This window comes from Rhodoferax lacus (assembly GCF_003415675.1).
In the GTDB taxonomy this organism is placed as follows: domain Bacteria; phylum Pseudomonadota; class Gammaproteobacteria; order Burkholderiales; family Burkholderiaceae_C; genus Allorhodoferax; species Allorhodoferax lacus.
The window spans coordinates 224733-282403 of the sequence record NZ_QFZK01000004.1 but is presented as its reverse complement, the minus strand read 5'-3'; the positions used below and the strand labels follow the sequence as shown (position 1 = coordinate 282403).

At 64.0% G+C, this 57671-nt stretch carries 46 protein-coding genes (2 of these 46 cut by a window edge); 23 read left to right on the top strand and 23 right to left on the bottom strand.

Translation table 11 applies throughout. The features are described 5' to 3' along the window. Positions 1 to 250, top strand: the final stretch of a protein-coding gene (locus DIC66_RS09340; RefSeq protein ID WP_117176388.1) for a sigma-54-dependent Fis family transcriptional regulator. It extends 1838 nt beyond the left edge of the window; only the last 250 of its 2088 coding nucleotides appear in the window; the start codon falls outside the window, past its left edge; the stop codon is at positions 248 to 250. 157 nt (positions 251 to 407) lie between these two features. Here DIC66_RS09340 and DIC66_RS09335 read toward each other — a convergent pair whose 3' ends face one another. Then, positions 408 to 1481, bottom strand: coding sequence for a LacI family DNA-binding transcriptional regulator (locus DIC66_RS09335; protein ID WP_233505855.1), 1074 nt, complete (start codon positions 1479 to 1481; stop codon positions 408 to 410). Between the two features lie 119 nt (positions 1482 to 1600). On the opposite strand from DIC66_RS09335, the gene DIC66_RS09330 reads away from it, so the two are divergent. From DIC66_RS09330 to DIC66_RS09290, 9 genes are read left to right on the top strand one after another with little or no spacing between them, the layout of a single operon-like run. Next, positions 1601 to 2503, top strand: coding sequence for a carbohydrate ABC transporter permease (locus DIC66_RS09330; RefSeq protein ID WP_117176384.1), 903 nt, complete (start codon positions 1601 to 1603; stop codon positions 2501 to 2503). A 10-nt stretch (positions 2504 to 2513) separates the two neighbouring features. Next, positions 2514 to 3431: a carbohydrate ABC transporter permease gene (locus tag DIC66_RS09325; protein WP_117176382.1), complete on the top strand. Its 918-nt coding sequence runs from the start codon at positions 2514 to 2516 to the stop codon at positions 3429 to 3431. A 58-nt stretch (positions 3432 to 3489) separates the two neighbouring features. Continuing rightward, positions 3490 to 4794, top strand: a complete 1305-nt coding sequence (locus DIC66_RS09320) for an ABC transporter substrate-binding protein (RefSeq protein WP_233505854.1) — start codon at positions 3490 to 3492, stop codon at positions 4792 to 4794. Between the two features lie 16 nt (positions 4795 to 4810). Continuing rightward, a complete protein-coding gene (melA, locus tag DIC66_RS09315) occupies positions 4811 to 6226 on the top strand; it encodes an alpha-glucosidase/alpha-galactosidase (protein ID WP_117176380.1) in 1416 nt (471 codons plus the stop codon). A 14-nt stretch (positions 6227 to 6240) separates the two neighbouring features. After that, entirely contained in the window at positions 6241 to 7392 is a 1152-nt protein-coding gene (locus DIC66_RS09310) for an ABC transporter ATP-binding protein (RefSeq protein WP_117176378.1), read from the top strand. 34 nt (positions 7393 to 7426) lie between these two features. Beyond that, positions 7427 to 9592, top strand: coding sequence for an alpha-galactosidase (locus DIC66_RS09305; protein WP_117176376.1), 2166 nt, complete (start codon positions 7427 to 7429; stop codon positions 9590 to 9592). A 36-nt stretch (positions 9593 to 9628) separates the two neighbouring features. Continuing rightward, on the top strand, positions 9629 to 10672 hold the full coding sequence (locus tag DIC66_RS09300; protein ID WP_117176374.1) for a UDP-glucose--hexose-1-phosphate uridylyltransferase: 1044 nt from the start codon (positions 9629 to 9631) through the stop codon (positions 10670 to 10672). Positions 10673 to 10676: 4 nt separating this feature from the next. Next, positions 10677 to 11837: a galactokinase gene (gene galK, locus DIC66_RS09295; protein WP_117176372.1), complete on the top strand. Its 1161-nt coding sequence runs from the start codon at positions 10677 to 10679 to the stop codon at positions 11835 to 11837. A gap of 10 nt (positions 11838 to 11847) precedes the next feature. Next, a complete protein-coding gene (locus DIC66_RS09290) occupies positions 11848 to 12858 on the top strand; it encodes an aldo/keto reductase (protein WP_117176370.1) in 1011 nt (336 codons plus the stop codon). A gap of 190 nt (positions 12859 to 13048) precedes the next feature. Here DIC66_RS09290 and DIC66_RS09285 read toward each other — a convergent pair whose 3' ends face one another. After that, positions 13049 to 13315, bottom strand: coding sequence for a hypothetical protein (locus DIC66_RS09285; protein ID WP_117176368.1), 267 nt, complete (start codon positions 13313 to 13315; stop codon positions 13049 to 13051). A gap of 88 nt (positions 13316 to 13403) precedes the next feature. Next, positions 13404 to 16571: an ATP-binding protein gene (locus tag DIC66_RS09280; protein ID WP_117176366.1), complete on the bottom strand. Its 3168-nt coding sequence runs from the start codon at positions 16569 to 16571 to the stop codon at positions 13404 to 13406. A 132-nt stretch (positions 16572 to 16703) separates the two neighbouring features. Between DIC66_RS09280 and DIC66_RS09275 the strand changes: the two genes are divergently transcribed. Both DIC66_RS09275 and DIC66_RS09270 read left to right on the top strand, forming a co-directional pair. Continuing rightward, positions 16704 to 16961, top strand: coding sequence for a hypothetical protein (locus DIC66_RS09275; protein ID WP_117176364.1), 258 nt, complete (start codon positions 16704 to 16706; stop codon positions 16959 to 16961). Positions 16962 to 17058: 97 nt separating this feature from the next. After that, positions 17059 to 17430: a group I truncated hemoglobin gene (locus DIC66_RS09270; protein ID WP_117176362.1), complete on the top strand. Its 372-nt coding sequence runs from the start codon at positions 17059 to 17061 to the stop codon at positions 17428 to 17430. Between the two features lie 14 nt (positions 17431 to 17444). Here the strand turns inward: DIC66_RS09270 and DIC66_RS09265 are convergent, their stop codons facing one another. From DIC66_RS09265 to DIC66_RS09235, 7 genes are all read right to left on the bottom strand, one after another. Continuing rightward, positions 17445 to 18269, bottom strand: a complete 825-nt coding sequence (locus tag DIC66_RS09265) for a tetratricopeptide repeat protein (RefSeq protein ID WP_233505853.1) — start codon at positions 18267 to 18269, stop codon at positions 17445 to 17447. A gap of 8 nt (positions 18270 to 18277) precedes the next feature. Then, complete coding sequence (locus tag DIC66_RS09260) at positions 18278 to 18607, bottom strand: c-type cytochrome (RefSeq protein WP_117176357.1); 330 nt, start codon at positions 18605 to 18607, stop codon at positions 18278 to 18280. A gap of 87 nt (positions 18608 to 18694) precedes the next feature. Then, a complete protein-coding gene (locus tag DIC66_RS09255; RefSeq protein WP_117176355.1) occupies positions 18695 to 20389 on the bottom strand; it encodes a PQQ-dependent methanol/ethanol family dehydrogenase in 1695 nt (564 codons plus the stop codon). Between the two features lie 303 nt (positions 20390 to 20692). After that, on the bottom strand, positions 20693 to 21676 hold the full coding sequence (locus tag DIC66_RS09250) for an FAD:protein FMN transferase (protein WP_117176353.1): 984 nt from the start codon (positions 21674 to 21676) through the stop codon (positions 20693 to 20695). Then, on the bottom strand, positions 21673 to 23805 hold the full coding sequence (locus tag DIC66_RS09245) for a 4Fe-4S binding protein (RefSeq protein ID WP_117176351.1): 2133 nt from the start codon (positions 23803 to 23805) through the stop codon (positions 21673 to 21675). The genes DIC66_RS09250 and DIC66_RS09245 overlap by 4 nt, the downstream gene beginning before the upstream one ends. An 11-nt stretch (positions 23806 to 23816) precedes the next feature. After that, entirely contained in the window at positions 23817 to 24638 is an 822-nt protein-coding gene (locus DIC66_RS09240) for an ABC transporter permease (RefSeq protein ID WP_199534707.1), read from the bottom strand. A gap of 29 nt (positions 24639 to 24667) precedes the next feature. Beyond that, entirely contained in the window at positions 24668 to 25855 is a 1188-nt protein-coding gene (locus DIC66_RS09235; RefSeq protein WP_233505852.1) for a type 1 periplasmic-binding domain-containing protein, read from the bottom strand. Between the two features lie 246 nt (positions 25856 to 26101). Between DIC66_RS09235 and hpf the strand changes: the two genes are divergently transcribed. After that, on the top strand, positions 26102 to 26434 hold the full coding sequence (gene hpf, locus DIC66_RS09230; protein ID WP_117176347.1) for a ribosome hibernation-promoting factor, HPF/YfiA family: 333 nt from the start codon (positions 26102 to 26104) through the stop codon (positions 26432 to 26434). 27 nt (positions 26435 to 26461) lie between these two features. Continuing rightward, complete coding sequence (locus DIC66_RS09225) at positions 26462 to 26785, top strand: hypothetical protein (protein WP_233505851.1); 324 nt, start codon at positions 26462 to 26464, stop codon at positions 26783 to 26785. 10 nt (positions 26786 to 26795) lie between these two features. Here DIC66_RS09225 and DIC66_RS09220 read toward each other — a convergent pair whose 3' ends face one another. After that, positions 26796 to 28367 carry a GGDEF domain-containing protein gene (locus DIC66_RS09220; RefSeq protein ID WP_117176345.1) on the bottom strand — a complete coding sequence of 524 codons (1572 nt, stop codon included), beginning with the start codon at positions 28365 to 28367 and terminating at the stop codon, positions 26796 to 26798. Between the two features lie 87 nt (positions 28368 to 28454). Here DIC66_RS09220 and DIC66_RS09215 point away from each other — a divergent pair, with 87 nt between their 5' ends. After that, a complete protein-coding gene (locus DIC66_RS09215; protein WP_117176343.1) occupies positions 28455 to 28748 on the top strand; it encodes a 2Fe-2S iron-sulfur cluster-binding protein in 294 nt (97 codons plus the stop codon). Here DIC66_RS09215 and DIC66_RS09210 read toward each other — a convergent pair. The 3 genes from DIC66_RS09210 to DIC66_RS09200 are packed head-to-tail and all read right to left on the bottom strand — an operon-like array spanning position 28735 to position 30425. Beyond that, on the bottom strand, positions 28735 to 29451 hold the full coding sequence (locus DIC66_RS09210; protein ID WP_117176341.1) for an anti-sigma factor family protein: 717 nt from the start codon (positions 29449 to 29451) through the stop codon (positions 28735 to 28737). The two genes, DIC66_RS09215 and DIC66_RS09210, sit on opposite strands and share 14 nt — an antisense overlap. 16 nt (positions 29452 to 29467) lie before the next feature. Continuing rightward, positions 29468 to 30004, bottom strand: coding sequence for a sigma-70 family RNA polymerase sigma factor (locus DIC66_RS09205; RefSeq protein WP_117176339.1), 537 nt, complete (start codon positions 30002 to 30004; stop codon positions 29468 to 29470). A 25-nt stretch (positions 30005 to 30029) separates the two neighbouring features. Beyond that, complete coding sequence (locus tag DIC66_RS09200) at positions 30030 to 30425, bottom strand: COG4315 family predicted lipoprotein (protein ID WP_117176337.1); 396 nt, start codon at positions 30423 to 30425, stop codon at positions 30030 to 30032. 143 nt (positions 30426 to 30568) lie between these two features. Here DIC66_RS09200 and DIC66_RS09195 point away from each other — a divergent pair, with 143 nt between their 5' ends. The 6 genes from DIC66_RS09195 (at position 30569) to DIC66_RS09170 (ending at position 39049) form a co-directional block, all read left to right on the top strand. Continuing rightward, positions 30569 to 32683 (top strand): putative bifunctional diguanylate cyclase/phosphodiesterase, encoded by a 2115-nt coding sequence (locus DIC66_RS09195; protein ID WP_158558884.1) that lies wholly within the window; start codon positions 30569 to 30571, stop codon positions 32681 to 32683. A gap of 62 nt (positions 32684 to 32745) precedes the next feature. Further along, entirely contained in the window at positions 32746 to 33636 is an 891-nt protein-coding gene (nadC, locus tag DIC66_RS09190; protein ID WP_117176333.1) for a carboxylating nicotinate-nucleotide diphosphorylase, read from the top strand. Between the two features lie 17 nt (positions 33637 to 33653). Continuing rightward, on the top strand, positions 33654 to 34799 hold the full coding sequence (gene nadA, locus DIC66_RS09185; protein WP_117176331.1) for a quinolinate synthase NadA: 1146 nt from the start codon (positions 33654 to 33656) through the stop codon (positions 34797 to 34799). A 51-nt stretch (positions 34800 to 34850) separates the two neighbouring features. Then, a complete protein-coding gene (gene nadB, locus DIC66_RS09180; protein WP_117176329.1) occupies positions 34851 to 36449 on the top strand; it encodes an L-aspartate oxidase in 1599 nt (532 codons plus the stop codon). A 107-nt stretch (positions 36450 to 36556) separates the two neighbouring features. Further along, positions 36557 to 38188 (top strand): putative bifunctional diguanylate cyclase/phosphodiesterase, encoded by a 1632-nt coding sequence (locus tag DIC66_RS09175; RefSeq protein ID WP_158558883.1) that lies wholly within the window; start codon positions 36557 to 36559, stop codon positions 38186 to 38188. 6 nt (positions 38189 to 38194) lie between these two features. Continuing rightward, the gene (locus DIC66_RS09170; protein WP_158558882.1) at positions 38195 to 39049 is read left to right on the top strand and encodes an HDOD domain-containing protein; all 855 of its coding nucleotides are present in this window, start codon (positions 38195 to 38197) and stop codon (positions 39047 to 39049) included. Here DIC66_RS09170 and DIC66_RS09165 read toward each other — a convergent pair. Further along, positions 39046 to 41529 (bottom strand): chemotaxis protein CheW, encoded by a 2484-nt coding sequence (locus DIC66_RS09165; protein ID WP_117176323.1) that lies wholly within the window; start codon positions 41527 to 41529, stop codon positions 39046 to 39048. The genes DIC66_RS09170 and DIC66_RS09165 overlap by 4 nt on opposite strands. Before the next feature lie 82 nt (positions 41530 to 41611). Here DIC66_RS09165 and DIC66_RS09160 point away from each other — a divergent pair, with 82 nt between their 5' ends. Both DIC66_RS09160 and DIC66_RS09155 read left to right on the top strand, forming a co-directional pair. Further along, the gene (locus tag DIC66_RS09160) at positions 41612 to 42826 is read left to right on the top strand and encodes a multidrug effflux MFS transporter (protein WP_117176321.1); all 1215 of its coding nucleotides are present in this window, start codon (positions 41612 to 41614) and stop codon (positions 42824 to 42826) included. A 40-nt stretch (positions 42827 to 42866) separates the two neighbouring features. Continuing rightward, positions 42867 to 46823 carry a response regulator gene (locus tag DIC66_RS09155; protein WP_158558881.1) on the top strand — a complete coding sequence of 1319 codons (3957 nt, stop codon included), beginning with the start codon at positions 42867 to 42869 and terminating at the stop codon, positions 46821 to 46823. Between the two features lie 44 nt (positions 46824 to 46867). Here the strand turns inward: DIC66_RS09155 and DIC66_RS09150 are convergent, their stop codons facing one another. The 8 genes from DIC66_RS09150 to DIC66_RS09115 form a co-directional block, all read right to left on the bottom strand. Continuing rightward, on the bottom strand, positions 46868 to 47272 hold the full coding sequence (locus DIC66_RS09150; RefSeq protein WP_117176318.1) for a ribonucleotide reductase subunit alpha: 405 nt from the start codon (positions 47270 to 47272) through the stop codon (positions 46868 to 46870). A 7-nt stretch (positions 47273 to 47279) separates the two neighbouring features. After that, the gene (locus DIC66_RS09145) at positions 47280 to 48128 is read right to left on the bottom strand and encodes a peptidylprolyl isomerase (protein WP_117176316.1); all 849 of its coding nucleotides are present in this window, start codon (positions 48126 to 48128) and stop codon (positions 47280 to 47282) included. A 22-nt stretch (positions 48129 to 48150) separates the two neighbouring features. Continuing rightward, positions 48151 to 48876 carry a respiratory nitrate reductase subunit gamma gene (gene narI, locus DIC66_RS09140; RefSeq protein WP_117176314.1) on the bottom strand — a complete coding sequence of 242 codons (726 nt, stop codon included), beginning with the start codon at positions 48874 to 48876 and terminating at the stop codon, positions 48151 to 48153. After that, a complete protein-coding gene (narJ, locus tag DIC66_RS09135) occupies positions 48873 to 49610 on the bottom strand; it encodes a nitrate reductase molybdenum cofactor assembly chaperone (RefSeq protein ID WP_117176312.1) in 738 nt (245 codons plus the stop codon). Before narJ ends, narI begins: the two co-directional genes overlap by 4 nt. 12 nt (positions 49611 to 49622) lie before the next feature. Beyond that, positions 49623 to 51155 (bottom strand): nitrate reductase subunit beta, encoded by a 1533-nt coding sequence (gene narH / locus DIC66_RS09130; protein WP_117176311.1) that lies wholly within the window; start codon positions 51153 to 51155, stop codon positions 49623 to 49625. A 12-nt stretch (positions 51156 to 51167) separates the two neighbouring features. Continuing rightward, positions 51168 to 54974, bottom strand: a complete 3807-nt coding sequence (locus DIC66_RS09125; RefSeq protein ID WP_117176309.1) for a nitrate reductase subunit alpha — start codon at positions 54972 to 54974, stop codon at positions 51168 to 51170. Between the two features lie 427 nt (positions 54975 to 55401). Beyond that, on the bottom strand, positions 55402 to 57048 hold the full coding sequence (locus DIC66_RS09120) for an MFS transporter (RefSeq protein WP_117176307.1): 1647 nt from the start codon (positions 57046 to 57048) through the stop codon (positions 55402 to 55404). Positions 57049 to 57069: 21 nt separating this feature from the next. Beyond that, positions 57070 to 57671, bottom strand: the 3' portion of a protein-coding gene (locus DIC66_RS09115; RefSeq protein WP_117176305.1) for an MFS transporter. It continues 667 nt past the right edge of the window; the window shows 602 of its 1269 coding nt (coding positions 668-1269); the start codon falls outside the window, past its right edge; it ends in the stop codon at positions 57070 to 57072.

Genomic DNA, 57671 nt, shown 5'->3' with positions numbered 1-57671 from the left:
GCTGCCGCGCGCATCGGTCAAGCAGATGGAGGTGATACGCCCAGCGCCCGAGCAAGCGCCCGCCATGACTGCACCTTCAGCCCCCCCGCCCTTCGCCTCAACCAAGCTGGAAAACGTGGCACTCGGTGCCATGGCGCAAGCCCTGCGCAGCACCGGCGGCAACGTGTCGGTGGCGGCCAAGATGCTGGGCGTGTCGCGCAACACCATCTACCGCAAGAAGGCCTTGCTGCCAGCAGATGTGTGGGGCTGAAAGTTTATAGATTGCGTTTCGGCGGTCGCTGCAGCGCTTGGGCTACGCCGGGGTGGGGTGGCAACTATTCGATAGCCGTCGCTCAGGCCGGCAACACCGTCCGTGGGCGATTGGCGACCATCAGGTGAGTGACCGAATACGGAGCTGGCGATAGGGGTCATGTTGCTGCCTTGAACACTGCTGGTGAACTTGCTCCACACGACTCCCGAACAATCAGTTCAACCGGCTGCTCATGGCGCAAGGTTTGCAGGCCGGGGTCTTGCCGCAGCAGGGACAAGAGCATGTTCATCGCGTCCCGGCCCAGACCAATGGTGTCGGTGCGCACGGTGGTCAGCGGCGGCGAGGCAAACTCGGCTAACGGAATGTCGTCGTAACCCACCAGTGCCACATCCTGCGGTATGCGCAGCCCGGCTTCACGCAAGGCCCGCATGGCGCCAAACGCAATCGTGTCGTTGCCCGCAAACAGGGCGGTGAACTTGATGCCTCGTGCCAACATTTCCTGCATCGCGCGGTAACCGCTAGCTGCACTCAGGTCGGCATGGGTGGCCCAGAGCGGGTCAATGGCAATGCCGTGGCTCTCCATGGCCTCGCGCCAGCCGCGTTCCCTCTCATTTACCGCCAAATATTCCGGCTGTGCAAAATTCACAAATGCAATCTGGCGGTGTCCCAGGCCAACCAGATGGTCCACGACCTTGTGTGCCGCCGCCGAGGTGTCATTGCCGCAGGTGTTGTAGCGCTCGACATCAGGCAGACCGGCACCAAACACCACCATGGGAATCCTGGCATCGGCAATGCCGCCCAGATGCTTGCGCCCAGCCAGACTAGGGTTCACCACGATCAAGCCGTCAATGCGCCGACTGCGCACCAGGTCCACAAAGCCGCCAGGGTCTCGGCCCTCGTCGTCGGTGGATTCGATCAACATCTTGAGTCCGTGCAGATGGCACTCCTGGTTGATGCTGGCCACCAACTGGCTCAGAAAGACGTCCACATACAGATGCGCCGCCTTGGGGATAACCAGTGCGACCGTGCCAGTGGCGCCACCAGCCAGCGTGCGGGCAGCGATGTTGGGCGCATGGCCCAGCTCCCGCGCCACGGCCAACACGCGTTCGCGTGTGGCATCGCTGATGCCCCGGTCGCGCACGTTGTTGAGCACAAAAGAGACCGTGGTGCGAGAAACCCCAGCGCGTCTGGCGACTTCACTGCTGGTGGGGGACTTCATGTGGAGTGGCATAGGACTCCTCATCGTAGTCGAATTCACATTAGCAGTGTTTACCCTAGTACTAACGCGCGTAAGTTTGGCCTAATATCAAATCTAACGCGTGTTAGTTATCGCAAATTTAAGGAAAACTCGTGGCCAGTTCCTCCAACCATGCTTTAAGTAGCAGCCGGCGCGCCGAAACGCTGACCGCCTGGGCGCTGGTGCTGCCCGCCTTCCTCGGCTTTTTGGTGTTCTACGCTTGGCCCACATTGCGCGCCATCCAGATCAGCCTGACCGACTGGAATCTGCTGCGCGCTCCGCGCTTTGTCGGCATGGCCAATTACGCCCACATGCTGGAAGACGGCAAATTCTGGCAAGGCATGGAGTTGTCGGCCATTTACGTGGTGCTGAATATCCCGATGCAAATCGTGCTGGGATTGTTCCTGGCCGTGTCCATGGACCGGTTGACCAAGTCACTGTTTGTGAAGTCCATCGTCTTGCTGCCCTACCTGCTGTCCAACGTACTGGTGGCCATGATGTGGCTTTGGATGTTGGACCCCCTGCTGGGTCTGGTCAACGGCATGATTGATGGACTGGGCTTTGAGCGCCAGCCCTTTTTTGGCGGAGCCGATCAGGCGCTGCTCACCGTGGCAGCGGTCAATATCTGGCGCCACATGGGGCTGGTGGCCATGCTGTTCCTGGCCGGTCTGCAGAACATACCGCGCAATCTGTACGAGGCCGCAGCCCTGGAGGGTGCCAGTGAGTGGCAGATGTTCTGGCGCGTCACGCTGCCCCTGCTGCGTCCGGTGATGGTTTTTGTGCTGGTCACCAGTGTCACCGGTTCGTTTCAGATCTTTGACACCATCGCAGTCACAACCAACGGCGGGCCGCTGGACTCGACCCGCGTGATCGTGCACTACATCGTGCAGAACGCCTTCAGCTTCTACAAGATGGGCTATGCCTCAGCCATGTCCATGACCCTGTGCGTGGTGATGATGTTTTACACCGTATTTCAGATGCGTGTCATGCGGGCATCGCAAAACGACCTGGCCTGAAGGAGATCCCATGGCACCTATCACCATTCCCGACAACCAGGCTCCACGCAAGCGCACTTTCAGCCCTGGCCGTGCCGCCGCGTGGGTAGCACTGGGCCTCATGCTGCTGATTACGGTGACGCCACTGTGGATGGTAGTCAAGACCGCCCTCATGCACTCGACGGACCTCTACACCGAGTCTGACCGTCTACTGCCAACCGCCCCCACACTGGACAACTTCAAGCGCGTACTGGGCTTGATGACTCAGGAAGAAGGCCGGGCGCGCGGCGGCTCGGGTGCCGAGATCAACTTCCTGCGCGCGCTGGGCAATTCGTTGGTGTTCACCATCACCATCGTGTTGCTGCAAGTGAGTTGCGCCGCCATGGCAGCCTATGCCTTTGCCCGCCTTCGTTTTCCGGGGCGCGATACGCTGTTCGCCCTGTTTGTGGGTTCGATGATGGTGCCGGGTGTGGTCACCTTCATCCCCAACTTCATCCTGATCAAGGATCTGGGCCTGCTCAACACCATGGTCGGCATGGTGGCGCCGTTTTGCCTGATGCAGGGTTTCTCCGTGTTCTTCCTTCGGCAATTTTTCTTGTCGATACCGCGCGATCTGGAGGAGGCGGCTCTGCTCGACGGCGCCTCTTACTTTTACATCTTCATCCATGTGGTGCTTCCGCTGAGCATCACGCCGCTGGCGACGATTGGCATGCTTACGGGCATCAATATGTGGAACGAATTTTTCTGGCCCTATCTGGTGGCCAAAGACGAAATGCAGCAGGTGTTGCCCGTGGCACTGCAGACCTTCAAGTCGCAAACCGCCCAAGGCCAACCCGACTGGACCGGCCTGATGGCCGCTACCGCGATCACTGTGATGCCCACCATCTTGCTGCTGGTGGTCCTGGGCCGCCGGGTCGTGGAGTCAGTGCAATTCAGCGGTGGCAAGTAGCGCAGCATTTTTCCATTCAAAAGTTCCCCCTCAACCCTTCCTATAACGGAGACAAACCTTGAAATTCCAATTCACCATCCTGGCCGCCGTAGTGGCAGCCGCTTGCGGTTCCGCCCAGGCGACCGAAGTCAAATACATGATGTGGGACTCCAACCAGTTACCAGCCTACAAGCAGTGCGCCGCTGATTTTGAAAAGAAGAACAGCGACATCACCATCAAGATTACGCAATCGGGCTGGAATGATTACTGGACCGCGATTTCCACTGGTTTCATTTCCGGCACGGCCCCCGACGTGTTCACTGACCACCTGGCCAAGTACCCTGAGTTTTCCAAGAATGGTCAACTGGTAGACCTGGCTCCGCTGATCATGCGCGACAAGGTGGATACCGCGGCCTATACCAACGGCCTCTACGACAACTGGGGCCGTGATGGCAAGCAATTCGGCCTGCCCAAGGACTGGGACACCATAGGCTTCGTGGTCAACATGGAAATGGCCAAGAAGGCCGGTGTCTCCCTGGCCGATCTGCAGAACATGAACTGGAACCCCAAGGACGGCGGGAGTTTTGAAAAGATAGTGCGCAAACTCAGTTTGGATGCTGCCGGCAACAACGCCAACAGCGCCAGCTTTGACAAGAAGAAGGTGGCCGTCTATGGCTACCAGAACCCGGGTGCCGGCGGCATGATGGGCCAGACTGAGTGGGGTCACTTTGCCGTCTCTAACGGCTTCAAGTACCAAGACAAACCTTGGGACCCGAAGTTCTACTACGACAGCCCCAAGCTTGCCGAAACGCTGGACTACCTCGCGGGCCTGCCAGGCAAGGGCGTCTCTGCCAGCTTGGAGAACACCAAGTCCCTGGGCGCAGATGCCATGTTCGTGGCCAAGAAGGTTGCCATCGTGCCCCAGGGTTCGTGGATGATTACCTACTTCAAGGACAACGCGAAATTTGACACCGCCTGGGTGCCGCTGCCCACCGGTCCGACAGGCTCCCGCGCCACCATGTTTAACGGTTTGGCGGATTCCATCTGGGTGGGCTCCAAGGTTCAGCCTGAAGCCTGGAAATGGGTCAAGTACCTGGGCTCGGCCGATTGCCAGAGCGTGGTGGCCGGCTACGGTGTGGTGTTCCCCGCCATCAAGGGCATGGCCGAAAAAGCCATTGCCGTGCAAAAGAGCAAGGGCGTGGACTCTTCGGCTTTCCTGACCATGGCCAAGTCCAAGACCTACCTGCCGCCCATTGCCGACAGCGGCTCGGAAGTGGACGAGGTCATCAAAGCGTCCATTGAGGCCGTGTTGATGAATAAGTCCGACGCCACCAGTGCGCTCAAGGCCGCCAACGCCAAAGCCAACCAACTCGTCAAGCAATAAAACGCAAGAGCATGCCATGAGCCAACGCCGCATCAAAATCACCCTCATCGGAGCAGGAAGCATTGTCTTCACCCGCAACCTGCTGGGCGACATTTTTTCCTATCCCGAACTGGCTGCTTGCGAGGTGGCGTTGCATGACATTGACGCACACCGCCTGGGCCTGGCCGAGATGGTGGCCAGGCGACTGGCCGCCGCACTGGGTGTCACGCCTACCATCACAGCCCATCTGGACAGGCGCAGCGCCTTGGCCGATGCGCGCTTCGTCATCAGCACCATACAGGTGGGGGGCTACAAGCCTGCCACCGTGACTGACTTTGAAATTCCCAAGAAGTTTGGTCTGGAGCAAACCATTGGCGACACCCTGGGCATAGGCGGCATCATGCGCGGCCTGCGTACCATCCCCGTGCAACTGGCCATGCTGAAAGACATGGAAGAGGTCTGCGCGCCGGGTGCGGTACACCTCAACTACGTCAACCCGATGGCCATGATTACCTGGGCGCTGAACCAGGCCAGCACGCGCATCCCCACCGTAGGCCTGTGCCACAGCGTGCAGCACACCGCCCACGAATTGGCGCAGGACCTCGGCATTCCTGCCCACGAGATTGACTACCGTTGTGCCGGTATCAACCACATGGCCTTTTACACAAAGTTTGAACACAAGGGCGTGGACCTGTACCCCCGCCTGCGCCAAATCCATGCCGAAGGCAAGGCACCCGGGTGGAATCGGGTGCGCTACGAAATGCTGCACCAACTGGGCCACTTTCCCACCGAGTCGAGCGAACACTTCTCGGAGTACGTGCCCTGGTTCATCAAGAAGGGCCGCGCCGATATTCTGGAACAGTACAACATCCCGCTGGATGAGTATCCGGGCCGTTGTCAGATATTCGAGCATGCCTGGCCATACATTGAACGCGAACTGCAAACCCCCGGCAGCCAGGATGCACAGGCCATGCTGGCCGAACTGCATGCCGCGGGCATCCAGGTCATGCCGCGCATGCTGGAAGACTCGGTGCGCCTGCTCGAAGGCCTCAACGCCATTCAGCCCTCGGTGGAGTATGGCGGGCAGATCATCCACTCCATGGTCAGCGGTCAGCCGCGCGTGGTGTACGGCAATGTGCGCAACCAAGGCCTGATCGACAACTTGCCCCAGGGCTGCGCGGTGGAAGTGCCCTGCCTGGTGGACAGCAATGGCGTGCAACCCACCCGGGTCGGAGCCTTGCCGATCCAGCTTGCCGCGCTGATGCGCACCAACGTCAATGTGCAAGAACTGGTGGTTGCCGCCATCCTGCAGGAAAAGCGTGAACATGTGTACCACGCAGCCATGCTGGACCCGCATACAGCGGCGGTGTTGGATCTGGCCCAGATCCGCGCCATGGTGGATGAGCTGCTGCTTGCCCACCGCGACTTTCTCCCCGACTTCCTACAAGCCTGAAAGGGCGCAGCACCATGGCAAGCATTGAACTTCGCGCGGTTAACAAAAACTATCTGGACAATATTGCGGTAATTCGCAATGTGGATCTGCAGGTCAAGCAGGGTGAGTTCTGCGTCTTTGTCGGACCTTCGGGCTGCGGCAAGTCCACGCTGCTGCGCATGCTCGCCGGCCTGGAAGACATCACCAGCGGTGACTTGCTGATCGACGGCAAGCGCATGAACGACACCCAGCCGGCCAATCGCGGTGTGGCCATGGTGTTCCAGAGCTATGCGCTGTTTCCCCATATCAGCGTCTTTGACAACCTGGCCTTCGGCATGAAGCTGGCCAAAATGGACAAGCAGCTGATTCGCGACAAGGTGCAGGCCGTGGCCCGGGTGCTGCAACTGGAGCAGTTGCTGGAGCGCAAGCCCAAGGCGCTATCGGGTGGACAGCGTCAGCGCGTGGCCATTGGCCGCGCCATCGTGCGGGAACCCGGTGTCTTCTTGTTTGACGAGCCGCTGTCCAACCTGGACGCATCGCTGCGCGTGCAAACGCGCTTTGAGATTGCCAAAATCCACCGCGACTTTGGCCGTGCCGCGACCATTTATGTCACCCACGACCAGGTTGAAGCCATGACCCTGGCCGACCGCATTCTGCTGCTCAACTCCGGCCCCGCTGTGTTGACCGAGGGCAGCGTGGCCCAGTGTGGCTCGCCGCTGGAGCTCTACCACCGCCCGCGCAATCTGTTTGTGGCCGGTTTCATTGGCTCGCCCAAGATGAACTTCATGGCCGGCACCTTGGTGGAAGGCCACGCTGACCGGGCCCGTGTGCAGTTGCCCGGTGGCGAGGTGCTGGAAGCCCTGGTGGACGCCAGTGCCCTGCAACCCGGCCAGCCTGTGACCTTGGGGTTGCGCCCCGAACATGCCGAGCTGGGTACCGCCACCCAGTCCATCGTGCGCGAAGTGCAATGGCAGGAGCGCCTGGGCGAATCCACCTTTCTTTTCATGCGCGGCAACCAAGCCAACGAACCCATCGTGGTGAAAGCCCCGGGCAATGCCCGTGCCGATGCCGGCCAGCGCGTCGCCATCTCGTTGCCCGCTGCCGCCTTGCATGTGTTTGACGCCCAAGGCCTGGCGCTGGAGCGCCGCATTCCCATAGCCGACATGCAAGTTCCCCACGCCGCCTGACTCAGGCAGTGACCGCCGTTTCCACACTTTGAACATGACCCCAGACTCCTTTGCCCCCGCCCGATTTGTCACGCTGCACAGCCAGCACAGTACCCTGGTACTGGAAGTACTGGACCATGAGGCTCCGCTGTGGCGTTACTGGGGCCCACGCCTGCCCGACAGCAGTTCGCCCGAGCAGGGCCTGCGCAGCTGCCGGCCGCTGCCCTCCTTCATGCTGGACTTTGACCAGCCCCTCACGCTGGTCCCCACTTTTGGTGTGGGCTGGTTTGGCCAAAGCGCCCTTTTGGCGCACCGCGCGGGAGTGGACTTTGCCCAGGCCATCACCGGCTGCGAGGTCGAATGGCTCAAGCCGCAGCGTGCCGTGGTTTTTCACCTGCTCGATGCGGTGGCCCAGCTGAGATTGGACGTGACCCTGTCACTGGATCATGCAAGCGATGTGCTGACACTGCAGACTCGCATCACCAATCTGGCTGCCACCGCATTGGAAGTGCAGTGGCTGGCCGCGGGCACATTGCCTCTGCCCGGTCACGCGCACAGCGTCCGCTCCTACGCTGGCCAGCACAACCACGAATTTATGTTGCAGACGGACACCCTGAGTCGCAGCCTGTGGCGCCGTGAAAACCGGCGCGGCCGCACCTCGCACGACTGCTTTCCCGGCGCCGTCGTCACCACGCCCGGCAGCACCGATGACAGCGGACTGGTCTATGGCGCTCACCTGGCCTGGTCGGGCAACCACCAGCAAAGCATTGAATGGCTGCATGACGGTCAGTTCCAGTGGCAACTCGGCGAGTGGCTGGCACCCGGCGAGGGCTTGCTGCAGGCCGGGCAAAGCCTGCAAACACCCGAGCTGGTTGCCAGTTGCTCCATGCAGGGCCTCAATGGTCTGGCGGCCAACTTCCATGCCGAGCTGCGCTCCCGGCTGAACTGGCCCGATGGAACCATGCGCCCCCGCCCGGTGCACCTGAACACCTGGGAGGCCTTTTACTTTGACCTCCAACCGGCTGAGGTCATGGCCCTGGCTGAAGCTGCGGCCAAGGTTGGCATCGAACGCTTTGTGCTGGACGACGGCTGGTTCCACGGACGCCACCATGACCGCGCCGGATTGGGCGACTGGTGGACTGATGCGGGCAAGTTCCCGGATGGTCTGGGACCCTTGGCACACCACGTCAATGCGCTGGGCATGGAGTTCGGCCTCTGGGTGGAGCCCGAGATGGTGAACCCCGATAGCGACCTGTATCGCAATCATCCCGATTGGGCCTTGCAGATCGCCGGGCGCAACATGATCACGGCACGCAACCAATTGGTACTCAACATCGCGCTGCCCGAGGTCTCGGAATATCTCTTTACCAAACTCGATGCCCTGCTGCACAGCCTGCCCATTCGCTACCTGAAGTGGGATCACAATCGCGACCTCACCAGCGCGGCCCTGGCCGGCGGCGCGGGCGCTGCGGGATACCGGGCCCAGGTGCTGGCCGTCTACCAACTTCTGGCGCGCCTGCGAGAAGCCCACCCGGCGCTGGAGATTGAAAGCTGCTCGGGCGGTGGTGGCCGTATTGACTTCGCCATCCTGCGCCACACGCACCGGGTCTGGGGTAGCGACTGCATAGACGCGCTGTCGCGCTTGGACATCCAGCGCGGCTTCGGACAGTTCTTTCCGCCGGAGATTCTGGGCTCGCACATTGGTACTGCTCCCGCGCACACCACGGGGCGCAGCCAGTCGCTGGCATTTCGCGCCGCCGTGGCCATGACCGGCCACCTGGGAGTGGAGCTCGACGTGCGTCATCTGGACGCCGCAGCCAGCCAGCAGCTTGGTGCCTGGATTGGCCGCTACAAAGCCTGGCGCACGCAGTTGCACCAAGGCCGGGTCTGGCGCGGCAGCGGTGCCGATGGCCTGGTGTGGCAGGCCCATGGCGACCACAATGCACAGGACTTGCTGCTGTTTGTGTACCGCTGCGCGCCCAGTACGCACCGCTACACCCCTGCGCTGCGTCTGCCCATGCTGGATGCCAGTGCGCGTTACCACGTCGAGCAACTTGTGCCTATCGAAGGCGATGGCGCGGTGCAGACGCCATCGCCTTTCTTTGCCAGGATGCTGGAGACTGGCGTGGAGATGGATGGCGCCTGGATGCAGCAGGTTGGCCTGCCCATGCCACGCGCTACCGCAGAGACCTGCTTCATCGTGCGCCTGCGCAAGCTGTAAGTCCGGACCTCATTCAAATCCGCTAGGCTAGGCCCCATGCACGCACTTTTTGACGTCTCGGAACATTCGCACCGCCGCTACAACCCCCTGAACGGGGAGTGGGTGTTGGTCTCACCGCACCGCGCCAAGCGCCCCTGGCAGGGCCAGCAAGAGCAGCCCGACAATGTGCTGCTGCCAGCGCACGATCCGAACTGTTTTTTGTGCGCCGGCAATCTGCGCGTCAACGGTGAACGTAACCCCGACTACACCGGCACCTTTGTCTTTACCAACGACTTCGCGGCCATGATGCCGCAGGCGCCGAACGTGCCGCCTGATCAGGAGGCCCTGTTCCGGGTTGGCAATGCGCGGGGTACCAGCCGCGTGATCTGCTTCTCGCCAGACCATGGCAAGACCCTGCCCGAACTGCCGCTTGGTGCCATCGCCGGGGTCATAGACAGTTGGTGCGCCGAATCGGCAACGCTGGGTGCCCAGTACCCCTGGGTGCAGGTGTTTGAAAACAAAGGTGCGCTCATGGGATGCTCCAACCCGCATCCGCATGGTCAGATATGGGCCACCGAATTCATTCCCAACGAAGCTGCTGCCGAAGACCGGCAGCAGCGCGCCTGGCACCAGCAGCAGGGCCGTGCCCTGCTGCTGGACTTGGCAGAGCGCGAGGCTGATTTGGGCGAGCGCGTGGTGGTGCAAACCGCCCACTGGCTGGCCATTGTTCCCTTCTGGGCAACCTGGCCTTTTGAAACCCTGTTGCTGCCACGCTTTGCGGTGCAGCAACTGCCGCAGCTCAATGCCCTGCAGCGTACCGATCTGGCACTGGCCATCAAACAGCTGACCTCACGCTACGACAACCTGTTCCAGTGCTCCTTCCCCTATTCCATGGGTTGGCACGGCGCGCCATTTGATGGGCGCGACACCGCGCCCTGGCAGTTGCATGCGCACTTTTATCCACCGTTGTTGCGCTCGGCGTCGGTGCGCAAATTCATGGTGGGCTTTGAAATGCTGGCCGAGGCCCAGCGCGATCTCACGCCCGAGCAGGCTGCATTGCAGTTGCGCGGCTTGAGCGACATTCATTACAGGGAGGCTTAGCGCCATGAATCAACAACTGGTGTCGGCTGTTTCGCTGGCCTTTGCAGCGGCCTATGGCCAAGCCCCACGGTGCTTGGTCCAGGCACCCGGTCGCGTAAATCTGATTGGTGACCACACCGACTACAACGATGGCTTTGTGCTGCCGTGCGCGATTGACTGCGGCACCGTGATTGCCGTCAGCCCACGCACCGATATGCGGGTGCGCGTGCTGGCGACCGACTACCCCGGCGAGTCGGATGAATTCCAGCTGGACCAGCCGATTGTCTTTCGTGCGGATGCGTTGTGGCCGAACTACGTCCGTGGCGTAGTGAAGTTTCTGCTGGCGCACGGATTGCCCTTGTGCGGAGCCGACCTGGCTCTCACCGGCGACATTCCCCAGGGCGCAGGACTGTCGTCGTCTGCCTCACTGGAGGTGGCGCTGGCCCAGGCCTTCAAGTCGATGCAAGGGTTTGATCACCTGCGTCCCGCCGATATGGCGTTGATAGGACAGCGCGCCGAGAACCACTTCGTGGGATGCAACTGCGGCATCATGGACCAGCTGATCTCCGCGTGCGGCGTGGCCGACAAGGCCTTGCTGATTGATTGCCGCTCCCTGCAGACCACCCCTGTGGACATGCCCGAAGACGTCACCATCATGATCGTGCACTCGCGCGTCAAACGCGGCCTGGTGGACAGCGAATACAACACGCGGCGCATGCAGTGCGAAACGGCGGCCCGACACTTTGGCATCCAGGCCTTGCGGGATCTGGACCTGCAAACCCTGGAGGCGCGCGCCGGCGAACTCGACCCGTTGGTGTACCGTCGCGCCCGGCATGTGGTCACCGAAAACCAGCGCACCCTGGATGCCGCTGCGGCCTTGGCCGTTGGCGACTTGCCCCAGGTGGGCCGCCTGATGGCCCAGGCTCACGAGTCCATCCGGCACGACTTTGAAACCAGCGTACCCGCCGTGGACCAATTGGTGCACATTCTGCAGGCTGCCATTGGCGACGCGGGTGGCGCGCGCATGACGGGCGGCGGCTTTGGCGGTTGCGTGGTGGCAATCATGCCGAATGCCATAGTGGCCGAAGTGCGTGCCACTGTGTTGCGCGACTACCGGTCTCCCTCTGGCGAACCCGGTATCGTTTACCTTTGCAAGGCATCGGACGGTGCCGGCCCCCTGAACTGAGCAGCATTCAATGCCCCAATACCTTGCCAACCCCCAGCGCTATGACGCCATGGGTTACCGGCACTGCGGCCGCAGCGGCTTGAAGTTGCCTTCCGTTTCGCTGGGCCTGTGGCACAACTTTGGTGGCGTGGACGCACTGGAAACCGGTCGCGCGCTATTGCGCACCGCCTTTGACCATGGCATCACCCACTTCGATCTGGCAAACAACTATGGCCCGCCCCCGGGTTCGGCCGAAAGCACACTGGGTGCCGTTTTGCGCTCCGACTTGGCGGTCTACCGCGATGAACTGGTGATCTCTACCAAGGCCGGTTACACCATGACCCAGGGCCCCTACGGAGACTGGGGTTCACGCAAATATCTGCTATCCAGCCTGGATCAAAGCCTGCGTCGCATGGGGCTGGACTACGTTGATATTTTCTACCACCACCGCCCCGACCCCCATACGCCGCTGGAGGAGAGCATGGCAGCGTTGGCCTTTGCCGTCACCAGCGGGCGGGCCTTGTATGTCGGCTTGTCCAACTACCCGGCACCGCTCATGAGCCAGGCTGCCGCACTCCTGCGTGAGATGGGTACCCCCTGCCTGATCCACCAGTCCCGCTACAACATGTTGGAGCGCACTATTGAGGGCGAATTGCTGCCGGCCCTGCAAGCACAGGGAATGGGCTGCATCGCGTTTTCTCCGCTGGCACAGGGTGTGTTGACCGATCGCTATCTGGCAGGGACCATTCCGCCGGATTCCCGTGCAGCCGGTGCTGTTGGCTTTTTGCGGCCGGAGCACCTGACTGCCGAAAAAGCCAGGTTGGTGGGCCGCTTGAACAGGCTGGCATTGGAGTGCGACCAAACCCTGGCCCAGTTCGCGCTCAGATGGGTGCTGCGCCATCCGGGAATGAGCTCGGTGCTGATTGGTGCCAGCCGCCCCTCGCAAGTGCTGGATGCTGTCAAAGCGCTGGCAGCGCCGGCCTTCACCGATGCGCAGTTGGCCGAAGTGGATCGGCTATTGATGCCTCCCTTGCGAGAGTGAAGTCAATACCAGGCGTAGCCACAACACGGGGGTCGGAAAATCTTCAATGCCTCACCCTTTCCAAATCAATCGTGCACTTTGCCGGGCAGCATGTACGACCTCTAGGGAGAAATGGGCATGTTCCGGAAAAGGCAATCAGTTTCTAAGAGCGAACTCAAATTCTTGGTTTTTTGGCCTTGAGAGTCATACCTCACAACAATCCAGCCACCTTGGCACGGCGCGCTAAAAACTGCTCCTCAACCACTTCATCCGGAGTGCACAAACCAGCTTGTATTGTCGTGCGTGCTGTCTGCACCTTTTGCTCCGGGAAGTTGTCGTGCTCACATGCTTGGCGCTGGTTTTGGACGAACTCACGCTTCATCGCAAAAGCAGCTTCCTTTGGCATAGCTGGCACACCTGCAGGCACTTCCAAAGCAGATGCCTTGTATATTTTTTCCGGGGGTGATTGGGACTTCATCGGTGTACCAACTGATGGACGCCGGTGGGGTGCAAAACAGTGAACACGCGGCGAAGGGGCCAAAGCGCGGCGCCCCGGCGTGTACCCGCTAGCGTGCGCGCTTGACCCAGCCGTCGCAGCGATCGGCGTCTATCGGCTGCCCCGCCTCCCGAAAGCGTGCCGCTGCGGCGGCAAAGCGCGCCATGGCGTCTTCGTCGGTGCCGCGTGCGGCGGCAATATGCCCGCGCACCTCGTCGTGCGCGGCATACCAGGCCGGCAGGCGCATCACCACATTGGCCAGGTAGGCGCACTGCGCCTCGTGCTTGTCGGCCAGCTCCAGTTCGCCCGCACGCGCTGCGGCAATGGCGGCGGGCACAGCGAAGGTGATGCGGCAACCCGGACAGGTTTCCAAGGGCCCACGTACCGAGGCGCTGGCGTCCTCCATCACGTGCAGTGCGGCCTGCGGGTCATCGGCATGCAGGGTGATGCGCGTGCCGTAGATGCGGTCCAGCAGGTGAAAGCCGATGTCCGTCTGGCGCGCCACGTCCAGGGCCTCGTCGACCAGGGCGCGGGCCTCGTCGCGATGGCCCTCATGCAAGGCGAGTTCGGCCAGGCGCTGCAACGACAGCGCCTCGCCCACCGGCCCGCCAATGGCGCGGTGCAGACGGGCGCCCTCCACCAGGTGCGTGCGGGCATCCACCAGGTTGCCGGCCAGCCACTCGGCCTCGCCACGCAGCGTCACCCCGAAGGCATGGCCGCGGGCAGCGCCCAGCCGCTGGGCCTCGGTGGACAGGCTCTGGGCGAAGTGGATGACGTCTGCATAGGGCCGCGCACCGTACAGAAAGCGCTGGGTGATGCACAGGTGGCCATCGAACACGCGCAGCGCCAGGTGCGGCACCTGGCTGGTCTCGTGCAGGTCGGCCCAGACGCTGCGGTGCAGGTCGCCGCGTGCATGCGCGGCCGCCGCCTGCGCCCAGGAGGCGATCACCAGCGAGGTGGTGTCGCCCGACTGCAGCGCCAGCTGCCGCGCCACCGCCGCCTTGGCCGTGCCCACCGCGGGGTCGCCCGTGCCGAGTGCAGCCGCACCGCTGTAGGCCAGTGCTTCGCACAGCTTGCCCTCGACGCTGGTGGGTGTGAGGCCGGCCAACAGGACGAGTGCGCCCTTCGGATCGCCCAGCTTCACCTGGGCCAGCGCGGCCTTGGCGCGCAGGTTGTGGCTCTCGGTCTCACCGGCCACATTGGCGGCCGCGTGGTAGGCGGCCAGCGCGGCGGGTTCACCCATGGCGTCCAGCGCCTCGGCGCGCAGCCGCAGGCCCTCGGCGTGGTCGCCCTGGAAGGCCAGCAGCGGCTCCAGGTGGCGCAGCGCATCGCTGAAGGCGGCCAGGCGCACCGCCTCCCGTGCGGCAGCCAGCAGCCAGGGCATGGCCTCACGCCGCTGGCCCGCTTCGAGCCAGTGGCTGGCAATGCTGGCCGGTGGACTGTCGAGCTCGGCCAGGCGCACGGCAATCTGTCGGTGCATCTTCAGGCGCCGGTGCGCGGGCACCTGGTCAATCAGTGCCTGCTGCACCAGGTGGTGGCGAAAGCGGTAGCGGCTGGCCAGCGGCAACAGCACGCCGGCGGCCAAAGCGACGTCCAGTGACTCCAGGCTGGGAACCTGCGCCTCGGCAGCCAGCGCCTCGATGGTCGCGACATCGAGTTCGTCACTGCACAGGGCCATCCACTTGAGCAGGCTCAGTGCGCTGTCGGGCACATCGCACAGCCGCTCGGTGATGGCCTCTGCCACGCCGCCCGGCAGGCGCCCGTCGGCGCCCGCCGCGCAGCGGGCCAGCTCGATGGCTGCGAAGGGGTTGCCGTCGGCCGTGCGCACGATGCGCGCCACCACCTCGTCCGGCACGCCAGCTGCTGCCGCACGCGCCACCAGCCTGCGGCACTCGTCCTCGGGCAGCGGCTCCAGATCGAGCACCTGCAACACGCCCGAGCGCTGCAGCCGCCCCAGGGCACGCGCCAGAGCGGTGCCGCTTGCAGGCGCCCGCGTCGCGAGCAACACGCACAGGCCCGCGCCGGTGGCTGCCAGCTGCGTGAGCACGTCGACATCGGCGTCATCCGCCAGATGCGCATCGTCCACCAGCAGCAGCACCTCCTGGTCCGGTGCGGCGGCCATCAGCAGGCGCCGGATGGCACCCACCACCTGGTGCCTGCCCAGCGGGCCGGGCAAGGTGTCGGTGGATGCCACATGCGGATTGATCAAGGACAGCACGGCACGCGCCTGCGCGCCTATGCGGTCGAGCACGCTGCGGTCCTTAGCGATCAGCCGCTCGGTGATGTCCCCCATCACCGCATAGGTGCGCCCGGTCTGCGAGGCCTCCACACGGCACAGTGCCCAGCCGCTGGCCTGGGCCTGGCTGGCGATCTCGCGCCCGAGCGCGCTTTTGCCGATACCCGGGGGCCCCTGCAACACGATCCCGCCGGGCCGCTGGGCGGCTGCCAACCCGAGCCAGGCTGCGGCCTGCGCCGTGGCCTGGGCGCGGCCCACAAAGGCGGGCCCTGCCGCCTGCAGCCCGGCGATGCAGCGCTCGTACAGCGCCTGCGTCTGCGCGTCCGGTGACACGCCCAGGCCCTGCTGCAGCGCCTCACGCAGGTGGGCATACCAGCGCAAGGCGGCGGCCCGGTTGCCGGCTGCCAGTTCGCGTTGCATCAGCGCGCGGTGCGCCGCCTCGTCTTCCGGGTCGATCTGCGCCAGCCGCTCCCACTGGCCGCTGGCGCGCAGCAGCTGCAGCTGGCGTTCGCGCAGACGCTCGCGGACCGCCTCAGCCCAGGGCTCGAAGCGGGCGCCGGGCAGCAAGTCGCCGGTATAGGTGGCGGCCGCATCGGCGCAGTCGGCAGGGTCACGCTGGGCCAGGGCGGCATCGGCGCGCTGCTCAAAGCGCAGCGCATCCACCACCACCGGGCGTTCTGGCCACAGCAGCACCTCACCGGCATGCAGCACGATGCCGTCGTGCCGCCCCAGGGCCTGGCGCGCGTGGTGCGCGGCCTTGCGCAGATTGGCAGCCCCCGCCTCGGGTTCGAGTTGCGGCCACAGCGCATCAATCACTTCGTCGCGCGTGAGGCGCAGGCGCGGCTGCAGGCACAGCAGTTGCACCAGCTGCGCCGCACGCAGGCTGGGCCAACCGTCGCCCGCCAGTTCGACGCCATCGATGGCAACGGCAAAGCGCCCGAGCAGGAAGGCATCCAGGCGGGTGAAGGCCCCGGGGGGCAGATGGGGTGGGGTGATGTCCATGCCAGTGAGCGTAGGGCAGCAAGCTGGCTTCTACAAGCCCCGCAAACGCCAGGAACGATTCAGGAACACACACCCGGCAATCTACGAACACGCCGGGCAAATAGCCACCGGCGACAACCCCAAGGAGCACCCATGACCTGTCTGAAAACCACCCGTCCCGCGCTGGCGCATCCCTCCAGCCGCCAGGCCTTCCCCGAGATCGAGAGCGCCGTCATCGGCGCGCTGGCCCGGTTGGGGCGCGAGCTGTTTGGCGTGGGCCTGGGGATGGCCCCCGAGCCCGCCACAAGCCCGTCGGACGCCGCCGAAGCCGAATACGCCTCCTGGATGCCAGACCCCGGCGCCATCGAGGTGGCCTCGTGGGCAGCCCACCTGCGTGCATCTGCCCGCTAGCCGCAAGACCGCCCTGCCAGATTCAAGAACACAGGCTGCAAAGCCTGCAACCCGGCAGCTCCAATGGTGGAGCGGCCCAACCCCAAGGAGAAACTCTATGAACCAAGTCACCACCACCCTGTACGAACGCCTGGGCCGCCGCGAGGGCATCACCCGCATCACGGCAGACCTGATGAAGAACCACCTGGCCAACCCGCTGGTGAATGCCCGCTACATGAACAGCGAAGACCTGGCCCGCGTGGAGCGCCGCGCAGTCGAGTTCTTCTGCGCCGGCACCGGCGGGCCCGAGTCCTATTCGGGAAAGGACATGGTGGCTACGCACAAGGGCATGAACATCAACGAGCAGGAGTTCATGACGGTCATTGACGATGCGATGGACGCTTTGCAAAAGAACGGCATCGATGAAGCCGTGCGCAACGAGGTGCTGGCCATCCTGTGGTCCATGCGGCGCGAGGTGCTGCGGGTGTGACCGGCAAGCCGTCCTTACTGCGTCACCCGCCCTTCCGAGACCTGCGCCGCTTGCGCTGCGGGGTGGCCTTGCCTGGCCGCCTTGTCCAGCCACGCAGCGCTCGCTGCGCGGTCTTCGGCACGCCCCCTGCCCGTGCGCAGCATCACGGCCAGCGCGTACTGCGCTTCGGCATTGCCGGCCTGCGCGGCGATCTCGAAGCGGCGTGCGGCTTCCGGCAAATCCGCCGCCACGCCGCGCCCGGCTTCATAGGCCCAGGCCAGGCGGGTTTGCGCGGTGGCGTCACCCGCATCGGCCAGCGTGCGGTAGAGGGCCAATGCCTGCGTAAGCTGGCCGCTGCCGCTCAACAACTCGGCCTGCTGGAACGTTGTCAGGGGCGCATCGGGTTGTCCCAGGCGCGAGAGCATGTCCTGCGCATCCCGGTCGCCATGGGTGGCGGCGCGGGTTAAATACAGGCGGGCTTTTTCGGTGTTGCGGGGCAAGAGCGTGCCCGCGAAATACAGCAGGCCCAGTCGGTATTGGGCCTTGAAATTGTCGGCTGCTGCGGCACTGGTGTAGAAGCTTTCTGCGCGCGCCATATTGCGCGGCTCGCCCAGGCCGTCTTCGGCCAGGATGCCCAGGTTGAACAGGGCATCCCCATTGCCCACTTCGGCCAGGGTTTGCCAGACCTCGCGCGCGGCGTCGTAGTGCGCCATCTTGAATTCGGCATAGGCCTTGTAGTTGCCCATGGCCGGGTTGCGCAGCCAGTCGCTGCGGTTGCTGTCCTGGGCTTGCGCGCCAAATGCCAGAGCCAGCAGCAGGCCCACTGCAAGCAGGCGGCGCTGCCAGGCAGCGCACGCCATTGCGGTGTTCATTTCTTGACCGTCATGACCCAATTGGCCAGGGTCTTGATGTCTTGCGGGCTCAGCGACGGGTGCGCCGGCATGGGGATGCGGCCCCACTTGCCCTTGGAGCCGTATTGGATGGACTGCACCAGCCCGGAGGCGGCATCGGCATCGGCCTTGTATTTTTCAGCCACGCTGGAATAGGCGGGGCCCACAATTTTTTCGGTGAGCGCGTGGCAGCTCAGGCAACCGTTGGCCTGGGCCAACTCTTTGGCCGAGGCCTGTTCGGCTTCGGTCATGTCTGCGGCCTGCGCCAGGCCGGACAGCAGCAGGAGGGAAATGAATAAGGGTCGCATAGTTTTTTCGGGACAAAAAAAGGGGGTGGCCGAACGCGCCGGTCCCCACCCCCTCAGGTCAACACAAAGTTGGCTTCAGTCTGCCAATCAGGACTTGGGCAGCTTGAAGGTCCAGACCGATCCACCCTGCTCCAGCAGGTTGACCTTCTTGGCCACTTCACCACCCCACAGAGGCACTGCACCACCCCAACCGGAGACCACGCTGATGTACTGCTCGCCGTCCTGCGTCCAGGTGATGGGAGGCGCCACCACGCCAGAGCCGGTCTGGAATTGCCACAGCACCTTGCCGGTCTTGGCGTCCGCGGCCTTCAGGTAGCCTTCAGGCGTGCCCCAGAACACCAGGTCGCCGCCGGTAGCCAATACGCCACCCCACAGAGGGGCGTTGTTCTTGACTTCCCAGGCCATCTTGCCGGTCTTGGGGTCATAGGCGCGCAGGGAACCAATGTGGTCTTCATAGAGCGGACGGATGGTGAAACCCGCACCCAGGAAAGCGCCGCCCTTTTTGTAGCTGATGGGCTCGTTCCAGATGTCCATGCCCCATTCGTTGGTGGGCACGAAGAACATCTTGCTCTTGGGGCTGTAGGCCATGGGCATCTGGTTCTTGCCACCCAGGAAACCGGGGGATGCGAACACCGAAGCGCCCTTCTTGCCGTCGGCCGACAGTGCCGGGTCGCCAGGGCGGTTTTCAGGCACGAAGTTCGGACGGCCGCTGGCAATGTCGATGCCCTTGGCCCAGGTGATGCCGTTCACAAACGGGAAGGCGTTTTGCAGCTTGCCGCTGGTGGCGTCGATCACGTAGAAGTAGCCATTGCGGTCGGCCTTGCCGCCCATGCGCTTGCCGTCCATGTCGAAGGTGATGAACTCGTTGACGCCGTCAAAGTCCCAGGCATCGTTGGGCGTGCCCTGGTAGCTCCAGACAATCTTGCCGGTCTTGACATCGATGGCCACGGTGGAAGTGGAGTACAGGTTGTCGCCCTTGCGCACGTGGCTGTTCCAGGGGCCGGGGTTGCCGGTGCCAAAATAAGCCAGGCCGGTCTTGGCGTCGTAGGTGCCGCCCAGCCAGGTCGCGGCTCCACCGGTCTTCCAGGTCTCGCCAGGCCAGGTGGCGTTGGTGGTACCGGAGATGCCGTTTTCCTTGCCGTTCAGGTAGCCCATATGGCCTTCCACCACGGGGCGGCTCCAGACCATCTTGCCGGTCTTGGGGTCGCGCGCTTCCACGCGGCCCACCACACCGAACTCGCCACCGGACACACCGGTGAGCAGCAGGCCTTCGGCAATCAAAGGTGCTGCGGTCTGGCTGTAGCCGGCAGCGTAGTCGTCAATCTTTTCTTTCCAGACCACCTTGCCGGTGTTCTGGTCCAAGGCCACCAGCTGGGCGTCCAGCGTGCCAAAGATCACCAGGTTGTCATACAGGGCAGCACCGCGGTTGACCACGTCGCAGCAAGGCATGATGCCTTCGGGCAGACGGTGCTCATACTTCCACAGCTTTTCGCCGGTCTTCACGTCCACCGCGAAGATGCGCGAGTAGGAGGCCGTGACAAACATCTTGCCCTTGTAGACCAGGGGCTGCGACTCCTGGCCGCGCTGCTTTTCACCACCGAAAGACATGGACCACACGGGCACCAGCTTCTTCACGGTCTTGGTGTTGAGGGCGTCCAGTGACGAGTAGCGCTGGCCCTGTGTGCCCATGCCCCAGCTCAGCACCGAGCTGTTGTCGGCGGCGTCGTTGGCGATCATGGCGTCGGTCACCTGCGCGGACACCTGGGCGGCGGCGGCCACCATCAGTAGGGCGAATAGTTTCTGTTTCACGTGCTTGTCTCCTGGCTATTTGTTTGCGGTTTCCACCTCCTGTACAGGGAGGTGACTTCGGACTGCCTTGCCTGCGCAGTGCATGTGTCCGTAACCCATTTGCGCAACATCTGTGCCAGTCGCTCCCCCCCCTGTTTCCTAGGGTTTCTACGTGTGCGCTGTTGCAAACAGGCCGCAAAAGTGTGCCGCCCGTGCCCTGCAAGGAACGTCACCCGTCACAGGCTGTGACACTGTCCCAAATTGCAGCAACGCGCTGGGCGGCCCGGACTTCTGAACTCAGATCGCGCGCAAGGGCAGACCCGCGCTGGCCTGCCAGCGGCCCTGCTTGTCCACCACCAGCACCTCTACACCCCAGGCTTTGGCCAAGGGCAGGGCCTGCTCGTAGCCGGCCATGAAGAGCACCTTGGTAATGGCATCGGCCTGCACCGCGCTGTCGGCCATGACGCTGACCGAGGACAGCGCCTGGGGTGAATAGCCGGTGCGCGGATCAAAGATGTGGTGGTTCCTGTAGTCAGCGCTGAAGCAGCACTGGTCATCGGCCGAGGTGGCCACGCAGCGGCCCTGCAGGGCGATGCCGGCCAGGAGCGCATGGGCACCGCGCGGGCTGGCCACGCCCAGCGTCCAGTCGCCCGCGTGGGCCGCCTGGCCCAGGGCTGCGTATTCGCCCGCGTCCACCAGCGCGTGTTGCACGCCCAGGGCCTGCAGGCGCGCGCGCACCTTGTCGGCCGCATAGCCTTGGGCAATGCCGTTGAGCGTGAGGGCCATGCCGCGCTGCTGCAGGCGCACCGTGTCGCCGCGCACCTGCACGCCGCGCCAATCGACCTTGCTGCGCGCGGCAGACACTTCAGCGGCGCTGGGCAGGCGGCCCTGCTGGCGTGCGGCGTCAAACACCTGCCACAGCGGCTGCACCGTGATGTCAAACGCGCCCTGGCTGCGCTCGGACACTTGGGCGGCGGTGTGCAGCACCTGCAGCAAGTCGGCGGGCGCCTGCGTCAACACGCCCGTGCGGTTGAGCTGGCACAGGGCACTGTCCTCACGGAACAGGCTCATCTGGTCCTCGATGCTGCGGATGTCGGCTATGGCCGCAGCCAGCGCCTGCTCGGCCTGCGCCGCATCGGTGTGCGCCAGCTGCAAGCGCATGGAGGTGCCCATGGCGCCCAGGGTGCGGCTGCGCCACACCAGCGGGCTGGCCCCCGCGCTGGCTTGCACAGCGCCCAGTGCACTGCCCAGGCCCAGTTGCATAAACGCGCGGCGCTTCATGGCTGCACTCCTACAGGAACAGGAACAATAGGAATCACCGTTGGCGCACCGGTCTTGCGGGCCTTGTTGTAGAGCGGTACGCACAAGGCCTCGCTCTCGTAGATCACCACGCAGTCCATGCACTGGAAGCATTCTTCGTAGTCAATGGCTCCGCTCTTCTCAATAGCTTGGTAGGCGCAGTCGCTGCGGCAGCGCTGGCAGGGCGAGCCGCATTCGGTGCGCCTGGCAATCCAATCGATGCGGCGCAGGCGCCCCAAGAGGCCCATGCCCGCGCCCAGCGGGCACAGGTAGCGGCAATAGCCTTTATAGAAGAAGCTGCTCAGCAGCACCGTGACCACCGCCCACAGCACAAAGGGCCAAGCGCGCACGAAGTTGAGCGTGATGCTGGTCTTGAAGGGCTCCACCTCCACCAGCCGGTCGGTCCAAGTGACCGAGATGCAGGCCGAGATCAGGATCACCGCCAGCACCACGTACTTCACCCGCTTGAGCTGGCGGTCCAGCCCGGTGGACACGCGCAAGGCCTTGAGCCCCAGCCGCTGGGTGACCTTGCTGATGAGCTCCTGCAGCGCGCCAAACGGGCAGAGCCAGCCGCAAAAGGTGCCACGGCCCCACACAAAGAAGGTCACCGCCACAAACAGCCACAACAGCACCGTCATCGGGTCATACAAAAAGAAGCCCAGGCTGCGCTGGGCAAACAGCGCCTGGATGACGGCCGTGAAGTTCACCACCGAAAGCTGCCCCTGCGCATACCAGCCAATAAAGAACAGGGTGAACAGCAGGTAGCCGGTGCGAAAGCGGGCCAAGCGCTGGGGGCTGGCGGTCAGCCACTTCGGCTTGTCCAGGGCCCAGGCCAGCACCGCCAGGCCGGCTACCAGAACAAGCAGCTCCCACCAGCGTGAGGTCCAGCTTAAGCCCCAGGTCTTGCTGTCGGAGCTGGCGGCTTCAAAGTAGTCATCGGGCAGTTGCGCGCTGAAGGCAAAACGCTTGTTCACCAGCTCGGGCATGAACTGGCCCTTGGCTCGGGTGACCATCAGCTCAAAATCCAGCGGCAGGGCCGGATCCAGCCCGGCAGGCGCGATGACCCGGAACACGCGCCACTGCACATCCTTCGCGTCCTTCAAATCGGGGGGCAGGTTCAGCGTGGTGTCCAGGTCCAGGTCGCGCATCTCCAGCGGCAGCTTGTGCTGGTTGAGGGTCAGGCGGTCGGGCACGCTGCCACGCTGGAAGTCCTCGGCCACAAGGCTGTAGCGGCCGCGGCTCATCACCAGGAGCGCGTGGTCACCCGGGTCCAGGCGCTTGGTAATGTAGTCCCAGGTGGCAGCGGGCAGCAGGTTGCGGCCCACGCTGGGCACGTTGAGGTGGGCGAAGGTCAACTCCACAAAGGGCGCGTCAGGCGCGCTTTTGGCTTCGTCGTCCAGCCCCTCCACGGCCGTACCCTTGAAGGCCGCTTCCACCTCGGCATTGCTGAACACCTTGCGCGTCACCAGCCCGGCTTTGCGCAGCGCAGCCCAGTCCATGGCCTGGTACACATCGGGGCGTACGCGGGCAATCAGGTCCGGATCGCTCCCCTCGCCATAGCCCATCTTGGCGCGTGCCACTTTGAGCGACGCCGCCAGCAGGCTCTGGTTGAGGATGCGCACCGAAGCCGTGGCCTTGGCCACGCCGTCGATGTAGACATTCGCGCTGTTGGTCTTGGCAGCGCCACTCTGGCCCAGGCCGATCTTGATGCTTTGCTTGAGCGAGAGGCTTTTGTACTGCTCCACGAACTTGAACAGCGGCTCGGGCCCCAGGCCGTCCAGGAATACCGGCTCGTGCTGCGAGAGCACCTTGACATCCATGAACACGCCGTTCTTGTCCAGCGCCACCAACAGGTTGAAAGGTGTTCCGGAGAAGCCGGGGATGGGCGCGAAGTCCATCGACTCGAAGGCATAGGCCACGATGGAGGTGCTGGTAAGGTCTTGTGCGTAGATGGGCCAGACCGGCAGATCGCGCTCTTTTTCGCCCACCACCAGCGGGGCGGGAAAGGCCGCCTCCATGGCGGCGCGGGTCATGACGCCGGCTTGGGCCGCGCCAACGCAGAGCAGCATCAGCCACAGACAGGCCCGCAGGCCCTGCAAGAATGTCCTCATGGCAAGCCCCCTCAGCCGCGCTGCCTGGTCCAGCCACGCTGCGGGTCGTAGCCGCGCAGCGCCAGGCCAAAGAACACCGCGCCGCCCACCAGCACCACGGCAAAAGCCGTGGCGTTGAACTGGCCCTGCATGGCAAAGCGGATCAGCTCCACCACGTAGGTAAAGGGGTTGAGCTGTGCTATTTGCACCAGCCACAGGGCGCCCGACTCTTCCACCTTCCACAGCGGGTAGAGCGCGGTGCTGATGAAGAACATGGGGAAGATGACAAAGTTCATGGTGCCGGCAAAGTTCTCCAGCTGCTTGATGTAGACCGACAGCATCAGGCCCAGGGCCGCCAGCATGGTGGCGCCCAGCGCCATCACCGGAATCGCCAGCAGCCAGTTGGCCAGATCGGCCTCCACGCCAAAGGCCAGGGCAATCAACAGGAACACCAGCATCTGCAGCAGGGACAGCGCGGTAGAAGCCAGCAGCTTGAACACCAGCAGCCAGCCGCGCGGCAGCGGCGCCGTGAGCAAGAGGCGCATGACACCCATCTCGCGGTCATAGACCATGGAGAGCGAGCTCTGCATGCCGTTGAAAAGCGCAATCATGCCCAGGAGCCCGGGCACCATGTAGACCTTGTATTCCACATAGGTCTCGTAGGGCGGGATGATGGCCACGCCAAACACATTGTGAAAGCCCGCCGAGAACACCACAAACCACAGCAGCGGGCGCACCAGGCTGGAGGCCAGGCGCGAGGGCTGGCGCAAAAACTTGAGCAGCTCGCGGCCCACCACAGCGCGCAGGGCGCGGGCCAGGTGCACGGCCAGGGAAGGCACGGGCGAGGACGGCATGGGCGAAGGCGTGGGTATCAGCGTGGCGTTCACGGACGGTTGCGGCATATGCTTTCCTTTTCATCAACACCCAGGGTGTCCAACACTTCGGTGGGGTGCAGCACCCCTTCAAATGGCGCCGCTGCGGCCACGCCATCGCCGTGGGCCAAAAACAGTGGCTGGCGCAGCTGCCCATCCCAGCCGCGGAAGGTCAGGCGCGGGCCCTTGAAGCCGTCCACTGCCACATCGCCACGGCGCAGCATCTGCAACTGCTCGGCAACGGTGGCCTTGGGTGCCGTAGTGAGCACACCCACCACCGCCTTGACCGCCGCCCAGGCGGCCCAGTCCTGCCCGGTCATGGGCCTCTTCGCAGCGCGCATGAAGCGGCGCGAGAGCTGCGGCCCGCCGTTCAGGTCCCACTGCGGATGCCAGGCCAGGGGCACCAGGCCGTTGGCACCCAGCACCGGGCGCGGCCACTGCGTATTGAAAGGAATGCCGCGGGCGAACTCGCCGTCGCTGTCGATCACCACCACCACGTCATAACTCTTGTCATTGGTGAGCAAGCGCACATTGCTTAGCGCACGCTCGCGCGGGTCGGCCGAGAGTTTGAAGGCTGTGCTCTTGCCCACCTTCACGCCGTAGCGCTTGGCACTGCGCAGGAAGGCATCGAGCTGCAGTTGGTCCTGCGCGCGTGGGCCGTACAGCACCAGCGCCTGGTTCCAGGAGCGCGCCGCCAGGAACTGGGCCAGGGCGTCGCTGCGCATGGCCTCGCTGGGGTAGGTGTGCAAGAGGTTGGCCACGCAGCCGCTGCCGCGCAGCGCGTCCGCGCCCGAGCCGATGTTGAAGAGGATGGACGGCCCCAAGGACGCCGGGGCGCTGGCCAGCACGGCCTTCATCGCCTCGTCTGGCAGGTCCAGCAGCACATGCTGCACCTTGGCCGCCTTGAGCTGGGCCAGTGCACGGGGCAGTTCGGCGGCGCTGGCGGCCATGAAGCTCTTGACCACCAGCTTGTGGCCTGCGGCCTCCACTTCCAGTGCCGACTCTTCCACCGCCACAGCGGCGGCGTCCAGCGCCCGGCCGGTGGGCTGGCCGGGATAGGCGTGTTCCAGGCGGCGCGGCTGGTAGCGCGCGTCGTCGTCCAGGCCCAGCACACCCACGGTCAGGGTGGCGGCCACGGCCAGGTGCTGGGCGCAGGCCAGGCACAGCAGCAGGCCCTGCATCAAACGGGTTTGCGTCAAAGGGTGTGTCTCCGTCTCGTTCTGTTGTGGTTGCCGATGTTCAAAATGTGACACCTTGTCCTGCCTGCGCAAGATTGGTGCCACACCGGCTACGGAGTAAATCATTTTTTTGTTCAAGATCAAACTTTTTGGGTGACAGCGCACACTGGTGGGGCCCTGAAGCAAAAGCGGTCTGCTGCACCTGCTATGCTGACCACAACGGTGCATAAAGCAGTTTTTGCAGTCCCTCAACAACCGGAGAAAAACATGAAAATGACCATCAGCGGACACCACATTGAAGTGACCGAAGCCCTCAAGTCCTACGTGACGGCCAAGCTTGACAAGATCACCAGCCACTTTGATGATGTCGTTGACACCAAGGTGACACTCTCGGTAGAAAAGCACAAGGAAAAAGATGGCAAGCATGCCGAGTGCACGCTGCATATCAAGGGAGCCGATTTGTTTGCGGAGTCTTCCAATGCCGACCTCTACGCTGCAATTGATGACATGGCTGCCAAGCTGGACCGCCAGGTCATGCGCCACAAGGAAAAAATGCAGGACCACTCCAAGGAAGCCGCCAAGCGCGCTCCTGTTCTTTGAACCTGCTCTCACCCGGAAGGCACCCGCATGACCACCACCAAGACACAGAGCTTTCAGGAGGCCATGCAGGCCCCTGAGGACGAATCCGTCACCGAGGTTGAGTTGGGCGAGCTGGTGCACCGCCCGGACGGCTACTACTGGCTGGCGGCAGACGGCACCGAGGAACTCGGCCCCTATGTCACCATGGAAGAGGCCCTGGCCGAAGTCGCCGGTGCCGATGCCGACGACGATGCCGAACCCGGTGAATCACTGGAGGAAGCCGAAGACGAGATCGGCATTGCCGACTGGATAGACCCCGACACCGGCGAGCCGGCAGAGGGCCTGTCCACCCCCAGGCTGCACGACGAATAGACAGTAGCCCTCAGGCCAGCTTGGTGAGGGCTGGCTCGCTTGGTGCCTTGTACGCAACCACGCAATTGCGTCCGGAGTCCTTGGCCTGGTAGAGCGCCGTGTCGGCCGCCACATAGAGGGCGTCCACGGTGCTGATGGCAGGCGACAGGGTGGCCACCCCAAAGCTGGCGGTGATGTGCAGCACCAGATCCTCGTCTGCCTGGATTTCCAGTGCCTCCACCATGCTGCGCAAACGCTCAGCCACCAGCAGGGCCTGGTCCGCATCCGAGCGCGGCAACAGCATCACAAACTCCTCACCTCCCACGCGCGCAAAGGTATCGCCCAGGCGCAACTCCTTGCGCACTGCATTGCTGAGCGCCACCAGCACGCGGTCGCCCACGTTGTGGCCATGGCTGTCGTTGACGTGCTTGAAGTGGTCAATATCAAACATCACCAGGGACACCGCGTGCAACTGGCGCTGGGCCTGGGCGATTTCAATCCCGGCGCGTGCCATCAGGAAGCGCCGGTTGTGCGCATCGGTCAGGGCATCGGTAGTGGCCAGGCGTTCCAGCTCGGCCGTTCTTTGGGCCACACGCACTTCAAGCTCCTGGTTCAGCACGGTGAGCGCGGCATGGGCCACCTCCAGCTTTTGCTCGGCCTGCTCCAGGCTGCGGTATTTCATGCCCAGGTCATTCACGATGGCTGCCACGGCCAGGCCGGTCAGCAGCAACGTAGCCAGGCATTGCTGCAGCAGCTGGGCCTGGATGTGCGCGTCCAACAGCGAAAAAACACCACGGCCATGGTAGGTCTGCACGATAGCCAGCAGGCTGACCAGGCAGCCCACCAAAGATACGCCAAGGGTGCCAAAACGCAGCGCTGCCCACAGGAAAAAAGGCAGCAGGAGCATGGAGCTGAAACCCCAAGCATTGTCGGGCTTGGGCACAAAGAAAAGCAGCAGATAGAGCAGGCCAGACAGCAAGACCACGAACAGGCTGCACTCAAGCCAAGAGCGGGTTGGCGCCAGTGGTGCTTCGGTGGGCTCGCGCAGCCAGCCGAACAGCAGCGGCGTGAGTACCACCATGCCCATGCCATCCCCCAGCCACCAGGTCTGCCAATGCTCCAGAAACGAGACGTGCTCCGCGGCTGCGCTGTAATGCAGCCAGGTGCCCAACAGGCTGGCCACTCCCGGCGCCAGGACCATTGCAACCGCGGCAAAAAGCAGCACCTCGCGCAGGTTGGAGAAGGCAAAATTGCGTCCACACCAGCGCCGTATCAAATAGGCCGAGAGCAGCACCTCCAGCAAATTGCCGAACGCAAACCCCAGGGCCTGCGGCAGTGGCAAGGCACCGGCACCTATCAGCAACTCGCAGACGATTTGGGTCAGGCCAAACTTCCACCACAGGGAGCTGCGGGTGAGCAGCAAGGCGCTCAGCGCCACGGCATTGGGCAACCACAGCACCGTGGCACCGGTGCTGCTCAGGGCGAAGCGGGAGGCAAACTCCGCCGATAGCAGGCAGCCCAGTGCCACAGTGGCGATTTGCAGCGCCGTGGAGGTGCGCACCCACTGGGCAATCGATGGCTGGTACGGTGAGACGGTCCGCATGCTCCCCCCAAAATGGCGTTTATGCGGCGCAGCATACCCGAGCTGTACGAATAAAGCATCATTTCGTGCGCGCTATGCTTGGCAGCCATGGAACACGACATCAGCACAGAGGCCTGGCATACGGCCACGGTCACACCCAACGGTCCCCAGGTGGATGCCCAGGGCAACCAGACGCTTTTGCTGTCATTGGAGATGGGCGGTGCCAACTGGCCCAGCTCCTGCCGCAATGGCAGTTGCCGCACCTGCATAGGCAAACTCGAACAGGGCAGCGTGCGCTACGAAATCGAGTGGCCGGGCCTGTCCACCGAGGAAATGGACGAGGGCTACGCCCTGCCCTGCGTGGCCTACCCCTGCTCCAACATTGTGATCAGTCCCGGTTGATCTGGGCGTAGACGCTGTTGGCCAGGGCCATCAGGGTGGGCTTGTCCACAGGGCCGGACAGCGCGTAGCCAAAGCCCTGCTCGGCCCAGTAGAAGCTGGGCACGGCGGCATCGGGCTCAAAGCGGAACTGCGTGGCCTGGCTGTCGGCTGCAGCAGCTTTGTCCAACGCCCCCAGGTATAAGGTGATGCGCTGACCTGCCGTGTTCTGGAACATGAACTGCGCGCGTGCGCCGGAGTCGCCGGGCAGCAGGCGCCCGCCCACCAGGCCAAAGCCCTGGGCCTCCAGCACGGGAATCTTCAGCGGCCGTCCCAGGCGCTTGGACAGCCACACCACCAGGTGCTCCTGCTCGGTTGCCGCCACTTCCACGGGGTGGCGCTTCTCCGGCTGGTAGACGCTGTAGGCAAAGCGGGCCTGGCGCACAAACTCATGCTCCACACCGCGCCTGGCCTGGGCCAAACCATCGGCAGGTGCAGACAACTGCCCATGGGCCAACCAGCCCACCCCAAAGGCCAGCACCACCGCTGCGGCCATGCCCATCCACTGGCGGCCCTGCAAGGCCTGCTCACGCACGGCCTCCACCCGTTCGGCCGCTTGCTGCAAGGTGGCTGGCAGTGGCTCCTGCAAGACCTCGCGGTGCAGTTCGCGCAGGGCGGCGTCCAGCCGGGCGTCGGCCTGCTCAGCGGGGTTGGGTGGGGATGTCATGGCTTGGCTCGCAATCTCATTTCAGGCGCCGCAGCGCAGGGGCCGCGTTGACAGCGTGGGAGGCGGCCGCGTCTGCGGGTTCATCCAGCAGCTCGCGCATGCGCTCGCGGGCACGCGACAGGCGCGACATCACCGTGCCCAGCGGCACACCGGTGACCCGGGCCACCTCGGTATAAGCCATGTCTTCCACACACACCAGCAACAGCACGGCCCGCTGGTCCACGGGGAGGCGCAGCAGGCAGCGCTGCAGGTCCAGGCCCAGGCCGGGTGTTGCAGCAGGCGCCTGCAGCTCATGGGCCACATCGTCGATGTCCACCGCCCGGCCCAGCTCGGCGCGGCGCAGGCCCTGGCGCACTTGGCTGATAAACAGGTTGTGCATCAGCGTAAACAGCCAGGCCCGCAGGTCGGTACCGGCCAGCCACAGGCGCCAGCGCGAGCAGGCCCGCTCCAGCGTGTCCTGCACCAGGTCATCCGCGCCCCAGGTGTCGCCCGTCAGGGCCCGCGCGTAACGGCGCAGTCCCGGAATGTGGTCGACGATGGACTGGCGGCTCATCGGGTGCAGGCTGGCTCAGCGGCAATCAGGGCTTGGCAACTTGCCAGACCTTGTTGAAGCCGTCACCCGTCATGTCACCGGGCTTGCTGTCCTTGACCCAGTAGTACAGCGGCTTGCCCTTCATGGCCCACTGCTTCTTGCCGTCATCGCGGGTGACGATGCTGTAGTCACCACTGGCCTTGTCGGCATCAGTGGCCATCAGGGGTGGCCAGTTGGTGGCGCAGGGGCCGTTGCAGACCGACTTGCCGCTGCCTGCGGTGTCCTTGTCAAAGGTGTAGAGCGTCATGCCATTGGGGCCGGTGAGCACGCCATTGGACACCATGGCAGGTGCGCTGGCCATGGAGGCGCAGCCGCCCAACAGGGCCGCGCTGAGGGCGGCAACAGTGGCGAGGCGGTGCAGGCTGGGAAATACAAAATGCATGGGGTTCTCCGGTTGGTACGCACAGAAAGCGTGTGCATGGGAGTAAACGCTGCAGGCCCTGACTTTATTCCAGACCCAAGAAAATATTTTTTTGCGACTGGCACTTGGGCAAAATGCACAAGGTTGCGGTTCACAGAACATACATGCTGTCTATTGAAGTTCCCCGGCAAGACCTGATTTTTCAGAGTGCGTTTGAAAACGCGGCCGTGGGCATGGCCCATATGTCCCTGCAGGGGCGCTGGCTGCGGGTCAACCGCAAGCTGGGCGAGATCACGGGCTACAGCCGCGAGGAGATGCTGGCCATCTCCTTCCAGGGCGTCACCCACCCGGATGACGCCGCGCGCGATGTCGAACTGCTGCACAGCCTGCTGTCCAACCAGATCAACTCCTACGAGGTCGAGAAGCGCTACATCCGCAAGGACGGCAGCATCATCTGGGTGGCCATCCAGGTATCGGTGGTGTTCACATCAAAGGGCCTGGCCGACTACGGCATCTCGGTCATCCAGGACATCAGCGCACGCAAACAGGCCGAGCTGGAGACGGCCGTGTCGCACCAGCGCTACATGGCCCTGTTTGAGCAGATGCCCGAAGGCATTTTGCTGATAGACAGCAGCCTGCGCATCATCGGCCACAACCCGGAGGCCGCGCGGCAGCTGCGCTGGAGCGGCGCGGAACTGCTCAGGCTGCGCATCCACGACATCGAGGCGCAAGCCGACGCCGACGCCATCGAGGCCAGGCGCCAGATGGTGGAGGCCAGCGGCCGCAGCGACTTCGAGTCGGTCTACCGCACCGGCGACGGCACGCTGCTGCATGTGGAAGCCTCGGTCACGTTTGTCACCCTGCTCAACGGCCAAAGCCTGTACCAGGTGCTGTTTCGCGACATCAGCGAGCGCAAGCAGGCAGCGCAGCTGATTGAAAGCCTGGCCTACACCGACCAGCTCACCGGCCTTGCCAACCGCTCGCTGCTGGGCGACCGGCTGCACCAGGGCATGACGCAGGCCCGCCGGCGCGCCAACATGCTGGCCGTGGTGTTCCTGGACCTGGACGGCTTCAAGACGGTCAACGACACCTATGGCCACGCCACCGGCGACCTGCTGCTGCGCTCACTGGCCGCACATATGAAGGATTGCCTGCGCGAGGGCGACACCCTGGCACGCCTGGGCGGCGACGAATTCGTGGCGGTGTTTCTGGACCTGGCCGAAGCGCAAGCCTGCACGCCGCTGCTGGCGCGCCTGCTGAATGTGTCCTCGCAGGTGCTGCCAGTGGGCAGCCTGAACCTGCAGGTATCGGCCAGCCTGGGCGTGACCTTCTACCCGCAGGCCGAAGAGGTGGACGCCGACCAGCTGCTGCGCCAGGCCGACCAGGCCATGTACCAGGCCAAGCTATCCGGCAAGAACCGCTTCCACGTCTTTGATGCCGAAAGCGACCGCACCCTGCGTGGCCAGCACGCCAGCCTGGAGCGCATACGCAGCGCTCTGCAGCACCAGGAGTTCGTGCTGCATTACCAGCCCAAGGTGAACATGCGCACACGCACCGTGCTGGGCGTGGAGGCCCTGATACGCTGGGCCCACCCCCAGCAAGGCCTGCTGGCGCCCGGTCACTTCCTGCCGGTAACGGAAAACCACCGGCTGTCGGTGGACATTGGCGAGTGGGTGATACGCCAAGCCCTGCTGCAGCTCACCGACTGGCAAAGCCAGGGCATAGGCCTGTCCATCAGCGTGAACATCAGTGCCATGCAGCTGCAGCAGGCGGACTTTCTGGAGCGCCTGCAACACCTGATGGCCGAGTTCCCCCAGCTGCAGCCGCACAGCCTGGAGCTCGAAATCCTGGAGACCAGCGCGCTCGAAGACATTGCCCAGGCCGCCCGTGTGATTGCCCAGTGCAAAGCCCTGGATGTGGACTTTGCGCTGGATGACTTTGGCACCGGCTACTCGTCGCTGACCTACCTCAAGCGCCTGCCCATACCCACGGTAAAAATTGACCAGAGCTTTGTGCGCGAGATGCTGCTGGACCAGGACAATGTGCACATCCTGGATGGCATTCTGTGGATCATGCGCCAGCTCAAACGCAATGTCGTTGCCGAAGGCGTGGAGACCCTGGAGCATGCCCGGGCCCTGATGGACCTGGGTTGCGAAATGGCCCAGGGCTATGGCATCGCACGCCCCATGCCGGTGGCCGGTCTGGCGGCCTGGAAACAGCACTGGGAACAGGATGCCGACTGGCAGGCCATTGCGCTGGTGCCCCGCACTGCCATCTGATGGGCAGCAATTTACGGGCATCTTCCCAAAAAGGCTGACAGCACGCGTTATGCTGCGCGGCTATGAAGAAAATTCCGAAGACGTTGGACTCTGCGGAGCTTGCGGAACTGGCCAGAAAGGATGTGGCTGCAGCCCTGGCCGAAGACCTGGGTGCGGGCGACCTGACTGCCGGACTGATAGACCCGAACCGCACGGCACGGGCCCGCATTCTCGCGCGCGAAAGCGCGGTGCTGTGCGGCGCGCCGTGGGTGACTGCGGCCCTCACCGCGCTGGACCCGCAGGTGCAGCTCACCTGGCATGTGGCCGAGGGCCAGCGCTGTGCTGCCAACCAGACCGTGCTGGACATACAGGGCAGTGCCCGCGCCCTGCTCTCGGCCGAGCGCACGGCCCTGAATTTTTTGCAACTGCTCAGTGGCGTGGCCACCAAGACCGCCACCTATGTGGCCGCTGTGGCAGGCACGCGCGCGCAGATTGTGGACACCCGCAAGACCCTGCCGGGCCTGCGCCTGGCGCAGAAATATGCCGTGCGCACCGGTGGCGGCGTGAACCACCGCATCGGCCTGTATGACGCCATCCTGATCAAGGAAAACCACATTGCCGCCGCCGGTGGCATTGCCGCCGTGCTGGCCCAGGCCGATGCGCTGTCCGCCACGGCCGACTTTGTGGAGATCGAGGTCGAGACCCTGGAGCAGTTGCAGGAAGCCCTGACCCACGGTGCTGCCATGGTGCTCCTGGACAACATGGACCTGCCCACCCTGCGCGCCGCCGTGGCCATCAACCAGGAGCTGGGAGCCAGCCGCAGCACAGGCCCGGCGATTCTGGAAATCTCCGGCGGCGTGACGCTCGAGGGCCTGCGCACCCTCGCTGAAACCGGGGTGGACCGCATCTCGATCGGCGTGCTGACCAAGGACGTCAGCGCCACCGATTTTTCCATGCGCTTTGAAGCGCTGTGAGCCCTGTAAAAAACACCATGACCAGCCTTGCCAAGCAAACCATCCGGGTGGACTACGAGCTGCCCGACTTCTCGCGTGTGGGCGCGGCCAATAGCGTGCAGCATGCCTGGGCCCGTGTGCCAGAAGAGCCGTCCCCTGCCGAGCGCGCCGCCCTGATGGACCGCATTGCGGAGTTGCTCCAGCAGAAGAACGCCGTGCTGGTGGCCCACTACTATGTGCACCCCGACCTGCAGGACCTGGCCGAGCGCACCGGTGGCCTGGTGAGCGACTCGCTGGAGATGGCGCGCTTCGGGCGTGACCATGCCGCCCAAACACTGGTGGTGGCCGGCGTGCGCTTCATGGGCGAGACGGCCAAGATTCTGTCGCCCCACAAGACCATCATCGTGCCCGAGCTGGAAGCCACCTGCTCGCTGGACCTGGGTTGCCCCACAGACGCCTTCAGCGCCTTTTGCGACCTGCACCCGGACCGCACCGTGGTGGTCTATGCCAACACCAGCGCGGCCGTCAAAGCGCGCGCTGACTGGATGGTGACCTCGGGCTGCGCGCTCGATGTGGTCAACCACCTCAAGAGCCGGGGCGAAAAAATCCTCTGGGCGCCGGACCGCCACCTGGGCGCCTACATCGAGCGCGCCACTGGCGCTGACATGGTGATGTGGAACGGCAGCTGCATCGTGCACGACGAGTTCAAGGCCTTCGAGCTCGAAGGCCTGAAGGCCGATCACCCCGGCGCCAAAATCCTGGCGCACCCGGAAAGCCCGGCTGCCATCCTGGCGCTGGCTGACGCGATTGGCTCCACCTCGGGCATCCTGAAGGCAGCACGCGAGATGGACGCCAGCACCTTCATCGTGGCCACCGACAACGGCCTGATGCACAAGCTGCGCACGCAGAACCCTACAAAGACTTTTATCGAAGCGCCCACAGCCGGTAACAGCGCCACCTGCAAGAGCTGCGCGCACTGCCCCTGGATGGCCATGAACAGCCTGCAAGGTTTGGCCGCCGTGCTGGAGTCGGGCGCCAACCGGATTGAAGTGGACGCTGCGCTGATTGAACGTGCGCGCCTGCCCATAGACCGGATGCTGGGCTTCACCGCCAGCTTGGCTGCCGCCAAGGCCGGCCATGCGCCCCCGGCCAGCGGCCTGGTGCCGAACATCGGCGCGGCCTGATGCCTGCGCGCCGCACCGCCGCACACGGCCCCGCTTTACCCCAAGGTTTCCATGCAACAGCATTCCTTTGACGTTCTGATCGTCGGCAGCGGTCTGGCCGGCCTGAGCGCCGCGCTGCGCCTGCCCAGCCATCTGCGCATAGGCCTGCTGACCAAGGGCGCCTTGAGCGAAGGCGCCAGCGCCTGGGCCCAGGGTGGCATTGCCGCTGTCATGGCCGACAACGACAGCTTTGACTCGCATGTGAGCGACACGCTGGTGGCCGGTGCCGGTCTGTGCGACCGCGCGGCCACGCAGTTTGTGGTGGAGAACGCGCCCGTGGCCATCCGCTGGCTCATCGAATTGGGCGTGCCCTTTACCGAAGAAGACGGCCTGCTGCACCTCACCCGCGAAGGCGGCCACAGCGAGCGGCGCATCGTGCACGTGACCGATGCCACCGGTTGGGCCGTGCAGCAGACGCTGATGAAAAAGGTGCTGGCCGCACCGAACATCACGGTGTTCAACCAGCACACGCTGGTGGACCTGATCACCCACCAGAAGCTGGGCCTGCCCGGTGCACAGTGCGTGGGCCTGTACGCCCTGAACGGCGCCACCGACACGGTGGACACCTTTGCCGCTGCCCACACCATGCTGGCCACGGGAGGTGCTGGCAAGGTGTACCTGTACACCACCAACCCCGACACCGCCACCGGCGACGGCATTGCCAGCGCCTGGCGCGCCGGTTGCCGGGTGCAGAACATGGAGTTCATCCAGTTCCACCCGACCTGCCTGTACCACCCGCATGCCAAGTCGTTTTTGATCAGCGAAGCTGTGCGCGGCGAAGGCGGCATCCTGCGCCTGCCCGATGGCACACGCTTCATGCCCGCGCATGACGAACGGGCCGAGCTGGCGCCGCGCGATGTGGTGGCCCGCGCCATCGATTTTGAAATGAAGAAGCACGGCCTGGACTGCGTCTATCTGGACATCACCCACAAGAGCCCGGCTTTCCTGAATGAACACTTTCCCAACATCCTGAAGCGCTGCGCCGAGCTGGGCATAGACATCACCACGCAGGGCATCCCGGTGGTGCCCGCGGCCCACTACACCTGCGGCGGCGTCCTCACCGACCTGGCCGGGAAGACCGACCTGGCGGGCCTGTATGCGATTGGCGAGACCGCCTGCACCGGCCTGCACGGTGCCAACCGCCTGGCCAGCAACTCGCTGGTGGAATGCATGGTGTTTGCCAAGTCGGCAGCGCAGGCCATTGCCGACACCCCCCTGGGCCCGCCGGGCGCTCTGCCCCACTGGGACGACAGCCAGGTGATTGATGCCAACGAGGCGGTGGTGATCTCGCACAACTGGGACGAGCTGCGCCGCTTCATGTGGGACTACGTGGGCATTGTGCGCACCAACAAACGGCTGGAGCGCGCGGCCCACCGCATCGCCCTGCTGCAGTCGGAAGTCCACGAGTACTACGCCCACTTCCATGTCTCGCGCGACCTGCTGGAGCTGCGCAATCTGCTGCAGGTGGCCGACCTGATCGTGCGCTCGGCACAAGCCCGCGTTGAGAGCCGCGGCCTGCACTACAGCCTGGACTATCCAGAGCTCTTGCCGACTGCGCTGCCCACCGTGCTGCAGTCCGCCACCGGCGGCTTACCAATTGTTACAAGATGAAACAACAAGCCCCGACTCAAACCATTGTCCAATGGCTTCACTGATACGCAAACTGCCATGTTTGCTGTCTCCAATATAAACATCTCCAACGTGCAACGAACAACATGATGCGGCTGGATCCAACCGCGCAGTGGCCCTGGGAGCAGGACGCGTCACTGCGCTTCTTGCCTGTCACGGTCGAGAGCGGTGTGGCGGCGCATGTCTGCGCGGCCTTCAGTGGCAGGCACTGGTCCGACATCCGGGCCCTCAACATGGGCAAGGCCGACTGGCAAAAGCATGTGCGCCTGCTGTACGCGCACGAACCCTTCTTCAACCTGGAACTGGAACTGCCCGGCACCGAGGGGCTGCCCCTGTGGATCAGCCTGTCGGGCGTGCCCGTGCTGGACGCGGCCGGTGGCTTTCGAGGCTACCGCGGTGTGGGCCGCGACATCTCCGTGCACAAGGCCACCGAGGCCACCATTGCCGACCTGGCCCTCAACGACCAGCTCACGGGCCTTGCCAACCGCAGGCTGCTGCTGGAGCGCCTGCACTCGGCGCGCCTGGCCAGCACCCGCAGCCAGGAAAGCGGCGCCCTGGTGTTTGTGGACATCGACAACTTCAAGGGCCAGAACCATGCCCTGGGCCATGCCCTGGCAGACGAGCTGCTCAAGGAAGTAGGCACGCGATTGCAGTCCTGCATGCGCGAATACGACACCGTGGCCCGGCTGGGTGGCGATGTGTTCGTGGTGCTGGCCACCGCCCTGGGCCAGGGCAGCGATCACGCGGCCCTGAGCGTGCAAACCATCGTGAAGAAGATGACCGCGGCGCTGGCCCTGCCTTTCACCGCGGGAGCGCGTGAAGCCCGCTTCACCTGCTGCCTGGGCGTCTGCCTGTTCCATGGCGCAGACGCCTCGGGCGAGGAAATATTCAAGCGTGCCGAGATGGCCCTGCGCCAGGCCAAGCAGCACGGGCGCCAGGTCACCCGCTACTTTGACCCGGTGATCGAGGCCCAGATCAACCAGCACGGCCAGATTGAGCGTGCCCTTGCGCTGGCCCTGAGTGCCGACCAGCTGCGCCTGTACTACCAGCCGATTGTGGACATGGAGCGCAAAGTGCTGGGCTATGAGGCGCTGCTGCGCTGGAGCCACCCCGAGCTGGGTATGGTGGGCCCGGACCTGTTCATTGCCGTGGCCGAACAAAGCGGCCTGATTGTGCCCATGGGCGAGTGGGTGATTGCCATGGCCTGCCAGCAGCTGGTGGCGTTCCAGAAATGCCCGGTGCTGGCAGAGCAGACCATTGCCGTCAACCTGAGCGCACGCCAACTGGCGCAGGCCGACCTGGTGGACAACATCAAGCGCATGCTCCAGAGCAGCGGCGCGCCGGCCAACCGGCTCAAGCTCGAGATTACAGAAAGCATGCTGCTGACCGATATAGACAAGACACGCGAGAAACTGCAGGAGCTCACGCGCCTGGGCATCCGTTTCTCGCTGGATGACTTTGGAACCGGTTACTCGTCGCTGAGCTATCTGAAAAAACTGCCCTTGAGCCAATTGAAAATAGACCAGTCCTTTGTGCGCGAGTTGCTGACCGACCCGGTGGATGCCGCCATCGTCAAGACGATTTTGCAACTGGCCAAAAGCCTGGGGCTGTCGGTGATTGCCGAGGGCGTAGAACTCGAAGGCCAGCGCAAGGTGCTGGCCGACATGGGATGCCGTGAATTTCAGGGCTATCTGTTTGGTAAACCCAATCCTTTGGAATGAATGCCTATGCTGCACACCGGTTTGCCCTCTGATGTCATAGACCGCCTGCCCACCCCCAAGGGTGTGGCGCTGGCACTGACACAGGCCTGCCGCCGCGACGATGCCAACCTGGATGAAATCTCCAGCCTGGTGCGCACCGACCCGGCCCTGAGCGGGCGGCTGCTGGCCCTGGCCAATGCGGCTGCGCTGGGCGGGCGCAATGTGGCCTCGGTGGAGGAAGCGGTGGGCCGCATGGGCCTGCTGCGGGTCAGCCAGGTGGCGCTGGCGTTTTCACTGATAGACCAGCACAGTGCGGGCGCCTGCGCCAACTTTGACTACGCCGGTTTCTGGAACCGCTCGCTGCTGATGGCCGCGGCCACGCGCGCCTTCGGCTCGCTGCGCAAGCTGGGGGTGGCCGGTGACCTGTTTACCGTGGGCCTGCTGGCGCAGATCGGCTGCCTGGCACTGGCCACGGCTTTTCCCGCTGCCTACTCCGCTCTGGTGGCACAGGACATGGAACGCGGCGAGCTGTTGGCGCGTGAGCAGGCCGGCATGGGCACCGACCATTTGAAGCTCTCGGTGGCCATGCTGGAGCACTGGGGCATTCCCACCGAGTACGCCCAGCCCTTTGGCCTGTACGAAGCACCCGGCAATGCCGTTGCCGGTGGCACCCCTTCAGACCAGCGGGCCCAGCTGGCGCACAGCGCCTGGCAGCTGGCCGGTGTGCTGGCCCAGGACGGCAGTGATGCCGCGCTGGACCACCCGGACTGCCAGGCCGCCCTTACCTGGCTGGACCTGGAGCGCGATGTGTTGCTGGCGCAGTTGCAGGAAGTTGAATCGGTGTGGCGTGTCTGGCTGGCGCTGATTGCGCGCAAGAGCTAGACCACCCCGTCCAGCTCCAGCCCGTTCGGGTCTATGGTGAATACGGGCTCGGTGTCGGCCCGACTGTCATGGATGTAGCCGCTGATCCACGGCGCTTTGGGGTTGAGGCCGCCGGGCGGTTCGGCAATCGGGTCACTGGCGATGACGTCAATCAGGCGGTTCACCAGCAGGGCAATGTGCTTTTCCTGGCAGCGCACGATGATGGCCACGGCCTGGCTGGGGTCGGCGATGGGCGCCTGGCCGGTCAGCACACACGCGTCGTACACAGCCAGCAAGCTGCTCTTGCCCCCCTGGGTGTAGGTCAGCATGCCCACTGACTCCGATGCCACCGCGGGTGCCGACAGGCGCAGGGCTGCCACCGCCTCAATCACATGTTCGCTTCCCAGGCCGAACATCAGGCGGCCGCATTGCACCACACCGAAATGGCTGGCCAGACCGCTGGCGTCTTCAGAGCGCAGCGGCAGGGTGATGGCGGGCTTGGCCACAACGCTCAGGTCCACGGCGGTGAGCAGCACCGACTGAACGGCCTCGCGGTAGCCGTCGCTGACTTTGAATTCGCGGTAGCCCTGGCTGGGCGCCATGCCCGCCAGGTAGTTGCGGCCATTCCAGTGGCACAAACGGCCCGCTGCGGACTGCGGTGCTTGCGCCAGCAGCTCGGTCACAAAGGCCGGGCTTTCGCCCACCGCCACGTCCCCGTGTGTGCTTGACAGCACACGGCCTGACGGGTCCACAAAGAAGCCCGAGGCCGCGCTGTCCGCAGGCAGCGAGTCTTTCAGCATGGCCTGCAACTCGTCGGTGCAGTTGAAGGCCAGCGCCATGCCGCCCAGGCACTGCTGGGTGCCGGGCTGGCGAATCGGTGCGCAGTACAGATAGGTGCATGCACCATCGGCAAGCGCATGGGGCACCATCTCGGACACGGCATAGGCCTGGCTGCCCTGCAGCGCCAGGGTGCGTTGCAGCAGGGCCGAAGGAATCGAGGCATCACCCTGCATGGACTGCGCATCGCGCGACACCGCCAGGATGCGGCCCTGCCGGTCGAACAGGGCCACGCGGCGGTACACCGTGTAGAGGCTGTTGAGGTGGGCCAAAATGTCGGCCGCACGCTGCTGCGCGGCTTCGGATGGTGCGGTCTGCAACTCCTGCAGCAGCACGGCCAGCTCTTCCGACAGAGCCCACCAGCGGCAGTCGTTGGCGCGCTCGTACAGGTTGCGGTCCATGATGTCCACGGCCAGGCTGGCATGGGCGGCCAGTTCGGCACGCCGCCCGTCCATCAGCAAGACCTTGAGCTCGTGGATGGCCTGGTCAAACACGGCAATGGTCTGCTGGCTGGTGCGCCCGATTTCGGCAAACACCGGGCTCAGGGCCGAGCCTGCCACGGCATTGGACTCGTTGAGCTTGCCGTTCCAGATGACGCGGCTCAGGTCTTCTTCAATGGTTCTGGCGCGCGCAATGATCTGGTGCAGCTCCGGGTTGTCGAGCTCGATGTCGGCAAAGCCCGCGTTGTGCGCGCCCGGCTCCTGTTGCTGCACCGATTCAAAGGCCTGCTCCAGCCCCACCAGTGCCATGGCCGTCCAGCCCGGGCCGGCATAGCCCTGGTAGCCGCGCGTCTCGCAGTGCGCCAGCAGGTAGGCCACGCCCTGGTGGTTGAAGGTTGCCCCAGGGGCCTTGTTATGGCGCAGGGCCTGGGGCAGCTGCAGCGCGTCTTTCACGGCGAAGAGTGCCGGGGCATTGCTGGCCACCACGCGCGCATCGCCGTCCAGCAGGAGCAGCACGGTGTCACGGGCCTGCAGGGTCTTGAAGATGGAGGCCAGCTCCGACTGCAGGTCAAACTTCAGCACCACCACCCCGCAAGCCCGGCCCTCGGGCGACAGGATGCGGTGGGTGTAGAGCAGCACAGGGCCCTGGTTGGGAAACAGCGCGCTGGGGCCGTAGTGCTCGCCATAGCCGTGCTGCGACAGGGCCGGCTCCCACCAGCCCGGCGCCACGGCTGGTGCCGTTGCACGCGGCTTCAAGGCCAGCAGCACCCGGGCCGAGGTGTCGAGCACCAGGATGTCGTCGTACACGGTGTACTTGGCGCGGTATTCGTTCAGGCGGGCATGCAGGCTGTGCGCTGCATCGGCTTCGGGCGACAGCGCATAGCTCACCAGCGGGCCGTCGGTGGCGATAAAGCCCACGTCGGCCGTGCGCTCGAACAGGTTGCGCACCAGGATATCAATGGCCACCTGTGCCTTGGAGGCCAGGTCGCGCTCGCCGTTCTGCAGGTGGGTGAGGGCAATCTGCTCCACCATCTCGCGTGCCAGCTGGCTGAAGGCCAGGCGCGTGTGCTCCAGCGTTTCGATGTAGCCGGCCACCTGCGGCGGGCTCACCACACGGGCCGTGGTTTCAATGACCTTCCAGCTCAGGTCCAGCTTCTTGAGGGTCTTCTCCAGCTTCTGCAAGGCCTGCATGCGGGGGGCAACGATTTCGGTAGCGGTGTTCATCGGGTGGGATCGCCTTTTTATGCAGGCATACAAGCAAAAAGCGCACCACCGATAATCAGCCCCCTGTCTTTACCACCGCACTATGCCAACCCACTTTTTCCGAATCGCCCTGGTCCTGGGGCTGCTGCAGGCCATAGGCCCGTTTGCCATCGACATGTACCTGCCCGCCCTGCCCTCCATTGGCAGCAGCCTGGGCGCATCGGCCAGCGCCGTGCAGGCCAGCCTGATGGCGTTCTTCCTGTCGCTGGGCCTGGGGCAGATGGTCTATGGCCCGGCCTCTGACATGCTGGGGCGCAAGCGGCCGCTAACCTTTGGCCTCTTGGTGTTTGCCGTGGGCAGCGTGGGCTGCGCGCTGGCCCCGGACATCGACACCCTGGTGGTGTGGCGCTTTGTGCAGGGCCTGGGGGCGTGTGCCGGCATGGTGATCCCGCGCGCCGTGGTGCGCGACCTGCACACCGGGGCCGAGGCCGCGCGCCTGATGGCGCTGCTCACCCTGGTGTTCAGCGTCTCGCCCATTCTGGCGCCGCTGGCTGGCAGCTTCCTGATCGAGTGGAGCGACTGGCGCGCCGTGTTCTGGGCCGTGACCGTGGCCGCCGCCCTGGCCATCGTGTTGCTGGCTACCAGCCTGCCCGAAACCCGCACGGCAGAACAGCGCCAGGGCAGCACCGCCGGGAGCGCCCTGGCCGGCTACTGGCTGCTGCTGCGTGATGCCCACTTCATGGGCCTGGTGCTGATAGGCGGCTTTGGCATCTCGGCCTTCTTTGCCTACCTGGCCAACTCCTCCTTTGTGCTGATAGACCATTACGGCCTGAGCACACGGCAATACAGCTACGCCTTTGCGGCCAACGCAATCTCGTTCATCGGCATGTCGCAGCTCACCGGGCGCCTGGTCCAGCGCTTTGGCATGGCGCGCCTGGTCGGGGGCGGCGTGGCCGGCTTTGCCGCGGCCATGGTGGCGGCCCTGCTGCTCAACATCAGCGGTGTGGACGGCATGTGGCCCATGCTGGCCCTGCTCTTTGTGGGCTACGGCTGCCTGGGCCTGGTCATGCCGTCATCGGCCGTGCTGGCGCTGGACGCGCATGGCGAGATCGCCGGCACCGCCTCGGCCCTGATGGGCACGCTGCAGTTCATGACGGGTGCGGCCGTCATGGCCATCGTCGGCGTGTTTGTGGACGGCACGGCGCGGCCCATGCTGGCGGGGGTTGCCGGGGCTGCGGTGTTGACGCTGGTGATTACCCTGATGACGCTGGGCCGGGGGCAGGCGCACCGGCCAATCAATGAGAAGATAGGCACGTAAAACTCCATCACTGGTCAGTGGCCAGTCCCCGATGCTCCACATGACCCTTGACGGCAGCGCTGCCACCCTACGCCGCAATCTGTTGCTTGGGTTTGTCGCCGTCAACGTGCTGGTTGGCATCTGGTTCTTCAACGCACTGTCGCTCAGCCGCGCGGGCTATGAGTCCAATGCTGTGGCCACTACCCAGAACATGGCCCTGCTGCTGGACCAGAGCGTCTCGGGCAGCGTCAACAGCATCAACGTCACGCTGCTGTCCACCCAGGATTTCATGGAAGAGCGTCTGCGCGAGCACCGCAGCCTCAGTGTCACGGAAGTCAATGCCTACTTCAAAAGAGCCCAGGCGCGCCTGCCGGACCTCTATGGCATCCGCGCCGCCAATGCCGAAGGCGCTGTGGTGTTTGGCACGGACGTAGATCCCAAGGCACAAGCCAGTTGGGCAGACCGGGATTTCTTTGCCGCGCTCAAGAACGACCCGGGGCGAGGCCTGGTGGTCACCAACCCGATCTACGGCAAGGTCACGAAGAAGTGGATACTGTCGTTTGTACGGCGCTACAACCATCCCGATGGCCGGTTTGCGGGTGTCATTTCGGCTTCCATGCCGGTGGAGTATTTCTATGGCCTGCTGGCCTCGCTCAACGTGGGCCCGTCCGGCATTGCCTTGCTGCGAGATTCCAACCTGGCGCTGATTGCCCGGTATCCGGCCATCATCGGAGCCAACGGGCAGCTCGGCGCCAAGACCTTTTCGCCGGAGCTCAATGCCGCCATCCAGTCAGGCCGGCAGAGCGTCACCTTTCACACCAAGCGCACCTCCGACAACGTGGAGAGGACCAGCACCTACAGAAGGCTGTCGCAGGTGCCCTTCCACCTGGTCACTGGTTTGGCCTCGGACGACTATCTGGCGGCATGGCGCACCGAAGCCGAGAACGCCGTCATCCAATACGCCATCTTCCTGCTGGTCACCGCCCTGGCGACCTGGCTGCTGTACCAGTCCTACCAGCGCATGCGCATGGCCCAGCAGCGCAGCGCCGCGGTGCTGCGCGGCGCCAGCGATGGCATCCACGTGCTGGACCAGGAGGGCAAACTGGTGTTTGCCAACGACTCCTTCTTCCGCATGCTGGGCCGGGAATATGCAGCCGATGTGACGCTGGGCGTGGAGGACTGGGACCACAGTCTGAGCAAGGAACAGCTGCTGGGCCTCCTGTCCGAGAGCCTGCAGTCCGGCAAGCAAAAGCTGGTGCAGACCGTGCACCGCAGACTGGATGGCTCCACCTTCAACGTGGAGGTCAGCATCCTGCCGCAGGAACTGCAGGGGCGTATGGTGCTGTTCTGTGCGTCGCGCGATGTCTCGGACCGCTTCAAGGCCGAGGCCGAGGCCCGCCAGACCCAGGCCTTGATGATCGCGGCCATCGACGCTGCAGGCGAGGCCTTCGTCATGTACGACGAGGACGACCGCCTGGTCTATTGCAATGCGAAGTACCACGAGCTGTATGCCAGCACCCGCGACTGGATTGTGGTGGGCACCCGGTTTGAGGATCTGGTGCGCTGGGGCGCGCAGCGCGGCATCTACAAGGATGCCGTGGGCCATGAAGAAGCCTTTGTGGCCGAACGTGTGGCAGCGCACCAGGCCGGAAACGTCGAAGTGGTGACCCATCTCGAAGATGGCCGCTCGATTCGCGTGCTGGACCGCAAGATGCCCAATGGCTACACCGTGGGTTTTCGGCTGGACATTACCGGTCTGGTGCAGGCAACCCAACGCGCCGAAGAGGCCGCCCGCTCCAAGGCACAGTTTTTGGCCAATATGAGCCACGAAATCCGCACGCCCATGAATGCCATCCTGGGTTTGCTCAACCTGTTGCAGAGTACCGAGCTGACCTCCCGCCAGCGCGACTACGCCAGCAAGACCGAGGGCGCAGCGCAGTCCCTGCTCGGGCTGCTGAACGACATTCTGGATTTCTCCAAGGCCGAGGCCGGCAAGATGACGCTGGAGGACGAGCCCTTCCGGCTGGACAAGGTGCTGCGCAATCTCTCGGTGGTGCTGTCCTCCAATGTGGGGGCCAAAGACATCGAGGTGCTCTATGACCTGGATGCCAGCTTGCCCACGCTGGTGCGGGGCGACGCCATGCGCCTGCACCAGGTGCTGGTCAACCTGTGCGGCAACGCCATCAAGTTCACCGCCGAGGGCGAGGTGGTGCTGTCGCTGCACATGCTGGCGCAGGACAGGCATTCCGCCACCATCGAATTTGCGGTGAAGGACACGGGCATTGGCATTGCGCCCGCGCTGCAGTCACATATTTTCAGTGGCTTCTCGCAGGCCGAGGGTTCCACCACGCGCCGCTTTGGTGGCACCGGCCTGGGCCTGGCCATCAGCAAGCGCCTGGTGGAAATGATGGGCGGGCGCATTGACATCCACAGCACGCCGGGCACCGGCAGCACCTTCAGCTTTGTGCTGAAATTGCCGGTGGTGGAGCGGGTACCCGAGGCCCTTGCGGAACCGAACCGCACGGTGCCGGCACCCCAGCGCGTGCTGGTGGTGGATGACCACTCGCTGGGCAGCGCCCTGACCCTGCGCATGGTGCGCTCCTGGGGCTGGCCGGCAGACCTGGCGAGCAGCGGGCCATTGGCACTGGACATGGTGGCCAGCGCCTTCGCCGCCAACCCGCTGGCGTTTCCCTATCCGGTGATTTACATGGACTGGCAAATGCCGGACATGGACGGCTGGGAAGCCACCCACCACATCCGGCAGTGGGCACGCGAGCGCGGGCTGGCGCAGCCCACCATCATCATGGTCACAGCGCACGGGCGCGACGTACTGACCCATCGCACTGCCGCCGAACAGGACCTGCTCAACGGCTTTCTGGTCAAGCCGGTGACGGCCGCCGCGCTGCTGGACGCCCTGATCGATGCCGGCACTGGCGACGCCGGACTGCGGCACATGACCACCGGGCGCAACAACATCCGCAGGCTCAGCGGCATGCGCATTCTGGTGGTGGAAGACAACCTGATCAATCAGCAAGTGGCCGACGAGTTGCTGAGTGCGGCCGGTGCCATCGTGTCCCTGGCCGCCAATGGACAGCTGGGCGTGGAAGCGGTGGCCGCAGCAGCGCCCCAGTTTGATGTGGTGCTGATGGATGTGCAGATGCCGGTGCTCGATGGCTACGGTGCCACACGGGCCATTCGGGAGGAGCTGGGCCTGGCGCAGCTGCCCATCATTGCGATGACGGCCAACGCCCTGGCCACCGACCGCGAGGCCTGCCTGGCTGCGGGCATGAACGCACACGTGGGCAAGCCCTTTGACATTGGCGAGTTGGTCTCGCTGCTGGTCCGCATCTGCGGATTTCAATCCCCCAATGACCTGCGGGATGCGACCCCGTCAGCCCCTGCAGCCACAGACACGCTACCCGAAGTGACCGGTCTGGACCTGCAGGGCGCACTGGGGCGCATGGCGGGCATGCGGTCGCTGTATGTGCGCACCGCGCGCGACTTCGTGCGGATCATGGACACCGTCATCCAGGAGATTGGGCAATACCTGGCCTCCGGCGACAGACCCGCAGCACTGATGCGCTTGCACACGCTCAAGGGCAATGCCGGTACGCTGGGTGCCACGCAGCTGGCGCAGCAGGCCGTCGTGCTGGAGGCCACCTGCAAAGCAGCGTCTGCAACGAGCGACTGTGTCCTGGGCCTGGAGGCCTTGGGCACGCAGGTCCGCTCCACGCAGGCCAGCCTGCACGAGGCCATTGCGCTGCTGGAGCCTGACGGACCAAGCCCCAAGGCAAGTGCCAGCGACAGCACCCTCCCGCAGGCAGCCCGGCAGGCCCTGCAACAGATCAGCGCACTGGCCGCCGCCGATGATTTCGAAGTCCTGCAATGCTTTGCCGAATCGCGCCTGGCCCTGAGCGCCCTGCCGGACGATTTTGTCGACACACTGGAAGCCGCGTTGCAGGACCTGGACCTGCAAGCGGTGTGCGTGCTGTGTGACGACAGGCTGGCACTGGCCTGAAGGCCTGACCCTGGTCGTGCCTGGCGCTGGTGGCGTGCCCCAACCTACTGCAACACCAGCGGCAAACCCTTGCGATCAAACACCAGGTAGCGGTCCATGTCGCCGCGCTTGATGGCTTGCACCATGGCTTGCAGGCAGGCATCCACTTCGGCCTGGCTGGCGGCGTTCTGCGGGTCGGCTGACATGGCGGCGGCCACCACAAAGCGCCAGTCCGGTATGAGCTGTGTGGCCTCTTGCGCCAGGGCTTCAAAGGAGGGCACCTCGTAAGGGCTTTTGTCCACACACAGCGCGGGCACCAGCGCGCCGCCCTGCCCGGCTTCGAACCCTGCGCGTTGCGCGGGGCTGGCGTCTTCCGGCAACTCCACACTGGCAAACACCAGCAGCAGGCGCTGTGGCAGGGCTTGCGTGCGCGCGGCCTGCAAGAGATCGGCAAAGTTTTCTATGTTCATGGTGGTTCTACTGCACCAGCGGTGAATCGGCCGCGTCCAGCGCAACACCTTCCACCTGCGCCTGCCCCACCAGCAGGCTCATGTACTGGTGCAGCGCCTTGGCGCGCGACTGCATGGCCAGCTGCGCGGCCACGCGTTCACGCACCGCCTCAAAGCCGGGGGTGGTGCCTTCGCGGCGCTCCAGCACGTCGATGATGTGAAAGCCAAAGCGGCTGTGGATCAGGCGCGGCTGCACCCCCAGGCCCACACCGACCTCGGTCTGGAAGAAGAGTTCCCGGGCCAGCTCGGGCGCGCAGTCCTGCGGCCCCACCCAACCCAGGTCACCGCCCTGGGTGCTGGTGGGGCAGTTGGAGAGCTCACCTGCCAGCTTGCCAAACAGGTCCAGCGGCGCGTTCTTGCCCAGGAGGCTGATCAGGGCCTTTTCGGCATGCACGGTGAGGGCCTGCACATTCACGCCCTGTGTCACCGCAAACAGAATGTGGCGCAGGTGCACGGCCTGGCCCACGGTGTACTGGGATTTGCGGGCATCGAAGTAGCGCTGGCATTCTTCATCCGTGGGCTTGGGCACCTGCACTGCGCCGTCCACCATGGTCTCGATCACTTTGCGTTCTGCCTCATCAAGCTCGGGTGCGGCCAGCACGCCCTTGCGCGGCAACAGACCGGCCTTGACGGCCTGCTGGCGCAGCAACTCGGTGTAGGCCAGCTCGCGCAGGGTTTCCTCATCGGGGCGCTGCTCGGGCGCATGCAGGGCAATGCCGTTGACCATGGCGATCGCTTGGGGCTCGGGGGTGGCCTTGGAGCTGCAGCCGCAGCTGCCGCCGCCGCAACCGTGGCTTGCTGTGGGTGTTGTTGTCATGGTGTGTCTTTTCAAAGAAGTTTCAGCGTGCGGTGCGGCTCAGCGGCTCGCGTTCCACCAGCCCGAGCTTGCGGCTGCGCACCATCTGGTAGGGGCGAATCACATAGGCCAGGGTGCCAAAGCCGCTCCACACATGCACCAGCCGCGTGAAGGGGAAGACCAGGAAGATGCTCATGCCCAGGAACATGTGCAGCTTGAAGACCAGGCCCGCCTCATTCAGCAACTCGGGTGCACCGGCGCGGAAGGTGACGATGTGCTGGGCCCACTCTGCCAGCTTGATCATCATGCTGCCGTCCAGGTGCTGGGCTGAGAGCGGAATAGTGGCCAGGCCCAGGGCCAGTTGCAGCCACAGCAAGACCAGCAGCAGGATGTCGCTGGGCTTGGAGTTGATGCGGATACGCTCGTCACCCAGGCGGCGGTGCAGCAGGATGCTCACGCCGATAAAACCCAGCACGCCAAACAGCCCACCCGAAACCATGGCCAGCAGCTGCTTGTGGCCAGCGCTGATCAAGGGCTCGTAAATAAAGTGCGGCGTGAGCATGCCCACGGTGTGGCCACCCAGCAGAAACAGCACGCCCACATGGAACAGGTTGCTGCCCCAGCGCAGCTGGCCACGGCGCAGCAGCTCCGAAGAGTCGCTCTTCCAGGTGTACTGGTCGCGGTCAAAGCGGATCAGGCTGCCGAGCAGAAAAATGCCCAGGCAGATGTAGGGGTAGATGCCGAACAGGAAGTTGTCCAGGTAAGTCATATGCGGGCTCCTTGGGTGTTGTTCCCCTTGGCAAAAACGGATGCGGGCGTGGCTGGGGACGCCGTTGCAGCGGCAGGCGCGGCCGTCTTGCGCACGATGTGGATGGGCTGGGCCTCGCCCGGCTTGGACTGGCCCTTGGTACTGCAGCCATCAAAGGCCTCGGGTTCCTGCCAGACGTCGTCCATGGCCTCGTCCGCGACGATGGGAACGGCCTGCACCTTCTGGCCCGCCAGCTCCAACACAGCGGCCACGGCAGCGGCATAGGGGCTGCCGCGTTGCAGCAGCGCGCTGAACACAGCGCTCAGGATGTGGGCCATCTCACCCAGAAAATCAGCCGCCAGTTTGGGCGGTTGCGTGGAAGCAAACTCCAGCACCACGCACAAGTGGTCGGGCAGCTCTTCGGGGGCCAGGAACAGACCGGCCTTTTCGTAGGTCTGCACCAGGTCCACCATGGCCGGGCCGCGGTCGCGCGAGTCGCCGTGGATGTGCTCGAACATATGCAGCGAGGTGGCGCGGCCGCGGTCGAATGTTTCCACGTAGCGCGCTTCCACCTCCATCGGGTCCAGCCCCCTGAGCTGCACCGCCAGGCTGTGCAGTTCGGCGCGGCGTGCCACGGGGATGACGGCCTCGGTGTCTATGGCCTGCATCAGCTCGGGCAAATGCGCGCGCAATTCGGCATCGGGATAGCCCAGAAAGGCGGCCAGTGCACGCAGGGAGTATCGGTTGGGTTTCATGGCGTGCTTTCCTTAGACGTAGGACTTGATAGGAATGGTGCGGGGCTTGGTGCCGCCGAACAGGCTGGTCTCTGACTCGCCATCCGAGCAGCCATTGCCAAACGAGAAGCCGCAGCCGCCGCGCAGGTCAAAGGTGTTCTCGGCGTATTCGCGGTGGCTGGTGGGGATCACGAAGCGGTCTTCGTAATTGGCAATCGCCATGATCTGGTACATCTCTTCCACCTGGGCCACGGTCAGGCCCACCTGCTCCAGCACGGCCAGGTTTTGCTCCTGGTCCACATGCTTGCTGCGCTGGAAGGCGCGCATGGCCAGCATGCGTTCCAGGGCGCGCACCACGGGGGCGGTGTCACCGGCAGTGAGCAGATTGGCCAGGTACTGCACGGGGATGCGCATCTGGGCAATGTCTGGGATCTCGCCATTGATGCCGATGTGGCCGGCGTTGGCGGCACTGGTGATGGGCGACAAGGGCGGCACATACCAGACCATGGGCAGCGTGCGGTACTCGGGGTGCAGGGGCAGGGCCACTTTCCAATCCACCGCCATCTTGTAGACCGGGCTGTTGCGCGCACCGATCAGCCAGGCCTCGGGAATGCCGTCCTTGCGGGCCTGGGCAATCACGGCCGGGTCATTGGGGTTGAGGAAGATGTCCAGCTGCGCCTGGTACAGGTCTTTCTCATCCTTCACACTGGCGGCTTCGGCAATGCGGTCTGCGTCATACAGCACCACGCCCAGGTAGCGGATGCGGCCCACGCAGGTCTCGCTGCACACCGTGGGTTGCCCGGCTTCGATGCGCGGGTAGCAGAAGATGCACTTCTCGGCCTTGCCGCTTTTCCAGTTGTAGTAAATCTTCTTGTAGGGGCAGCCAGAGACGCACATGCGCCAGCCGCGGCACTTGTCCTGGTCGATCAGCACAATGCCGTCGTCTTCGCGTTTGTAAATAGAGCCGCTGGGGCAGCTTGCCACGCAGGCCGGGTTCAGGCAGTGCTCGCACAGGCGCGGCAGGTACATCATGAAGGTGTTTTCGAACTGGCCCACCATGTCTTTTTGCACCTGGTCGAAGTTGGCCAGGTTGGCGTCCTTGCTGCGCTTGGAGAATTCGCCGCCCAGGATCTCTTCCCAGTTGGGGCCCCACTCGATCTTCTCCATGCGCTTGCCCGTGATCAGGCTGCGTGGGCGTGCTGTCGGCGCGTGCTTGGTCTCGGGTGCGGACTGCAGGTGGTCGTAGTCGAAGGTGTAGGGCTCGTAGTAGTCGTCGATCTGCGGCAGGTTGGGGTTGGAGAAGATGCGCATGAGCAGCTTCCACTTGCCGCCCTGACGCGGCTCAATCGAGCCGTCGGCTTTGCGAATCCAGCCACCGTTCCACTTGTCCTGGTTTTCCCACTCCTTGGGGTAGCCGATGCCGGGCTTGGTTTCCACGTTGTTGAACCAGGCGTACTCCATGCCAGGGCGACTGGTCCAGACGTTCTTGCAGGTGACCGAACAGGTGTGGCAACCAATGCACTTGTCCAGGTTGAGCACCATGGCGATTTGGGCGCGTATTTTCATTTTGTATTCTCCTCAGGCCTGAACCGTTGCGGGGGCTTCACCGTCGAGCCAATCGATCTTGCGCATCTTGCGCACCACCACAAACTCATCGCGGTTGGTGCCGATAGTTCCGTAGTAGTTGAAGCCGTAGCTGAACTGCGCGTAGCCGCCAATCATGTGGGTGGGCTTGGTCACGATGCGGGTCACCGAGTTGTGGATGCCGCCGCGTGTGCCGGTGATTTCGGCACCGGGGGTGTTGATGATTTTTTCCTGCGCGTGGTACATCATCACCATGCCCACCTTGACGCGCTGGCTCACCACCGCACGGGCCGCAATGGCGCCGTTGATGTTGAACAGCTCGACCCAGTCGTTGTCCACAATGCCAGCCGCTCGGGCGTCGTCTTCGCTCAGCCAGATCACCGGGCCACCGCGGTTGAGCGTGAGCATCATCAGGTTGTCGGTGTACGTGCTGTGGATGCCCCACTTCTGGTGCGGCGTGATGAAGTTCAAGGAGATTTCCTTGTTGCCATTGGGCTTGCGGTCCATGATGCCGGTCACGGCCTTCAGGTCCACGGGGGGCCTGTAGCTGGTCAGCCCCTCGCCAAAGGCGATCATCCAGGGGTGGTCCAGGTAGAAGTGCTGACGTCCGGTCAGGGTGCGCCATGGGATCAGCTCATGCACATTGGTGTAGCCGGCGTTGTAGCTCACGGTTTCACTCTCGATGCCGCTCCACGTGGGCGAAGAAATAATCTTGCGCGGCTGGGCCTGGATGTCGCGGAAGCGGATCTTTTCGTCTTCGCGGTGGATGGCCAGGTGGGTGTGGTCGCGCCCGGTGATTTTGCTCAGTGCCTCCCAGGCCTTGACGGCCACATGGCCGTTGGTCTCGGGGGCGAGTTGCAACACCACCTCGCAGGCGTCGATATCGCTTTCTATTTTTGCCATGCCTTTGGTCACGCCTTCGGCATGCACCCGGCCATTCAATTCAGCGAGTTGCTTGACCTCGGTCTTGGTGTCCCAGCCAATGCCCTTGCCGCCGTTGCCGGCCTTCTCCATGAGGGGCCCCAGGGCTGTGAAACGCTTGAACACATTGGGGTAGTCGCGCTCCACCACGGCGATGCTGGGGCCGGTCTTGCCGGGGATGAGTTCGCATTCACCGCGCTTCCAGTCACTCACACCAAAGGGCTGGGCCAGCTCGGCTGGCGTGTCGTGCATCAGGGGCGTGAGCACCACTTCTTTTTCCACACCCAGGTGGCCTACACACACCTTGCTGTAGGCCTCGGCAAAGCCCTTGTAGATTTCCCAGTCCGACTTGCTTTGCCAGGCCGGGTCCACCGCGGTGGAGAGCGGGTGGATGAAGGGGTGCATGTCGCTGGTGTTGAGGTCGTTCTTCTCGTACCAGGTGGCAGTGGGCAGCACGATGTCGGAGTACAGGCAGGTGGTGCTCATGCGGAAGTCCAGCGTGACCAGCAGGTCCAGCTTGCCTTCGGGTGCGTCCTTGTGCCAGACCACCTCGGCCGGCTTGGCATCGTCCACACCCAGGTCCTTGCCCTGCACGCCGTGGGTGGTGCCAAGCAAATGCTTCATGAAATATTCATGGCCCTTGCCGCTCGATCCCAGCAGGTTACTGCGCCACACAAACATATTGCGCGGCCAGTTTTGCGGGTGGTCCGGGTCCTCGCAGCTCATCTTCAGCGAACCGTCCTTGAGCGACTTCACCACGTAGTCTTTGGGGTCCATGCCCGCGGCGGTGGCGTCCTTCACAACCTGGAAGGAGTTGGTCTGCAGCTGCGGCGCACTGGGCAGCCAGCCCATGCGCTCGGCGCGCACGTTGTAGTCAATCAGGCTGCCGCCGTATTTGGATTTGTCGGCCAGGGGCGAGAGGATTTCTTCCACACCCAGCTTTTCGTAGCGCCACTGGTCGGTGTGGGCGTAGAAGAAGCTGGTGCTGTTCATCTGCCGGGGTGGGCGCACCCAGTCCAGGGCAAAGGCCAGCGCGGTCCAGCCGGTCTGTGGGCGCAATTTTTCCTGCCCCACATAGTGGGCCCAGCCGCCGCCGCTTTGGCCTATGCAGCCGCACATCATCAGCATGTTGATGATGCCGCGGTAGTTCATGTCGCTGTGGTACCAGTGGTTCATGGCAGCGCCGATGATGACCATGGACTTGCCTTTGGTCTTGTCGGCGTTGTCGGCAAACTGACGCGCAACAGCAATGATCTGGTCGCGCTTGACGCCGGTGATCTTCTCTTGCCAGGCGGGGGTGTACGGTGTGTCTTCGTCATAGTTGAGGGCGGCGTTTTCTCCAGGCAGACCACGCGAGACACCGTAGTTGGCCACCGTCAGATCGAACACGGTGGCAACGAGTGCATAGCGCTCTTCACCGGCCTTGCCCAGTTTGATGCGACGCACCGGCACCTTGCGCACCAGGATGTCGTCCACCGCAGCGTCCTGCTGGTTGGCGCTGAAGTTGGGTGTGCGGATGCCGCCGAAGTACGGGAAGCCCACATCGCCCACGTCATAGTCGGCAGCCACTCCGCCGTCAGACGCTTCCATCAGACTCAGCTTGAGTTTGACGTCACCGTCATGGCGCGCTTCCTTGTCTTCCAGGTTCCACTTGCCCACGTCGGTGCGGTCTTCCGCACCCCAGCGAAAACCAATGCTGCCATTGGGCACCACGATCTTGTCGCTGGTGTCTATGGCCAGTGTTTTCCACTCGGGGTTGTTGGCCTGGCCCAGCTTGCCATTGAAGTCGCTGGCGCGCAGGTAGGCGCCGGGCACCAGCACCGTGCGGCCGTCGGGCAGCTTGCGTTCCTCCAGCTGCACCAGATTCGGCATGTCGGTATAGCGGCGCACGTAGTCATCGAAATACGCGGAGCGCTTCTCGAAGTAGAACTCTTTGAGGATCACGTGGCCCATGGCCATGGCCACGGCTGCATCGGTGCCTTGCTTGGGGTGCATCCACAGATCGGCCAGCTTGCTGATCTCGGCATAGTCGGGCGTGATGGCCACGGTCTTGGCGCCCTTGTAGCGCACCTCGGTGAAGAAGTGGGCGTCGGGCGTGCGGGTCTGGGGCACGTTGGAGCCCCAGGCGATGATGAAGGTGGAGTTGTACCAGTCGGCCGATTCGGGCACGTCGGTCTGCTCACCCCACACCTGGGGAGAGGCTGGGGGCAAGTCGCAATACCAGTCGTAAAAGCTCATGCATACGCCGCCTATCAGGCTCAGGTAGCGGCTGCCTGCGGCGTAGCTGACCATACTCATGGCGGGGATAGGCGAGAAGCCGATCACGCGGTCCGGGCCATACTTTTTGGCGGTGTAGACGTTGGCGCTGGCAATGAGCTGGTTGATCTCTTCCCAGGTGCTGCGCACAAAGCCGCCCAAGCCGCGCTGCCGGGTCCACTCAGTGCGCGCGTCGGCGTTTTCCACAATCGCGGCCCAGGCATCCACCGGGCTCTTGGCCACGGCCAGCGCGGCGCGCCAATGCGTGAGCAAGCGGGCGCGGATCATGGGGTATTTGACGCGGTTGGCGCTGTACAGGTACCACGAATACGAGGCACCGCGGGCGCAGCCGCGTGGCTCGTGGTTGGGCAGGTCGGGCCGGGTGCGGGGGTAGTCGGTCTGCTGGGTTTCCCAGGTGACGATGCCGCCCTTCACATAGATTTTCCACGAGCACGAGCCCGTGCAATTGACGCCGTGGGTGCTGCGCACGATTTTGTCGTGGGCCCAGCGGTCGCGGTAGGCGTCTTCCCAGGTACGGTCTTCCGCGGTGGTCACGCCGTGGCCGTCGGAAAAGCTTTCCTTGGGGGCCGAGAAGTGGCTCAGGCGGTCCAGAAAATGGCTCATGGTTTGCTCCAGGTGAAATGCGTTTGCTTGGTCATGTTTGTTTGGCTGCTTGTGTGGGGGCCGAGGTCAGCGGGGTGGATATTTCCGTCCGTGTCCCCCGCCCTTCGGGCTCCTCCTTTACCTACCGGAAACACCCACCCCACTGCCCTCGGCTGCGAGGAGTGTTGGTACGCAATGGCTGAATGCATGGACTCCCTTTGCGTGCCAACAACGCTGGTTGCCTTCGGACTGCTTGCCCTCTGCGTGCCAACAACGCTGGCGGACTCAGGACGGTGTGGCGCTTCGTTCCTGTAGGTAAAGGAGGAGGCCGAAGGCCGGGGGACACGGAAGGAACGGAGTGCCACGTCGGCCTGAGGCCCGAAGAAGCAGAGGCGTGAAGTGACCGCGCCCCCCCGACCCCTGTGCAACACAGTGACAAAAAGTGACTTCATGGGTTCTTGATCTCCGAACCGGCGCGCAGATAAAACCACCAGTTCAACACCAGACACAGCGCATAGAAAACAGAAAACCCATAGAACGCAAACTGCGGCGTACCGGCCTTGATCTGCTGCCCAATGAGCACAGGGGCAATAAAGGCGCCGTAGGCTGCAACAGCAGAGGTCCAGCCCAACACGGGCCCCGCTTGCTGGCGGTCAAAGATGAAGCCCACGCTGCGAAAGGTCGAGCCGTTGCCAATGCCGCTGGCAGCAAACAGCACGATGAACAAACCCATGAACATCGGGAAGTACTGCTCCGGCGTGGCCGAGCCGTAGGCCTGCAACATCACATAGCCCACTGCAGCTGACGCAAGCACCATCACCGCCGAGATCATCTGCGTGACGATGGAGCCGCCCACCTTGTCAGAGATCCAACCACCCAACGGGCGCACGGCCGCACCCACAAAGGGGCCCATCCAGGCGTAGGTGAGGGCCGACGGCGCGTTGGGATTTTTCAGGGTGTGCTGCAGGATGCCAGCCGCATCCGGAATATGCTGAAAACCAAAGATCACCGTGATGGCCAGGGGCAGTGCCATGGAGAAGCCGATAAAGCTGCCGAAGGTCACCACATACAGCGCCGTCATCGTCCAGGTGTGCTTGTTGCTGAAGATGGCAAACTGCTTTTGCACGTTCTCCTTCATCGCGCCAAAGGCGGCCAGGCGCATCATCAGCACAGCCGCCAGAATGTCCAGCGGGATGGCCACCCACATGTTGAGCAGCCCCAAGCCGGTGGGCGCCGGCAGGTACAGGTAGAGCATGGCAATGGAGGGAACAAAGGCCAGCGAGTACAGGTAGGTGATCTTGGCGAAGGCCACCACCGGGTTGCCGGTGGCGGGCGACACGGTCTTGAGGTTGTTCATGCCCCACCAGCACAGAATGGACAGCGGCACCAGCGACAGCACCCAGGCAAAACCGGCGTTCTGGATGTAGGTGGGCGTGCCTGCGGCAATCTTGCCGAAGATCCAGCCGCTGTCTTTCACCAGGACCTTGGCCTCGCCGCCCAAGGCGCCAAACAGGCCCAGCGTCATCACCAGCGGAATCACGATCTGCATGGTGGTCACGCCAAAGTTGCCCAGGCCAGCGTTCAGGCCCAGCGCCGTGCCCTGCAGCTTCTTGGGGAAGAACGTGGAAATGTTGGACATGGAGCTGGCAAAGTTGCCGCCCCCCACGCCCGACCACAGCGCCATCAGCTGAAACACCCACAGCGGCCACTCGGGGTGCTGCAGCGCCATGCCGGTGCCAATGGCCGGCGCCAGCAGCATGGCCGTGGTCAGGAAGATGGTGTTGCGCCCACCGGCCATGCGGATCAGGAAGGAGGCCGGAATGCGCATGGTGGCACCCGATATGCCTGCAATGGCCGTCAGCGTAAAGAGCTCGTCCTTGGTGAACGGGAAGCCCAGGTTGAGCATCTGCACCGTGATGATTCCCCACATGCCCCACACGGCAAAGCCGCACAGCAGGGCCGGAATGGAAATCCACAGGTTGCGGTAGGCAATCTTCTTGCCGGTGTTCTGCCAGAAGGTTTCATCTTCCGGGCGCCAGTCGGCAATGTCGGCGTCGCTGGTGGCGCCGCGACCGTTCAGGGTGTGGGTGGTCATAAGAGTCCTTCGGAGAAAAAATCAGATCTGCGGCTGCAGCGAACGGTCATTTCGCCCCATGACCTCGCCCCGGCGCACCTCGGTCCAGTACATCCAGATCAGCGACACCCAGACCACGCCGTACATCAGCATGAAGGCGCTGGAACGAATGCCCGTGAGATCCATCAAGGCGCCAAACAAAATCGGCAAAACAAATCCGCCCAGACCACCGGCCAGGCCGACGATGCCGCTGATGGCGCCGATGTTGTGGCCGTAGTCGTCGCTGATGTACTTGAAGACGCTGGCCTTGCCGAAGGCAAACGCAATGCCCAGGATGAACATCAGGGCGGTGAAGACGTAGACGTTCAAGCCGATGTGAAAGGTCTGCGGGCCGCTGACCGTCATGACAGAAAAATCAGTCTGCGGGTACGACAGCAAAAACAGGCACACCCAACTCACCCACAGCACCCACCAGGTCACGCTGTGCGCGCCGTATTTGTCGGAGAGCACGCCGCCCACGGCGCGCAGCACGCCACCGGGCAAGGAGAAGCAGGCTGCCAGCAGCGCGGCCACGCGGATGTCCAAACCGAACTCGCCCACGTAGTACTGCACCATCCACAGGGCCAGGGCCACATAGCCGCCAA

Coding starts and splice junctions, on each gene's coding strand:
- DIC66_RS09175 (WP_158558883.1), top strand. CDS start 36,557: ATGCGGCTGGATCCAACCGCGCAGTGGCCCTGGGAGCAGGACGCGTCA.
- DIC66_RS09240 (WP_199534707.1), bottom strand. CDS start 24,638: ATGCCGTCCTCGCCCGTGCCTTCCCTGGCCGTGCACCTGGCCCGCGCC.
- nadC (WP_117176333.1), top strand. CDS start 32,746: ATGAAGAAAATTCCGAAGACGTTGGACTCTGCGGAGCTTGCGGAACTG.
- narJ (WP_117176312.1), bottom strand. CDS start 49,610: ATGAAACCCAACCGATACTCCCTGCGTGCACTGGCCGCCTTTCTGGGC.
- DIC66_RS09165 (WP_117176323.1), bottom strand. CDS start 41,529: ATGAACACCGCTACCGAAATCGTTGCCCCCCGCATGCAGGCCTTGCAG.
- melA (WP_117176380.1), top strand. CDS start 4,811: ATGAGCCAACGCCGCATCAAAATCACCCTCATCGGAGCAGGAAGCATT.
- hpf (WP_117176347.1), top strand. CDS start 26,102: ATGAAAATGACCATCAGCGGACACCACATTGAAGTGACCGAAGCCCTC.
- DIC66_RS09220 (WP_117176345.1), bottom strand. CDS start 28,367: ATGCGGACCGTCTCACCGTACCAGCCATCGATTGCCCAGTGGGTGCGC.
- DIC66_RS09300 (WP_117176374.1), top strand. CDS start 9,629: ATGCACGCACTTTTTGACGTCTCGGAACATTCGCACCGCCGCTACAAC.
- DIC66_RS09125 (WP_117176309.1), bottom strand. CDS start 54,974: ATGAGCCATTTTCTGGACCGCCTGAGCCACTTCTCGGCCCCCAAGGAA.
- DIC66_RS09310 (WP_117176378.1), top strand. CDS start 6,241: ATGGCAAGCATTGAACTTCGCGCGGTTAACAAAAACTATCTGGACAAT.
- DIC66_RS09155 (WP_158558881.1), top strand. CDS start 42,867: ATGACCCTTGACGGCAGCGCTGCCACCCTACGCCGCAATCTGTTGCTT.
- DIC66_RS09210 (WP_117176341.1), bottom strand. CDS start 29,451: ATGACATCCCCACCCAACCCCGCTGAGCAGGCCGACGCCCGGCTGGAC.
- DIC66_RS09285 (WP_117176368.1), bottom strand. CDS start 13,315: ATGAAGTCCCAATCACCCCCGGAAAAAATATACAAGGCATCTGCTTTG.
- DIC66_RS09160 (WP_117176321.1), top strand. CDS start 41,612: ATGCCAACCCACTTTTTCCGAATCGCCCTGGTCCTGGGGCTGCTGCAG.
- DIC66_RS09265 (WP_233505853.1), bottom strand. CDS start 18,269: ATGGCGTGCGCTGCCTGGCAGCGCCGCCTGCTTGCAGTGGGCCTGCTG.
- DIC66_RS09205 (WP_117176339.1), bottom strand. CDS start 30,004: ATGAGCCGCCAGTCCATCGTCGACCACATTCCGGGACTGCGCCGTTAC.
- DIC66_RS09200 (WP_117176337.1), bottom strand. CDS start 30,425: ATGCATTTTGTATTTCCCAGCCTGCACCGCCTCGCCACTGTTGCCGCC.
- DIC66_RS09325 (WP_117176382.1), top strand. CDS start 2,514: ATGGCACCTATCACCATTCCCGACAACCAGGCTCCACGCAAGCGCACT.
- nadB (WP_117176329.1), top strand. CDS start 34,851: ATGCAACAGCATTCCTTTGACGTTCTGATCGTCGGCAGCGGTCTGGCC.
- DIC66_RS09270 (WP_117176362.1), top strand. CDS start 17,059: ATGAACCAAGTCACCACCACCCTGTACGAACGCCTGGGCCGCCGCGAG.
- DIC66_RS09245 (WP_117176351.1), bottom strand. CDS start 23,805: ATGAGGACATTCTTGCAGGGCCTGCGGGCCTGTCTGTGGCTGATGCTG.
- galK (WP_117176372.1), top strand. CDS start 10,677: ATGAATCAACAACTGGTGTCGGCTGTTTCGCTGGCCTTTGCAGCGGCC.
- DIC66_RS09290 (WP_117176370.1), top strand. CDS start 11,848: ATGCCCCAATACCTTGCCAACCCCCAGCGCTATGACGCCATGGGTTAC.
- DIC66_RS09195 (WP_158558884.1), top strand. CDS start 30,569: ATGCTGTCTATTGAAGTTCCCCGGCAAGACCTGATTTTTCAGAGTGCG.
- DIC66_RS09255 (WP_117176355.1), bottom strand. CDS start 20,389: ATGGTGGCCGCCGCCGCCCAGGTGTCCGCGCAGGTGACCGACGCCATG.
- DIC66_RS09150 (WP_117176318.1), bottom strand. CDS start 47,272: ATGAACATAGAAAACTTTGCCGATCTCTTGCAGGCCGCGCGCACGCAA.
- DIC66_RS09275 (WP_117176364.1), top strand. CDS start 16,704: ATGACCTGTCTGAAAACCACCCGTCCCGCGCTGGCGCATCCCTCCAGC.
- DIC66_RS09120 (WP_117176307.1), bottom strand. CDS start 57,048: ATGACCACCCACACCCTGAACGGTCGCGGCGCCACCAGCGACGCCGAC.
- nadA (WP_117176331.1), top strand. CDS start 33,654: ATGACCAGCCTTGCCAAGCAAACCATCCGGGTGGACTACGAGCTGCCC.
- DIC66_RS09335 (WP_233505855.1), bottom strand. CDS start 1,481: ATGCCACTCCACATGAAGTCCCCCACCAGCAGTGAAGTCGCCAGACGC.
- DIC66_RS09145 (WP_117176316.1), bottom strand. CDS start 48,128: ATGACAACAACACCCACAGCAAGCCACGGTTGCGGCGGCGGCAGCTGC.
- narH (WP_117176311.1), bottom strand. CDS start 51,155: ATGAAAATACGCGCCCAAATCGCCATGGTGCTCAACCTGGACAAGTGC.
- DIC66_RS09215 (WP_117176343.1), top strand. CDS start 28,455: ATGGAACACGACATCAGCACAGAGGCCTGGCATACGGCCACGGTCACA.
- narI (WP_117176314.1), bottom strand. CDS start 48,876: ATGACTTACCTGGACAACTTCCTGTTCGGCATCTACCCCTACATCTGC.
- DIC66_RS09260 (WP_117176357.1), bottom strand. CDS start 18,607: ATGCGACCCTTATTCATTTCCCTCCTGCTGCTGTCCGGCCTGGCGCAG.
- DIC66_RS09305 (WP_117176376.1), top strand. CDS start 7,427: ATGACCCCAGACTCCTTTGCCCCCGCCCGATTTGTCACGCTGCACAGC.
- DIC66_RS09280 (WP_117176366.1), bottom strand. CDS start 16,571: ATGGACATCACCCCACCCCATCTGCCCCCCGGGGCCTTCACCCGCCTG.
- DIC66_RS09225 (WP_233505851.1), top strand. CDS start 26,462: ATGACCACCACCAAGACACAGAGCTTTCAGGAGGCCATGCAGGCCCCT.
- DIC66_RS09170 (WP_158558882.1), top strand. CDS start 38,195: ATGCTGCACACCGGTTTGCCCTCTGATGTCATAGACCGCCTGCCCACC.
- DIC66_RS09250 (WP_117176353.1), bottom strand. CDS start 21,676: ATGAAGCGCCGCGCGTTTATGCAACTGGGCCTGGGCAGTGCACTGGGC.